Annotated in this window: 53 protein-coding genes, 1 pseudogene and 1 riboswitch (2 of these 55 cut by a window edge); of the genes and pseudogenes, 23 read left to right on the top strand and 31 right to left on the bottom strand. The window is 67.4% G+C overall.

Annotated elements, in window-relative coordinates:
* The 3 genes from MFM001_RS09770 to MFM001_RS09760 form a co-directional block, all read left to right on the top strand.
* Positions 1 to 245 carry the final stretch of an O-succinylhomoserine sulfhydrylase gene (locus MFM001_RS09770; RefSeq protein WP_116375042.1) on the top strand. 976 nt of this gene lie to the left of the window's left edge, so 245 of the gene's 1,221 nt are visible here — the last part of the coding sequence; its start codon lies off the left edge, out of view; the stop codon is at positions 243 to 245.
* 72 nt (positions 246 to 317) lie between these two features.
* Positions 318 to 1,451, top strand: a complete 1,134-nt coding sequence (locus tag MFM001_RS09765; protein WP_116375041.1) for a cellulase family glycosylhydrolase — start codon at positions 318 to 320, stop codon at positions 1,449 to 1,451.
* Between the two features lie 100 nt (positions 1,452 to 1,551).
* Positions 1,552 to 2,685, top strand: a complete 1,134-nt coding sequence (locus MFM001_RS09760) for a 1,4-beta-xylanase (RefSeq protein WP_116375040.1) — start codon at positions 1,552 to 1,554, stop codon at positions 2,683 to 2,685.
* Here MFM001_RS09760 and MFM001_RS09755 read toward each other — a convergent pair.
* The 7 genes from MFM001_RS09755 to MFM001_RS09725 all read right to left on the bottom strand — a co-directional run bounded on the left by MFM001_RS09755 (position 2,682) and on the right by MFM001_RS09725 (position 11,201).
* Positions 2,682 to 4,079, bottom strand: coding sequence for an NAD(P)/FAD-dependent oxidoreductase (locus MFM001_RS09755; protein ID WP_116375039.1), 1,398 nt, complete (start codon positions 4,077 to 4,079; stop codon positions 2,682 to 2,684). The two genes, MFM001_RS09760 and MFM001_RS09755, sit on opposite strands and share 4 nt — an antisense overlap.
* Before the next feature lie 6 nt (positions 4,080 to 4,085).
* On the bottom strand, positions 4,086 to 6,872 hold the full coding sequence (locus MFM001_RS09750; RefSeq protein ID WP_116375038.1) for an aminotransferase class I/II-fold pyridoxal phosphate-dependent enzyme: 2,787 nt from the start codon (positions 6,870 to 6,872) through the stop codon (positions 4,086 to 4,088).
* A gap of 62 nt (positions 6,873 to 6,934) precedes the next feature.
* Positions 6,935 to 7,792 (bottom strand): SDR family oxidoreductase, encoded by an 858-nt coding sequence (locus MFM001_RS09745; RefSeq protein ID WP_116375037.1) that lies wholly within the window; start codon positions 7,790 to 7,792, stop codon positions 6,935 to 6,937.
* Between the two features lie 55 nt (positions 7,793 to 7,847).
* Entirely contained in the window at positions 7,848 to 8,213 is a 366-nt protein-coding gene (locus tag MFM001_RS09740; protein WP_116375036.1) for a DUF86 domain-containing protein, read from the bottom strand.
* The gene (locus MFM001_RS09735; protein WP_238159061.1) at positions 8,213 to 8,665 is read right to left on the bottom strand and encodes a helix-turn-helix domain-containing protein; all 453 of its coding nucleotides are present in this window, start codon (positions 8,663 to 8,665) and stop codon (positions 8,213 to 8,215) included. The genes MFM001_RS09740 and MFM001_RS09735 overlap by 1 nt, the downstream gene beginning before the upstream one ends.
* A gap of 17 nt (positions 8,666 to 8,682) precedes the next feature.
* Positions 8,683 to 9,693 carry a YihY/virulence factor BrkB family protein gene (locus MFM001_RS09730; RefSeq protein ID WP_160118005.1) on the bottom strand — a complete coding sequence of 337 codons (1,011 nt, stop codon included), beginning with the start codon at positions 9,691 to 9,693 and terminating at the stop codon, positions 8,683 to 8,685.
* Positions 9,694 to 9,722: 29 nt separating this feature from the next.
* On the bottom strand, positions 9,723 to 11,201 hold the full coding sequence (locus MFM001_RS09725; RefSeq protein WP_116375033.1) for a cytochrome P450: 1,479 nt from the start codon (positions 11,199 to 11,201) through the stop codon (positions 9,723 to 9,725).
* A 144-nt stretch (positions 11,202 to 11,345) separates the two neighbouring features.
* Here MFM001_RS09725 and kasB point away from each other — a divergent pair, with 144 nt between their 5' ends.
* Entirely contained in the window at positions 11,346 to 12,614 is a 1,269-nt protein-coding gene (gene kasB / locus MFM001_RS09720; protein ID WP_116375032.1) for a 3-oxoacyl-ACP synthase KasB, read from the top strand.
* Here kasB and MFM001_RS09715 read toward each other — a convergent pair whose 3' ends face one another.
* The 5 genes from MFM001_RS09715 to MFM001_RS09695 are packed head-to-tail and all read right to left on the bottom strand — an operon-like array spanning position 12,615 to position 17,072.
* A complete protein-coding gene (locus tag MFM001_RS09715) occupies positions 12,615 to 13,244 on the bottom strand; it encodes a TetR/AcrR family transcriptional regulator (RefSeq protein ID WP_116375031.1) in 630 nt (209 codons plus the stop codon).
* The gene (locus MFM001_RS09710) at positions 13,245 to 14,387 is read right to left on the bottom strand and encodes an acyl-CoA dehydrogenase family protein (RefSeq protein WP_116375030.1); all 1,143 of its coding nucleotides are present in this window, start codon (positions 14,385 to 14,387) and stop codon (positions 13,245 to 13,247) included.
* Complete coding sequence (locus tag MFM001_RS09705; RefSeq protein WP_116375029.1) at positions 14,384 to 15,556, bottom strand: acyl-CoA dehydrogenase; 1,173 nt, start codon at positions 15,554 to 15,556, stop codon at positions 14,384 to 14,386. Before MFM001_RS09705 ends, MFM001_RS09710 begins: the two co-directional genes overlap by 4 nt.
* On the bottom strand, positions 15,553 to 16,272 hold the full coding sequence (locus tag MFM001_RS09700) for an SDR family NAD(P)-dependent oxidoreductase (protein ID WP_116375028.1): 720 nt from the start codon (positions 16,270 to 16,272) through the stop codon (positions 15,553 to 15,555). The genes MFM001_RS09705 and MFM001_RS09700 overlap by 4 nt, the downstream gene beginning before the upstream one ends.
* A complete protein-coding gene (locus tag MFM001_RS09695; protein ID WP_116375027.1) occupies positions 16,269 to 17,072 on the bottom strand; it encodes an enoyl-CoA hydratase-related protein in 804 nt (267 codons plus the stop codon). The genes MFM001_RS09700 and MFM001_RS09695 overlap by 4 nt, the downstream gene beginning before the upstream one ends.
* Positions 17,073 to 17,127: 55 nt before the next feature.
* Between MFM001_RS09695 and MFM001_RS09690 the strand changes: the two genes are divergently transcribed.
* From MFM001_RS09690 to MFM001_RS09670, 5 genes are read left to right on the top strand one after another with little or no spacing between them, the layout of a single operon-like run.
* Positions 17,128 to 17,490 carry a DUF3054 domain-containing protein gene (locus MFM001_RS09690; protein ID WP_116375026.1) on the top strand — a complete coding sequence of 121 codons (363 nt, stop codon included), beginning with the start codon at positions 17,128 to 17,130 and terminating at the stop codon, positions 17,488 to 17,490.
* An 11-nt stretch (positions 17,491 to 17,501) separates the two neighbouring features.
* The gene (locus MFM001_RS09685; protein WP_116375025.1) at positions 17,502 to 17,981 is read left to right on the top strand and encodes a GNAT family N-acetyltransferase; all 480 of its coding nucleotides are present in this window, start codon (positions 17,502 to 17,504) and stop codon (positions 17,979 to 17,981) included.
* Positions 17,978 to 19,048 carry an LLM class flavin-dependent oxidoreductase gene (locus MFM001_RS09680; RefSeq protein WP_116375024.1) on the top strand — a complete coding sequence of 357 codons (1,071 nt, stop codon included), beginning with the start codon at positions 17,978 to 17,980 and terminating at the stop codon, positions 19,046 to 19,048. Before MFM001_RS09685 ends, MFM001_RS09680 begins: the two co-directional genes overlap by 4 nt.
* Positions 19,045 to 20,157 (top strand): LLM class flavin-dependent oxidoreductase, encoded by a 1,113-nt coding sequence (locus tag MFM001_RS09675; protein WP_116375023.1) that lies wholly within the window; start codon positions 19,045 to 19,047, stop codon positions 20,155 to 20,157. The genes MFM001_RS09680 and MFM001_RS09675 overlap by 4 nt, the downstream gene beginning before the upstream one ends.
* A complete protein-coding gene (locus tag MFM001_RS09670; RefSeq protein ID WP_116375022.1) occupies positions 20,154 to 21,482 on the top strand; it encodes an NtaA/DmoA family FMN-dependent monooxygenase in 1,329 nt (442 codons plus the stop codon). The genes MFM001_RS09675 and MFM001_RS09670 overlap by 4 nt, the downstream gene beginning before the upstream one ends.
* Here the strand turns inward: MFM001_RS09670 and MFM001_RS09665 are convergent.
* Complete coding sequence (locus MFM001_RS09665) at positions 21,461 to 21,826, bottom strand: heme-binding protein (protein ID WP_192886903.1); 366 nt, start codon at positions 21,824 to 21,826, stop codon at positions 21,461 to 21,463. The two genes, MFM001_RS09670 and MFM001_RS09665, sit on opposite strands and share 22 nt — an antisense overlap.
* A 276-nt stretch (positions 21,827 to 22,102) precedes the next feature.
* Positions 22,103 to 22,849, bottom strand: coding sequence for an MBL fold metallo-hydrolase (locus tag MFM001_RS09660; protein WP_116375021.1), 747 nt, complete (start codon positions 22,847 to 22,849; stop codon positions 22,103 to 22,105).
* 130 nt (positions 22,850 to 22,979) lie between these two features.
* Between MFM001_RS09660 and fgd the strand changes: the two genes are divergently transcribed.
* From fgd to MFM001_RS09640, 4 genes are read left to right on the top strand one after another with little or no spacing between them, the layout of a single operon-like run.
* Positions 22,980 to 23,990, top strand: a complete 1,011-nt coding sequence (gene fgd, locus MFM001_RS09655) for a glucose-6-phosphate dehydrogenase (coenzyme-F420) (RefSeq protein WP_116375020.1) — start codon at positions 22,980 to 22,982, stop codon at positions 23,988 to 23,990.
* A 1-nt stretch (position 23,991) separates the two neighbouring features.
* Positions 23,992 to 26,109 (top strand): phosphate acetyltransferase, encoded by a 2,118-nt coding sequence (gene pta / locus MFM001_RS09650; RefSeq protein ID WP_238159059.1) that lies wholly within the window; start codon positions 23,992 to 23,994, stop codon positions 26,107 to 26,109.
* A complete protein-coding gene (locus MFM001_RS09645; RefSeq protein WP_116375018.1) occupies positions 26,106 to 27,266 on the top strand; it encodes an acetate kinase in 1,161 nt (386 codons plus the stop codon). Before pta ends, MFM001_RS09645 begins: the two co-directional genes overlap by 4 nt.
* Positions 27,259 to 29,094, top strand: a complete 1,836-nt coding sequence (locus MFM001_RS09640) for a serine/threonine-protein kinase PknD (protein WP_116375017.1) — start codon at positions 27,259 to 27,261, stop codon at positions 29,092 to 29,094. The genes MFM001_RS09645 and MFM001_RS09640 overlap by 8 nt, the downstream gene beginning before the upstream one ends.
* A gap of 1 nt (position 29,095) precedes the next feature.
* On the opposite strand, the gene MFM001_RS09635 is transcribed toward MFM001_RS09640, so the two are convergent.
* A complete protein-coding gene (locus tag MFM001_RS09635) occupies positions 29,096 to 30,277 on the bottom strand; it encodes a DUF1501 domain-containing protein (RefSeq protein ID WP_116375016.1) in 1,182 nt (393 codons plus the stop codon).
* A complete protein-coding gene (locus MFM001_RS09630) occupies positions 30,274 to 31,590 on the bottom strand; it encodes a DUF1800 domain-containing protein (RefSeq protein WP_116375015.1) in 1,317 nt (438 codons plus the stop codon). The genes MFM001_RS09635 and MFM001_RS09630 overlap by 4 nt, the downstream gene beginning before the upstream one ends.
* A gap of 83 nt (positions 31,591 to 31,673) precedes the next feature.
* Between MFM001_RS09630 and MFM001_RS09625 the strand changes: the two are divergent.
* Positions 31,674 to 32,528: pseudogene (locus MFM001_RS09625) on the top strand (hypothetical protein).
* A gap of 105 nt (positions 32,529 to 32,633) precedes the next feature.
* Here the strand turns inward: MFM001_RS09625 and MFM001_RS09620 are convergent.
* From MFM001_RS09620 to glnX, 3 genes are read right to left on the bottom strand one after another with little or no spacing between them, the layout of a single operon-like run.
* On the bottom strand, positions 32,634 to 34,874 hold the full coding sequence (locus tag MFM001_RS09620) for a serine/threonine-protein kinase PknG (protein WP_116375014.1): 2,241 nt from the start codon (positions 34,872 to 34,874) through the stop codon (positions 32,634 to 32,636).
* A complete protein-coding gene (locus MFM001_RS09615) occupies positions 34,874 to 35,833 on the bottom strand; it encodes a glutamate ABC transporter substrate-binding protein (protein WP_116375013.1) in 960 nt (319 codons plus the stop codon). The genes MFM001_RS09620 and MFM001_RS09615 overlap by 1 nt, the downstream gene beginning before the upstream one ends.
* Positions 35,830 to 37,149 (bottom strand): protein kinase G-activating protein GlnX, encoded by a 1,320-nt coding sequence (gene glnX / locus MFM001_RS09610; RefSeq protein WP_116375012.1) that lies wholly within the window; start codon positions 37,147 to 37,149, stop codon positions 35,830 to 35,832. Before glnX ends, MFM001_RS09615 begins: the two co-directional genes overlap by 4 nt.
* Positions 37,150 to 37,274: 125 nt before the next feature.
* On the opposite strand from glnX, the gene MFM001_RS09605 reads away from it, so the two are divergent.
* Positions 37,275 to 37,898 carry an NUDIX hydrolase gene (locus tag MFM001_RS09605; protein WP_192886898.1) on the top strand — a complete coding sequence of 208 codons (624 nt, stop codon included), beginning with the start codon at positions 37,275 to 37,277 and terminating at the stop codon, positions 37,896 to 37,898.
* Here the strand turns inward: MFM001_RS09605 and thiE are convergent.
* On the bottom strand, positions 37,870 to 38,541 hold the full coding sequence (gene thiE, locus MFM001_RS09600; RefSeq protein WP_116375010.1) for a thiamine phosphate synthase: 672 nt from the start codon (positions 38,539 to 38,541) through the stop codon (positions 37,870 to 37,872). The genes MFM001_RS09605 and thiE overlap by 29 nt on opposite strands.
* A 213-nt stretch (positions 38,542 to 38,754) precedes the next feature.
* Positions 38,755 to 38,849: riboswitch (TPP riboswitch) on the top strand.
* On the opposite strand from thiE, the gene thiO reads away from it, so the two are divergent.
* The 8 genes from thiO (at position 38,840) to MFM001_RS09560 (ending at position 46,616) form a co-directional block, all read left to right on the top strand.
* Positions 38,840 to 39,838, top strand: a complete 999-nt coding sequence (gene thiO / locus MFM001_RS09595; RefSeq protein WP_116375009.1) for a glycine oxidase ThiO — start codon at positions 38,840 to 38,842, stop codon at positions 39,836 to 39,838. Its footprint overlaps the riboswitch before it by 10 nt.
* Positions 39,839 to 39,888: 50 nt before the next feature.
* Complete coding sequence (gene thiS, locus MFM001_RS09590; protein WP_116375101.1) at positions 39,889 to 40,086, top strand: sulfur carrier protein ThiS; 198 nt, start codon at positions 39,889 to 39,891, stop codon at positions 40,084 to 40,086.
* The gene (locus MFM001_RS09585) at positions 40,079 to 40,837 is read left to right on the top strand and encodes a thiazole synthase (protein WP_116375008.1); all 759 of its coding nucleotides are present in this window, start codon (positions 40,079 to 40,081) and stop codon (positions 40,835 to 40,837) included. Before thiS ends, MFM001_RS09585 begins: the two co-directional genes overlap by 8 nt.
* Positions 40,834 to 41,580, top strand: a complete 747-nt coding sequence (locus MFM001_RS09580) for an SGNH/GDSL hydrolase family protein (RefSeq protein WP_116375007.1) — start codon at positions 40,834 to 40,836, stop codon at positions 41,578 to 41,580. The genes MFM001_RS09585 and MFM001_RS09580 overlap by 4 nt, the downstream gene beginning before the upstream one ends.
* A 37-nt stretch (positions 41,581 to 41,617) precedes the next feature.
* Complete coding sequence (locus MFM001_RS09575) at positions 41,618 to 42,565, top strand: anti-sigma factor RsbA family regulatory protein (RefSeq protein WP_238159058.1); 948 nt, start codon at positions 41,618 to 41,620, stop codon at positions 42,563 to 42,565.
* Positions 42,566 to 42,600: 35 nt separating this feature from the next.
* Entirely contained in the window at positions 42,601 to 43,464 is an 864-nt protein-coding gene (locus MFM001_RS09570; RefSeq protein ID WP_116375005.1) for an MEDS domain-containing protein, read from the top strand.
* A 101-nt stretch (positions 43,465 to 43,565) separates the two neighbouring features.
* The gene (locus MFM001_RS09565; RefSeq protein ID WP_371685522.1) at positions 43,566 to 44,999 is read left to right on the top strand and encodes a M28 family metallopeptidase; all 1,434 of its coding nucleotides are present in this window, start codon (positions 43,566 to 43,568) and stop codon (positions 44,997 to 44,999) included.
* Positions 45,000 to 45,095: 96 nt separating this feature from the next.
* Complete coding sequence (locus tag MFM001_RS09560; protein WP_116375004.1) at positions 45,096 to 46,616, top strand: HNH endonuclease signature motif containing protein; 1,521 nt, start codon at positions 45,096 to 45,098, stop codon at positions 46,614 to 46,616.
* A gap of 6 nt (positions 46,617 to 46,622) precedes the next feature.
* Here the strand turns inward: MFM001_RS09560 and MFM001_RS09555 are convergent, their stop codons facing one another.
* The 11 genes in view from MFM001_RS09555 to MFM001_RS09505 are tightly spaced (at most 50 nt apart) and all read right to left on the bottom strand, a layout consistent with a single transcriptional unit that may run on beyond the window.
* Positions 46,623 to 47,468 carry an SDR family oxidoreductase gene (locus MFM001_RS09555; protein WP_116375003.1) on the bottom strand — a complete coding sequence of 282 codons (846 nt, stop codon included), beginning with the start codon at positions 47,466 to 47,468 and terminating at the stop codon, positions 46,623 to 46,625.
* 21 nt (positions 47,469 to 47,489) lie between these two features.
* Entirely contained in the window at positions 47,490 to 48,359 is an 870-nt protein-coding gene (locus tag MFM001_RS09550; protein WP_116375002.1) for an LLM class F420-dependent oxidoreductase, read from the bottom strand.
* A 15-nt stretch (positions 48,360 to 48,374) separates the two neighbouring features.
* Entirely contained in the window at positions 48,375 to 48,809 is a 435-nt protein-coding gene (locus tag MFM001_RS09545; protein WP_116375001.1) for a MarR family winged helix-turn-helix transcriptional regulator, read from the bottom strand.
* Between the two features lie 50 nt (positions 48,810 to 48,859).
* A complete protein-coding gene (locus MFM001_RS09540; protein ID WP_116375000.1) occupies positions 48,860 to 49,648 on the bottom strand; it encodes a mannan-binding family protein in 789 nt (262 codons plus the stop codon).
* Positions 49,618 to 50,190, bottom strand: coding sequence for an Mce protein (locus tag MFM001_RS09535; RefSeq protein WP_371685521.1), 573 nt, complete (start codon positions 50,188 to 50,190; stop codon positions 49,618 to 49,620). The genes MFM001_RS09540 and MFM001_RS09535 overlap by 31 nt, the downstream gene beginning before the upstream one ends.
* Positions 50,105 to 51,355 (bottom strand): MlaD family protein, encoded by a 1,251-nt coding sequence (locus tag MFM001_RS09530; protein WP_116375099.1) that lies wholly within the window; start codon positions 51,353 to 51,355, stop codon positions 50,105 to 50,107. The genes MFM001_RS09535 and MFM001_RS09530 overlap by 86 nt, the downstream gene beginning before the upstream one ends.
* On the bottom strand, positions 51,352 to 52,569 hold the full coding sequence (locus MFM001_RS09525) for an MlaD family protein (protein ID WP_116374999.1): 1,218 nt from the start codon (positions 52,567 to 52,569) through the stop codon (positions 51,352 to 51,354). Before MFM001_RS09525 ends, MFM001_RS09530 begins: the two co-directional genes overlap by 4 nt.
* Before the next feature lie 2 nt (positions 52,570 to 52,571).
* Positions 52,572 to 53,681 carry an MCE family protein gene (locus tag MFM001_RS09520; RefSeq protein WP_371685515.1) on the bottom strand — a complete coding sequence of 370 codons (1,110 nt, stop codon included), beginning with the start codon at positions 53,679 to 53,681 and terminating at the stop codon, positions 52,572 to 52,574.
* Entirely contained in the window at positions 53,678 to 54,700 is a 1,023-nt protein-coding gene (locus MFM001_RS09515) for an MCE family protein (protein WP_116374998.1), read from the bottom strand. The genes MFM001_RS09520 and MFM001_RS09515 overlap by 4 nt, the downstream gene beginning before the upstream one ends.
* Positions 54,693 to 55,772 (bottom strand): MCE family protein, encoded by a 1,080-nt coding sequence (locus MFM001_RS09510; protein WP_116374997.1) that lies wholly within the window; start codon positions 55,770 to 55,772, stop codon positions 54,693 to 54,695. Before MFM001_RS09510 ends, MFM001_RS09515 begins: the two co-directional genes overlap by 8 nt.
* A protein-coding gene (locus MFM001_RS09505) for an MlaD family protein (RefSeq protein ID WP_116374996.1) crosses the window boundary here: on the bottom strand, positions 55,769 to 56,675 show its 3' portion. Its footprint extends 605 nt past the window's final position; only the last 907 of its 1,512 coding nucleotides appear in the window; its start codon lies off the right edge, out of view; its stop codon occupies positions 55,769 to 55,771. The genes MFM001_RS09510 and MFM001_RS09505 overlap by 4 nt, the downstream gene beginning before the upstream one ends.

The raw sequence follows: 56,675 nt of genomic DNA, 5'->3' as shown, positions 1-56,675 counted from the left end.
ACGCCCCGGAAAGTGCGGCCAAACAGCGGGCCTTCGACGTGCTGGACAAGCTTCAGCTGATCGACATCTCCAACAACCTCGGCGACGCGAAATCGCTTGTCACCCACCCGGCGACTACCACGCACCGGGCGATGGGTCCGGAAGGTCGGGCCGCGATCGGCCTGGGCGACGGCGTGGTGCGCATCTCCGTCGGGCTGGAGGACACCGAAGACCTGATCGCCGACCTCGATCGGGCGCTGGGCTAAGCCGCCAATTTCGCACAAGCAAACCCCCGAGCGGTAAATACTGGATCCAGCGCCCGGGGAGGGGGTTGGTCCGTGCAGCGTCGAACGGTCCTGAAGCTACCGCTGCTGGCGGCCGCGGGTACCGCGCTGGCCCGCGCACCGCGCGCCGGCGCAGAAGCAGGCCGATGGTCGGTTGACCGAGCCAATAGCTGGTACCAGGCGCAGGGCTGGCTTATCGGTGCCAACTACATCACCTCCAACGCCGTCAACCAACTCGAGATGTTTCAGGCGGGCAGCTTCGATCCGCGGCGCATCGACACCGAGTTGGGCTGGGCCCGGTCGTGCGGGTTCAACACGGTGCGGGTCTTTTTGCACGATCAGCTCTGGGCCCAGGATCATCGCGGCTTTCAGGGACGTCTGGCGCAGTTCGTCGGGATTGCGGCGCGGCACCGGATCAAGCCGCTGTTCGTCTTCTTCGACTCCTGTTGGGATCCGTTGCCCAAAGCCGGTCGGCAGCGGGCGCCGAAGCCGGGGGTGCACAACTCCGGCTGGGTGCAAAGCCCGGGCGCCGAACGGCTCAACGACGGCCGTACCCGAACCTTGCATGACTACGTCACAGGTGTGTTGACCCAATTCCGCAACGACGACCGCGTTTTGGGCTGGGATCTGTGGAACGAGCCCGACAATCCCTCGCAGGTGTATCGCGACGTCGAGTTGAAAGACAAGCAGCAGTATGTTGCAGACCTGCTGCCGCGGGTGTTTCGTTGGGCACGCGAGGTCGATCCACGTCAACCACTGACGAGCGCGGTGTGGGACGGCAACTGGGGAGATCCGGCGCGCCGCAGCGTAATCGCGGGCATTCAACTGGACCAGTCCGATGTGGTCAGTTTCCATTGCTATGACGAACCGGCGGCATTCGAGAGCCGGATCGCCGAGCTTGCGCCGCTGGGCCGGCCGATGCTATGTACCGAATACATGGCTCGTACCCGTAACAGCACTGTCGACGGAATATTGCCGATTGCCAAGCGGCACAACGTCAGTGCGATCAATTGGGGCTTGGTCGCCGGCAAGACCCAAACCTACTATCCCTGGGACTCGTGGGATCAGCCCTACACCGCGATTCCGAAGGTGTGGTTCCACGACCTGCTGCACCCCGACGGGCGGCCCTACCAAAGCGCCGAGATCCAAACGATCCGTAACCTCGGTGCGCTGAATACCACTGGATGACGGCGAGATAACGATTCCGCAACCGGGCGCCGTATAACAATCCACGCGACGCGCTCGGCAAATACCGGGGACGCCCCCTCGGGCAACTTATGGTCACTTCGTGTACCGTCGAACGGTCCTGAAGCTACCGCTCCTCATCGCAGCAGGTACTGCATTGGCCCCAACACCGCGCGTCGCTGCGGAACTCAATCGCTGGTCGGTGGACCGTGCCAACCGCTGGTATCAAGCGCAAGGTTGGCCCGTCGGTGCCAACTACATCACCTCGACCGCGATCAACCAGCTCGAGATGTTTCAGGCCGGCACCTATGACCCGCGGCGTATCGATACCGAGTTGGGCTGGGCGAGATTTCACGGACTCAACTCGGTGCGGGTGTTCTTGCACGATCAGCTTTGGGCCCAAGACAGGCAGGCGTTCCAGCTTCGGCTGGCCCAGTTCGTCAACATTGCGGCGCGCCATCGGATCAAGCCGCTCTTCGTGCTGTTCGACTCGTGTTGGGATCCTCAGCCCCGAGCGGGCCTGCAGCACGCACCGAAGCCCGGCGTGCACAACTCCGGTTGGGTGCAAAGCCCGGGCGCCGAACGCCTCGACGACCGCGCCTACCTTCCGACCCTGCAGGCCTATGTCACCGGAGTGTTGGCGCAATTCCGCAACGACGACCGCGTCTTGGGTTGGGACCTGTGGAATGAACCCGACAACCCCGCCAATCAATACCGCTCGACTGAGCGGAGCGACAAGATCCAGCTTGTCGCCAACCTGCTTCCGCAGGTGTTCGGCTGGGCGCGTTCGGTCAATCCCGGTCAACCGCTGACCAGCGGAGTGTGGGACGGCGAGTGGGCAGATCCCTCCAGCCGCAGCACAATCGCCAACATCCAGCTCGACAACTCCGACGTGATCACGTTCCACAGCTATGGCAAACCGGCGACCTTCGAGAGCCGCATCGCCGAGCTCACGCCGCTGGGCCGGCCGATCCTGTGCACCGAGTACATGGCCCGGACGCTGGGCAGCACCGTCGAAGGCATCCTGCCAATTGCCAAGCGGCACAACGTCGGCGCCTTCAACTGGGGCTTGGTCGCGGGCAAGACCCAGACCTACTTCCCGTGGGACTCGTGGAATCAGCCGTACACGTCGGTACCGAAGGTATGGTTTCACGACTTGCTGCGACCCGACGGCAGGCCCTTCCAGGCCAACGAAATCCAATCGATTCGGTCGCTGAGCACCGCACAGCCCTCTTAGCCGGCCGCCTCCTGCTCGGCTTCTTCGGCTTCTTCGGCGGCCGCCAATGCTCCCTGTTGTCCCGCCTGAAGCTGTTGCATCGCCTGCCTGGCATAGATCATCTGGCTGGTGATCGCCATCTGGCCGCGGCCGTGACCGAGGAACGTGATGAACCAGGCGATGACGGTAGTGAAGCGATTCTTGTGGCCCACCAGGTAGTACAGGTGCAGCACCAGCCAGGCCAGCCACGCGATGAAGCCACCGAACTCGAGTTTGCCCACCTGCGCGACGGCGCTGAACCGGGAAACCGTTGCCATGCTGCCCTTGTCGAAGTACTCGAACGGCTTGCGCTGGGCCGGATCGTCGTGGCCCTTCAGCGCGCGTTTGATGCACTTGGTCGCATAGTGGGCACCCTGGAGTGCGCCCTGCGCCATCCCGGGCACGCCGGGCACCGCCATCAGATCGCCGACAACGAAGACGTACGGGTGACCCTTGACCGTCAGATCGGGTTCGACGACCACGCGTCCGGCACGGTCCGTCTCGGTCCCGTCGGACTGCGCGGCGATCATCTTGCCCAGCGGGCTGGCCTGAACACCTGCGGACCACACCTTGCAGGCGCAGTCGATGCGGCGCTCGGTGCCGTCCTTCTCCTTGATGGTGATGCCTTGGTAGTCGACGTTGGTCACCATTGCGTTGAGCTGGATCTCGACGCCCATCTTCTCCAGCCGCCGTTGGGCTTTCAGACCGAGCTTCTCGCCCATCGGCGGCAGCACCGCCGGGGCTGCGTCCAGCAAGATCACCCGGCACTCGCTCGGGTTGATGGTGCGAAATGCCCCGGCCAAGGTGCGCTCGGCGAGTTCGGCGATCTGCCCGGCCAATTCGACGCCGGTGGGCCCCGCACCGATGACGACGAACGTCAGCCGTCTTTCGCGTTCGGCATGATCGGTGGTGACTTCGGCCGCCTCGAATGCGCCGAGGATGCGGCCGCGCAGCTCCAGTGCGTCGTCGATGGTCTTCATGCCCGGCGCGTAGGTGGCGAAATGGTCGTTGCCGAAATAGGACTGCTGAGCACCGGCGGCGACGATGAGGCTGTCGAAGGGCGTGACCGTGTGCGTGGTCATCAGCCTCGAGGTGACGGTGTTGGCCTGAAGGTCGATCCCTTCGACATCGCCGAGCAGCACCCGGACATTGCGTTGTTTGCGCAACACGAGCCGGGTGGTGGGTGCGATCTCCCCTTCGGACAGGATGCCCGTGGCCACCTGATACAGCAGCGGCTGGAACAGATGGCTGGTGGTCTTGGAGATCAGTGTGACGTCGACGTCGGCGCGCTTCAAGGCCTTGGCCGCGGCCAGGCCGCCGAATCCCGATCCGATGACGACGACACGGTGACGCTGGTCGGCAGTCGGCATATTCATCCTCTCTCAGGCGATTTCGGCGGCGGCAGCGCTGGCTTTGCCGAGTCGACTCCATGGGCGAACGCTGGCCTCGGCCATCTCCATCGCTTTGGCGGTGAACACCCGGAAGCCCAGATGTGGCTTGTAGCCATGGATTTCCTTGGTGTCCAGCGCGCGAATGAACGACAGGATCTGCCGGCTGAAGACTTGTCCGGGCACCAGAATCGGGAATCCCGGTGGATACGGGGTGACGAAGGTGGCCGAGACGACCTGTTGCCCGGACTCCATCCGCTCCTCCACCTCGTCGGCGGACAGGTACTCGCAGAACGTGTCGTCATAGCCGAGGTAAAACGCTCGTCGCACATCACCGTCCGGGGTCGACTCGTTGCCGTCGTCGTGTTCGGTGAAACACGAATGGAATCCGCTGAAGTCCGGCAACGGCGCCGACGGACTAGTCAGCCGCAGCACCGCCCGCTCGTGATGCGAGCGATCCGTCAGGCTCATGTCGGCGATCTTCTCGTCGAGCTCTCGCGCGAGGTTGACCAAGACCTCCACCAGGTAGGCCACCGAGCTGCGGGTGGTGCCGATGTTGGTCATGAACAGCACGGTGTTGCGCGACGTCTTGTTGATCTGCACACCGTAACGGTCCATCAACTGAGCACGTTTGAACGTGTCGCCGTCGATCCCGGTGTTGCCGATGTACAGCGTGATCCGGCTGGGATCGAGCACGAATTCGTCCTGCTCCCACGCGGTGGCCATGTTGCGCAGCCCGGTACGCAGCGGCTGGTCGAGACCGGAGGGACGGAACTGAGACGGAATCATCTCGCCCGTCGACAGGCAATGCATGTAGCGGCTCAGCAGCGGGTGCTTGTCGATCGCGTCGCGCAGCTGCATCGCGTTTTCGACCTGCTTTTGCACCAGCTCTACGCCCTCCAGGTCGGCCTGGCGCCGCCCGATGTCCAGCGAGGCGAGCACCTGGTAGTTCGGCGACGTGGAGGTGTGCGCCATGTACGCCTCGTGGAACGGCTCTTCGACCTTCTGGTCGAAATCCTGGTCGTAGACATGGATCATCGATCCCTGCCGCAGCGAGGTCAGGGTCTTGTGGGTGGACTGCGTCGCGTACACCCGCACCCGCGCGCTGGCCGGGTCGGGCAGCAGGCGGGTGCTGCGCAGCGTCTCGTCGTCGGCGCCTGCCATCTTCTCGGCGTAGTCGTGGTAGGCCTTGCGGTATTCCGGTGAGCGCAGCCGCTCGCGGATGGCAGCCGCCGCGTGCATCGCCGTGCGCTTGCGGTACACGTGGTGGAACCGGGCGAACGCGAACCATGCTTCGTCCCAAAGGAATACGAGATCGGGCTTGATCGCCAGGCATTCCTCCATCACCCGCTCGACGTCGTAGACGATGCCGTCGAACGTGCAGTTGGTCAGCGTCAACAGCTTGACCCGGTCCAGTTTTCCGGCGGACCGCAGCGCCAGCAGCCGGGATTTGATCTCGTGCAGCGGCACCGCGCCGTACATCGAATACTGGTTGAGCGGATAGGCATCCAGATAGGTGACCTGCGCGCCGGCCATCATCAGCCCATAGTGGTGCGACTGGTGACAGTTGCGGTCGACCAGCACGATGTCGCCCGGCGCCACCAGCGCCTGCTCGACGATCTTGTTGGCGGTCGAGGTGCCGTTGGTGACGAAGTAGGTGTGCCGGGATCCGAACGTGCGGGCCGCCAGTGCCTGCGCCTCGCGCAGCGGTCCGGTGGGCTCCAGCAGCGAGTCGAGCCCGCCGCAGGTGGCCGACGTTTCGGCCAGGAACACCTCCAGCCCGTAGAAGTCGATCATGTCGGAGATCCAGTGCGAGCCGACGATCGACTTGCCCTGCGAGATCGGCAGCGCGTGGAACACCCCCGTGGGTCGGTGGCTGTATTCACGCAGCGCGGAGAAGAACGGGGTTCGGTAGCGCGCGGCGATGCCCTCCAGCAGCGACAGGTGCTGGTCCAGTCCGGCCTCCCCGCCGTGGAAGACGCGACGGAAATGATGGCCGAGCCGGGCGGCGACGTCCTCCACCTCGAGCTCGGTGATCAGGTACATGTCGATCTCGGGGCGGCTGTCCTTGATGGCGTTGGCCAGAATCGCGGCCCGCTCTTCGGGTGAGTGCTCCGCCAGGTCCTCGGCGATGTGCGCGTCCACGAAATGCGACAGGGCCGACAGGTCGCGGCGCGAGCGGTGCGCGAACCGCCGGGTGATCGCACACGCCTGCACGCTGGCGTTGAGCCGGGCGGCGATCACCGCCTCGTCGCCGCTGCCGACGACCACGATCTCGTAGACGAACGCGTCGTCCGGGCGGCGGCGGGCGTGAATCTCGTTGCGCAGCGCGCGTTCTTGCGCCTCGGTCATGGTCGCGACGATCAGCAACTCGAAATACGGGCGGCCGGAACGGTGCAGCCCGAGCACCTCGAGGGAACCCTCGTCGGCGCCCAGTGTCTCGCTGTCGCTCTCCAGCGGTGAGGTCACCAGCCCGCTGCGGTAGGACTCGGTGACCAGCGCCCGGTTGATCTTGGAGACGGCCCTGCCGAACATTTCGTAGGCGCCGGTGGCAAACAGGCGGTGGGTCTGCCCGAAAACGTGGATGCCCGGGAATGCCCAGTAGCGTTCGAACGGCCGCAGCTGCGACAGCAGTCCCTCGACCAGGTCGGTCAATTCCGTCAGATCGTTGCCGCGCGCCGCGGTGATCGAAAGCCGCCTGCTTGCTTCTTCGAGGCGGCACCAGGCGTCGGCGCGGAATTGCCATGCGGTGTTGTACGCGTGCGGATTTACGTCAGCCATGTCAGCCTCCAGCCCCTATGGGACCAGGCTATGCCGACGCCGCACTGCAAGCGCCGTTTTGGCTAGTCCTTGTGCTCGACGACGCCTGTCGCGTGTTGGGCACGGTTCTCATAAGCCGCGCGGGCGGTGCTGTCGAGATCGAGGAAAACCGTGTCGGTGCCCATCTTCTTGCCCAGCCACCGGCGGCCGCGCGCCGGCAGCAACATCGTCAGGATGGCGATGACCCTCGACGAACCCGGCACGGACACTTGAGGTTTCGGCTTGTCGAGCACTTTGACGATCGCGGCGGCGACGTCTTCGGGTTGCACCGGCTTGGTCGCGGCGGTGGTGTGGGTGCCCGAAATCAATTCGGTGTTGGTGAATGTCGGCAGCACGGCGGTGACGTCGACGCCCTGCGGGGCGAATTCGTCGGCCATCGCGGAGGACAGCCCGACGACCGCGAACTTGGTGCCGGCGTAGACCACTTGGCCCGGCACCGCCACCATGCCGGCCATCGACGCGATGTTGACGATGTGCCCGCTGCGCCGCTTGACCATCTCGGGCAGCACCAGCTGGCAGCCGGTGAGCACGCCGTAGAAGTTGACTTCGATCGACGAGCGGATCGCGTCCTGCGACAGCTCGAGGAACGGGCCGACCGGCATCACCCCGGCGTTGTTGATCAGCACGTCGATGTGTCCACCGCCGTCGGCGCGTGCCTTGTCGAGGAACGCGGCAAACGACTCGCGGTCGGTGACGTCGAGCGGATGTCCCGACACCGAGCCCAGGCTGCTGATGTCTTTGACGGCCTGCTCGAGGACGTCGACGTCGCGGTCCCCGATGACCACCCGCGCGCCGCGCGCCAGCAGCGCCTTGGCCGTCGCGTACCCGATACCGCGGGCAGCACCGGTGATGACCACGGTCTTACCCCTGATGTTGTCCATGGCCAGCGACTTTACAGGTGTCAAGTTTGGCTCGGAAGGGTGTGCCCAGTGGGCGCTAGCCCAGTATCTCCTCGACATAGCGCTTCAACACCGCAGCCTGGGTGAGAGAGATCCAGACCTGCTGGTAGTCGAGGGCCCTGTACTTGTGATCGGTGATGATCCGTACGCCGATGATCTGCTGCCAGGGCGCAGCGGGATACTCTTCGCGAAACTCGGAAGGTAGACGGGAAGCGGTCTCGCCGATGCGGCCGAGAACGGCCTCTGCCGCCCGTTGCTGGCGCCACTGCGTCAACAAGCGCTCCCGGCCGTCGGCCACCAATTCAGCTGCCTCCCCGCAGAATTCGCAGAGATCATCGAGTCGGTCAACGAGACGATCGCCATATTTGTCCACAAGATAATCGCGGCCGGTGCGCGACGGCATCAGACGGGCACCGCGTCCGCCGCGACTCGCTGACCGAACCGCCCCTGCAGGGCACCCTCGCTGATGACTTCGACCGGCACGCCGAGCAGTTCGCGCAAGTCATGCTGCAGGAGGGCAACATCGCCCAGCGACGCATCCGGGCGAAACCTCACCACCAGGTCGATGTCACTATCGGGGGTGTCCGTTCCGCGCGCGACCGAACCGAACACCCTCGGGTTGTCTGCGCCGTACTTGCGGGCAAGGGTGCGGATCTCGTTGCGGTGTCGACGCACCAGTTCCGATGGGCGCACCCGCGTCGCCTCCTCGATCATGTCCAAGACTCGCTGGGTCACCGTCCGTGCTCCGCTTTCGTAGGCGGACAGGTGCGGTTGCGCGATGCCGGTGGCGTCGGCGAGTTGCGCCTGGGTCATTGCGGCCCGTTCACGAAGGGCCCGAATGCGTTCGGCACTCACATAATTGAATATACCAGCTATGGTATGTCGGTCGGGCTCGACGGGCCTGGGTCTTCTTCGTCGGATTCGTAGGCGATGTCGAGCCGCTGTTCGGGGCGGCGCGTTTCGGTGCGCAGCGCCTTGGTGTAGTACTCCTTGTCCGCCTCGATCAGCGGCGGCTGCACGATGCTGCGCGGCCAGAGCCGGTTGACCCGGACCACGTCGATCTCGATCGCATAGACGATCACCGTCGCCTGCAGCGCCAGCCACGCCAGCAGCCCCAGCACCACACCGAAGAACCCGGCCACCGCCTGGGCGTGCCGCAGCTGATGCGCGACCACCACACCGGCCACGGTCAGCAGCACCTGCCACGCCGCGGCGCTGATCGCGGCGCCGGGCACCATCGCGCGGGTGGACACCGCCCCGCACGCCGCGACCCGGAACAGCGCCAGAAAAAACCCGGTGCCCAGCGCGGTGCCGACGACGAAACTGACGGTCCGCGCGGCCAAGCCGTCGAAGCCCAACGACGCCGCCTTCACCGCGGCCGCACTCGACGCGCCGGTCACCACGACGATCAGCCCCATCAACAACAGCGTCCCGACCGTGCGCACATACCTGTTGGGGAACCCGGGCCAGTCGACCTTGGGCACCGCCCAGAGCGTATTGAGCGTGTTCTGTAGGGAATACGCGAAGCCGCGGGCACCGTACAGCGAGCCGATAATGCCGATGGTCAGCGATAAAGAGTTGCCGAAGTTGGCTACCCCGAGCTGCTGGTGGATCTGTCCGCCGACGATGGGAAATTCGGCAAACGCCGAATTCACCAGGCGCTCTTGGAGTTTCGGATGCGAGCGCAGCACCACGCCGGCAATGGCCGTCAGTGCTAGCAGCAGCGGGAAAGCCGCGACAAAGCTGTAGTACGCCAGCAGCGAGACGTGATAGCCGGCCTGGTCGTCGCTGAACTTCTTCACCACCGCGATCGGAAACCCGACCACCGGGTGTCGCTGCTGCCACCCGTCGAAGCCGCGGGCGGCGCGTTCAATCGGGTTCACGCACTGGGCATACCCAGAAAGTGTCGCGGTTAGGCTCGCTTCGAGGCGCGTTCGTAGCGGCGGGATTTCGGCGACATCAGCAGGGCGCCGTCGGGCCCGCCGGTGAACGTCAGCTCCCGGCGTAACCGTTGGCCGGGAACCAGGTCGAGCTCGAAGCGCTGGGCCAGCGTCGCGACGATCAGGGTGGCCTCCAGCGTGGCGAACCCGGAGGCCACACACATTCGTTTGCCCGCCCCGAACGGGATGTGCGCGCGCCGTTGCCGCGGCTCGAAGGTCTCCTTCAAGAACCGTGCCGGATCGAACGTGTACGGATCGCTCCAGAAGCGTTCGTTGTGATGGACGCCGTGGATGAGGACGGCGACGGTGGTGCCGGCCTTGATCGGGTAGTCGCCCAGGACGTCGTCGCCCTTTGCCACCCGGGCCAATCCCATGATCGGCGGGTAGCGGCGCATCGCCTCGGCGACCACCGCCTGCGTCCACGGCAGGTTGTCGACGTCGTCGGCCGTGGGTTCGCGGCCGCCCAGTACCTCGTCGAGCTCGCGCCCGAGTTCTGCTCTGGCATCGGGGTTTTCGCTGAGCAGGTACCACGTCCAGGCCAACGCGGCTGCGGTGGTTTCGAAGCCGGCGCCCAGGAAGGTCATCAGCTCGTCGCGGATCTCCAGGTCGCTGTAACGGTAGCCGGTTTCCGGGTCTTCGGCGGCCATCAGCAGGGCCAGCAGGTTGTCCGTCCCGGCCAGCTTGCCGCTGCGGTAGTCGGCGATCAGACGATCGAGGAAATGCTCGATGCGGCGCAGCCCCAGCACCGTGCGCGGCGCGAATACCGCTGCCTCCCAGCGCAACGCGTTGATGGCCAGCCGCGGCGAGCGCAACCGGTCGGCAATCCAGCGCAGCGGCCGTGACCCTCCGCCGATGAATCCGTAGCCGAAAATCGTGAGCAGCCGGGCGAAGTCGACGCGCATCTGCTCGGCCAGCTCGCCGGTCAAATCGATGCCGAACATGGTGCGGGCGATGACGTCCATCGTGATGTAGTTCATCTCGGCCGCGATATCGAGCGGACTGGCCTGTGCTTGCCACCGCTCTGCGGCGGCGACGGCGGCCGCGGTCATCTGCGGGGCGAGTGCGTCGACGTTGCGCTTGGCGAAGATCGGCTGCACCAGCCGGCGGTTGCGCTGCCAGAGCTCGTCGTTCAGGTCGGTGACCAGTCCGCGCCCGAAAGCCACGGCCAGAAGGTCATATTCGGCGCTCTTGGCGTAGTTGTCCTGGTTGGACACCAGGACGTGGCGGGCGATGTCGGGGTTGCGTACGACCACGAACTTGGCCAGCGGGGCGCGGGCCACGATGATGTCGTCCTGGCCGGGCAGCCGCGCGGCGTAGTCGAAGATGGTGTGCCGGTAGCCGGCCCAGATCCCGGCCAACGCCAAGCGCCACGCCTTGATCCAGCCGACCCTCGTGTGCTGCCAGCGGACGAAGGTCGGCGCCCAGCGCGGCGGATGGAGTTCAGCGTGCATAGGCCACTCGCTTCCCGGTACCTCCGGTATACGGTACCGCTGGTTCGGCGCCGAATCCAGACGTGATCGGTAAGCAGGTCTACGGTCGTGGGTATTAGACCTTGGGTAAGCGGATGCGGCGGAACGTCCAAGGAGAGGCCTGGAATGGAACCAAGCAACGCGGTCGCCGGATTCTCGACGGGCGATGGTTTCCCCGATGTCGTCGTCACCGGTGTCGCGATGACAACGCCCCTGGCGACCGACGTCGACGGCACCTGGAAAAAGCTGCTGGACGGCCAGAGCGGCATCCGCAAGCTCGATGACCCGTTCGTCGAGCAGTTCGACGCCCCGGTGCGTATCGGCGGGCGCCTGCTCGAGGATTTCGACGCCGAGCTGAACCGGGTGGAGCTTCGCCGAATGTTGTTCCTGCAGAAGATCTCCGTGGTGCTCGGCCGGCGAGTGTGGACCAACGCCGGCGCGCCGGAGGTCGATCCCAACCGGTTGATGGTGTCCATCGGCACCGCGATGGGCTCGACCGAGGAAATGGTCTTCGGCTACGACGACATTCGTGCGCGCGGCCTGAGGGCCGTCAACCCGGTGGGCGTGCTGATGATGATGCCCAACTCGGGCAGCGCATGGGTGGGGCTGGAACACAAGGCGAGGGCCGGGATCATCACGCCGGTGTCGGCGTGCGCCTCCGGGGCCGAGGCCGTCGCGCGGGCCTGGCAGCAGATCGTGCTCGGCGAGGCCGACATCGCGATCTGCGGCGGCGTCGAGACCCGCATCGAGGCGGTGCCCATCGCGGCGTTCAGCCAGATGGGCATCCTGTCGACCAACAACGACGACCCGGCCGGCGCCTGCCGCCCGTTCGACAAGGACCGCGACGGCTTCGTGTTCGGCGAAGCGGGCGCACTGCTGGTGGTCGAGACCGAGGACCACGCGAAAGCCCGCGGCGCCCCCATCCTTGCGCGGCTGATGGGCGCGGCGATCACCTCGGACGGCTACCACGTCGTCGCACCCGATCCCAACGGGGTGCGGGCCGGGCAGGCGATCACGCGGGCGATCCAGCTCGCAGGTCTGAGCCCGACCGACATCGACCACGTCAACGCCCACGCCACCGGCACCGTGGTCGGGGACCCGGCCGAAGGCAAGGCGATCAACAACGCGTTCGGTACCCACCGGCCGGCGGTGTACGCGCCCAAGGCGGCGCTGGGCCATTCGATCGGCGCGGCCGGCGCGGTGGAGTCGATCCTGACGGTGCTGGCGCTGCGCGACGGCGTCATCCCGCCGACGCGCAACCTGCACACCCTCGATCCGGAGATCGACCTGGACGTCGTGGCGGGGGAGGCGCGTACGGGCGACTACCGCTACGCGATCAACGACTCGTTCAGTTTCGGCGGCCACAACGTGGCGCTGGCATTCGGGAAGTACTGATCAGCGCGCGGTCAGCCAGCCGAGCACATGGCGGGTCTGCAGCCGGATGTAGTCGTCGAGGGTGTAGTTGGGCCCGAAATGCCATTGTTTCAAGGCCCATCCGTGCGCGAGCAGCATGATGTCGAACACCGCCAGGTCGACGTCGACGTCGCCGAAGGTGCCGTCGGCGATACCCGCCTCGATCGCCGAACGTAGCGGCGCGGCGGTGGCGATCTCGAGCTCCTTGATCTGCGCGCGTCCCGCCGCATCCAGAGTGCGGCTTTCCCGGTAGGTCAGCACCACCGCGTCCAGGTTTTCGTCGACGATCTCGATGTAGCGCCGGATCCCGGCGCTCAACTGCGCGACGGCGTCGTCACCGGCGGCCGCCATCACCGGCGCGAGCTGGTCGCGGAAGGCGTCCTGGATGCGCACGATGGTGGCCAGCAGCAGATCTTCTTTGCCGCCGAAGTACTTGTAGATCAGCCCGACGCTGACGTTGGCCTCGGCCGCAAGATCCTGCATGGACATCTGGTGAAAGCCCTTCTGCCCCATGACTTTGACCGCGGCGTCGAGCAGTTGGCGCCGCCGCGAGCTGGTCCGGGCGGCGCGCACCGCCTCTTCGACCGGCAGATCGGCATAATCGGTGGCCATCTACAGGCCCAGGTCCTTGGCGATGATCGTCTTCATGATCTCGGTGGTGCCGCCGTAGATGGTCTGGATGCGCGCGTCGACGAACGCCCGCGACACCGGGTATTCGCGCATGTAGCCGTATCCGCCATGCAACTGCAGGCAGCGGTCGGCGACGCGCACCTGCAGCTCGGTGGTCCACCATTTCAGCCGGGCGGCCCGTGCGGCAGTGAGCTCGCCGTTCAGGTGTTCGGCGATGCAGTCGTCGAGATAGGTTCGGGCAACGTCGATTTCGGTGGCCAGCTCGGCGAGCACGAATTGGGTGTTCTGCAGGCCGGCGATCGGTGAGCCGAACGCCTGCCGGCCACGCACGTACTCCAGTGTCTCGGCCAGCACTCCTTCGGCCGCGCCGATTGCGCCGACCGCCAGCGAAAGCCGTTCCTGGGGAAGGTTGTTCATCAACTGATAGAAGCCGCGGCCTTCCTCCCCGAGCAGGTTCTCGACCGGAACCCGCATGTCGGTGAAGCTCAGCTCGCTGGTGTCCTGGGCGTGCAGCCCGATCTTCTCGAGGTTGCGGCCACGGGAGAAACCAGGCGTGTTGGGGTCGACGACCAGCAGTGAGAGCCCCTTGTGCCGATCGGGGCCGGTGCGTACCGCGACGACGAACAAGTCGCCGATCTGCCCGTTGGAAATAAAGGTTTTTGCGCCGTTCACGACATAGTTGTCGCCGTCGCGCACGGCGGTGGTGCGGATCCCCGCCAGGTCGCTGCCGGTACCCGGCTCGGTCATCGCGATGCCGATGATCGTCTCGCCGGTCACGACACCCGGCAGCCAGCGCTGTTTCTGCTCGGCGGTGGTCAGGTCGGTGAGATAGGGCAGCACGATGTCGTTTTGCAGCGACAAGCCGACGGCCTCGGCCGCGGCTCCCGCCCGCTGCAGCTCGTCGACCAGGATTGCGTTGTAACGAAAGTCGTCGACACCGGGCCCGCCGAACTCCTCGGGCACCGAAAATCCAAGCAGCCCAAGCTTGCCGGCCTCGGTGAACAGGGAGCGGTCCACGCAGCCGGCCTTCTCCCAGGCCTCGTGAGCCGGCACGACGGTCTGCTGCACGAAACCGCGTACTAGTTCGCGGAACTGGTGATGCTCGGGCGTGTAGGTCAGGGTCATCGGAACGCATCCATGCCGGTGATCGCCTGGCCGAGGATCAGCTGATGCATCTCCGGGGTGCCTTCGTAGGTCAGCACCGACTCCAGGTTGACCATGTGCCGGATCACCGGGTATTCCAGAGATATCCCGTTGCCGCCCAATATGGTTCGTGCGGTGCGGCAGATTTCGATCGCCTCGCGGGTGTTGTTGAGCTTGCCGAAGCTGACCTGCTCGGGGCGCAGCCCGGCGCTGTCCTTGAGCCGGCCCAGGTGCAGCGAGAGCAACTGGCCCTTGTGCAGTTCCACTGCCATGTCCACGAGCTTGGCCTGTGTCAACTGGAAACCCGCGATGGGCCGGCCGAATTGGGTGCGCTGCGAGGCGTAGTCGAGCGCGGCCTGCCAGGCCGAGCGCGCGGCGCCCATCGAGCCCCAGATGATGCCGTAGCGCGCCTCGGACAGACACGCCAGCGGTCCCCGCAGGCCTTTTGCCTCGGGCAGCATCGCGTCGTGCGGCAGCCGCACGTCGTCGAGCACCAACTCGGATGTGATCGAGGCGCGCAGCGAGAGTTTGTGGTGAATCGTGTTGGCGCTGAACCCCGGTGTGTCGGTGGGGACGATGAATCCCCGGATGCCGTCGTCGGTGGCCGCCCACACGATCGCGACGTCGGCCACCGTGCCGTTGGTGATCCACATCTTGCGGCCGTTGAGCACCCAGTCCGAACCGTCGCGTCGCGCACGGGTTTTCATCGCCGCCGGGTCGGAGCCGATGTCGGGTTCGGTCAGCCCGAAGCAACCCAGCAGCTCGCCGGCGGCCATGCCGGGCAGCCACTGCTGCTTTTGTTCCTCCGAGCCGTTGTTCCAGATCGCGAACATGGCCAGCGACCCCTGCACGCTTACCAGCGACCGGATGCCCGAGTCGGCGGCTTCCAGTTCGGTACAGGCCAGCCCGTAGTGCACCGCCGACGCGCCGCCGCAGCCGTAGCCTTTCAGGTGCATGCCCAGCAGGCCGAGTTCGCCGAACTGCTTGGCCAGCTCGCGGGCCACCGGCAGGTCGCCGGCCTCGAACCAGTCGGCGACGTACGGGGTGACGTGCTCGGCGCAGAACTGCCGCACCGTGTCGCGCACCGCGATCTCGTCGTCGGACAGCAACGTGTCCAGCGCCAAGGGGTCCAGCGGGTCGAAGCTCATCATCCGGCCATCGTAAGGCCGCCGCTGACGCTGATCACCTGCCCGGTGATGAACGACGCGGCATCGGAGGCAAAGAACAGCACCGGCGCGGCCACCTCCTCCGGCCGGGCCAGCCGGCGAAACGGAATCGCTTTGACCAGAGCCTCTCTCAGCTTTTCCGGTTGGGCCGCGAACAACGGGGTGTCGGTCGGGCCCGGGCATACGCAGTTGACGGTGATCTGGTGGCGGGCCATCTCCCGGGCCAGCGACTTGGTCAGCGCGATCACGCCGCCCTTCGCGCCGGCGTAGATGGTTTCTCCGGCGCTGCCGACCCTTCCGGCGTCGCTGGCCAGGTTGATCACGCGTCCGCCGCCGCCGGCCTCGATCATGCCGGGCAGGAACGCGCTGCACACGTGCACCGGGCCAAGGTAGTTGATGGCCACCACCTTCTCCGCGAATTCGGTTGTGGCGTTGAGGAATTGGTCGGTGCGATCCCAGCCGGCGGCGTTGACGACGACGTTGGGCACCCCGGGTGCGCGGTCGCGCAGTGCATCCACCTGGGCGCGGTCGGCGACGTCGACCGGCAGCGCAGTGATCAAGTCGGGGTATTCCTTGGCGGTGGCTTCAGCCGCCGCGAGATCGAGGTCGGCGGCAATGACCCGGTCACCCTGGGCGGCGAAGCCCAGCGCGATTGCCCTGCCGATGCCCGACCCGGCGCCGGTGACCAGTGCGAGTTTCATGCCGTCACGTACCTCCCGAAGTCGGCGGGCCGCTTCTCGGCGAATGCCCGCGCCCCCTCCATACCTTCGTCGGTGTGCACGAAGATCTCCAGCGCCGACATGGCCAGATTGGACAGGCCGGCCTGGTGATCGGTGTCGGCGTTGAACGACTGCTTGAGGAACCGCAGCGCGGTCGGGCTCTTCTCGCTGATCTCCGCCGCAATGGCCTTGGCCTCGGTCATCAACTTCTCGGCGGGCACCACGTAGTTGACCAGCCCCCAACGTTCGGCGGTGGCGGCGTCGTAGCGGCGGCACAAGAACCACATCTCCCGGGCCCGCTTTTCGCCGACCACGCGCGCCAGATACGCCGACCCGAACCCGGCGTCGAACGACCCGACCCGCGGCCCCGCTTGTCCGAACGTCGCGTTCTCGGCCGCGATGCTCAGGTCGCACAGCACATGCAGCACATGGCCCCCGCCGACCGCGACCCCGTTGACCGCGGCGATCACTGGTTTGGGCACATCGCGAATCAGCTTGTGCAAGTAGCCGATTTCGAACATGCCGCTGTCGGTGGGTCCGTAGTCGCCGGTCTCCGCGCGCTGCTTGACGTCGCCGCCGGTGCAGAACGCCTTGTCGCCGGCGCCGGTCAGGATGATCGCCGACACGCGGTTGTCGGCCCACGCCGCCCGGAACGCCTTGACCAATTCCTCGACGGTTTTCCCGCGGAACGCGTTGTAGCGCTCCGGCCGGTTGATCGTGATGACCGCGGCGGCGGCATCGATCTCGTAGGTGATGTCCTCATAGGGTGAATCAGCATTCATTCTGGACGAATCTATATTCAGCTTGAGCCTCGGTCAAGGCCGGTACTGTCGCGACATGCGCGGATTGAGGTGGCTGGCCGTCGACGTGGTGTGCGTGCTGGTGTTCTGTGCTCTCGGGCGGCGCAGCCATGACGAAGGGCTCAGCGTCGGCGGTGTTGCGACGACGGCGTGGCCGTTTTTGATCGGCACGATTCTGGGCTGGCTCCTGTCGCGGGGCTGGCGACGCCCGACGGCGCTCGCGCCGACCGGTGTGCTCGTCTGGGTGTGCACGGTGGCCGCCGGAATGCTGCTGCGCAAGGCCACCTCGGCCGGGGTCGCCGCCAGTTTCGTGGTGGTGGCTTCGACGGTCACTGCCCTGCTGTTGCTGGGATGGCGCGCCGCGGCCCAGGCTGGAATGCGTCTGGCTGCGCGACGTTAGACAGTTACGTGATGCCCCAGACGCTCCAGTTCGTGTCGGCGGACCAGGACGACCCGCTGGCGCAGCCTCTGCTGGCCGAGCTGGCCGTTGAATACGCGCAGCGTTACGGCGGCACACCGGACATCCACCTGACCTGGCTGCGTGTCCCGTCCGCCGAGTTGGCGGCGCCGGACGGCGGCCTGGTGATCGGCGTCGTCGACGGAGTTCCGGTCACCGGCGGCGCGTTTCGGCGCTACGACGCCCACACCGTCGAGTTCAAGCGGATCTGGACCGGCCGCGCGCATCGTCGCCGCGGCTATGCGAAGGCGCTGCTGGCGGAGCTGGAGGCAGCGGCCGCTGCCCGCGGATACCGGCGGATTTATCTGATCACCGGCAATCGTCAGCCCGAGGCCGAGGAGCTGTACCGCACGATCGGCTACACCCAGCTCGACGAGCCGCTGCCGTCGTGGGGCGAGTTTTATCCGATCGCGTTCGAGAAGTGGCTGTCATGACCGAACAGCTGCACCTCGGCGTCGCGCTCGACGGCTACGGCTGGCATCCGCAGGCCTGGCGGGCCACACTGCCCGCGGAATCGGTGCTGTCCGGCCGGTATTGGGCCGGCCTGGCCGCCACCGCCGAACGCGGACTGCTGGACTTTCTGACGATCGACGACACGCTGATGCCGCAACCCGGCCGTCGCGAGGCCATCGATCCGCGACGGCTGGCCGGTCGCGCCGACGCGGTTCTGGTGGCCGCCCGCATCGCGCCGGCCACCCGGCACATCGGGCTAATCCCGGTCGCCACGGTCACCCACACCGAGCCGTTCCATGTCTCCAAGGCCATCGCCACACTCGACTTCGTGTCGCACGGGCGGGCGGGATGGCAGACCCGGGTCAGCGCGACTACGCACGAGGCGGCGCTGTTCGGCCGCCGCGAGCTATCCGGTGATCTGTTCGACGAGGCCATCGATTTCGTCGAGGTGGTGCGCCGGCTCTGGGACAGCTGGGAGGACGACGCGGTGATCCGCGACGCGGCCACCGGGCGCTACATCGACCGGGACAAGCTGCACTACATCGACTTCGTCGGCGAATACTTCTCGGTGAAAGGCCCGTCGATCACCCCGCGACCGCCGCAGGGCCAGCCGGTGGTCGCCGCCCTGGCGCATGCCTCGCGGATCTACGAATTCGCCGCAGCCAGCGCCGATCTCGTGTTCATCACACCCACCGACGACGACGGGCTGCGCGCCATCCTCACTGAGGTAGATGCGCGCCTGAAGGTGTATGCCGACGTGGTCGTCTCGTTCAGCGGTGACACCGACTTCCGGTCGGATGCTTTGGTATTCGGCTGCAGCGCAGCCGAATTGGTGGATCTGCTACTGGGCTGGCAGGCGCTGGGCATCGACGGCGCCCGGCTGCGCCCAGCGGTCAACGCCACCGACCTGCCGGTGATCGTCGACGAGGTGGTGCCGCTGTTGCAGCGAGCCGGCCGATTCCGCAGCGGCTACCGCGACGGCGAGACGCTGCGCGAGCGGCTCGGCTTGCCGGTGGCGCCCAATCGTTATGCGGCGGTGCGCCAATGACCCCGCTGTCCGTTCTCGACCTGGCGCCGATCAGCGCCGGCAGCGACGCCGCAACCGCGCTGCGCAACACGATCGACCTGGCTCAGCACGCCGAGCAGTGGGGCTTTCGGCGGTATTGGGTCGCCGAGCACCACTTCGTCGGCGTGGCCAGCTCGTCACCGGCGGTGTTGGTGGGACAGATTGCGGCCGCCACCAACACTATTCGGGTCGGCACCGCAGCCGTGCAGCTCAGCCACACCACCGCCGCCGCGGTGGTGGAGAGCTTCGGCATGCTCGAGGCTTTCCACCCCGGCCGTATCGACCTCGGCGTCGGCCGTTCCGGGCAGCGCCGCATCACGCCGCACAAACCCCGCAAGCCGCGGCCCAAAACCGAAACGCCTCGCGAGTGGCGGGAAATCGACGGTGTCGTCGTGCCACCGCCGTTCGACCTGCGCACGGTGCTCAACAAGGAACGGGTGCAGGCCACGATGGCGATCCTGCAGCAGCCAGAGGCCGTCGCACCCGATTTCGCCGAACAGCTGAACGACATCCTCGCGATGCTCGACGGCACCTACCGGGTCGACGGGTTCGAGGTGCACGCGGTCCCCGGTGAGCGAAGCGGCTTGACGCCGTGGATCTTTGGCAGCAGCAAGGGCAAGAGTGCGCAGATGGCCGGCGCGTTGGGATTGCCGTTCGTCGCCAGCTATCACCTCACGCCGGCCACCGCGCTGGACGCCGTCGACGCCTACCGCGCGGCGTTCGTGCCGTCTAAGGCGCTGTCGCGGCCGTACGTGGTGATTTCGGCGGACGTCGTCGTCGCCGAGGACAGCGCCACCGCCCGGCACCTGGCGTCCAGTTACGGCCAGTGGGTGTACTCCATCCGGGCCGGCGACGGCGCCGTCCCGTATCCCGATCCTGACGAGTGCCCGCCGCTGACCGACGAACAGCTGGCTGTGGTAAACGACCGGCTGGCAACGCAATTCGTCGGCAACCCCGACGAGGTGGCCGAGCGGCTGACGGCGCTACAACGCATCAGCGGCGCCGACGAGCTGGTGATCACCTCGGTCACCTACCGCCACGAGGACCGGCTGCGCTCGCACGAACTGATCGCCAAGCGTTGGTTCGCATGAAGCAGGTTCACCTGGCGGCGCATTTCCCGGGCGTCAACAACACCACGGTGTGGGCCGATCCGGCCGCCGGCAGCCAGGTCGAGTTCGACTCGTTCGTGCATCTGGCCCGCACCGCCGAACGCGGGCTGTTCGACTTCTTCTTCCTGGCCGAGGGTTTGCGGCTGCGTGAGCACCGTGGCCGCATCTACGACCTGGACGTGGTGGGCCGACCGGACACCTTCACCGTGCTGGCCGCATTGGCCGGCGTCACCGACCGGATCGGCCTGACCGGGACGATCAACACCACGTTCAACGAACCCTTCGAAGTGGCACGGCAATTCGCCACCCTGGACCATTTGTCCGACGGCCGGGCCGGCTGGAACATCGTGACGTCGTCGGATGCGTTCACCGGTGCGAACTTTCGCCGCGGCGGCTTCCTCGACCACGCCGACCGCTACACCCGCGCCGAGGAATTCCTCACCGTCGCACGCGAATTCTGGGACAGCTGGGCCCCCGGCGCCGTGCGGGCCGACGTGGACGCCGGGCTCTACGTGGACCCCGGCCGCATCAAGACCGTCGAGCACCACGGCCCGCAGTTCAGCGTGCGCGGAATGGCGACGCTGCCCGCCGGGCCGCAAGGCCAGCCGGTGCTGTTGCAGGCCGGCGACTCCGAGGAGGGCCGGTCGTTCGGAGCCCGCCACGCCGACGCGATGTTCACCTTGCACGGGTCGCTGGAGGACGGCCAACGCTACACCGCCGACGTCAAAGGCCGCGCGGCGGCTGCTGGCCGAAACCCCAACAAGCTCAAGGTGTTTCCCGCTGCCACGTTCGTGCTGGGCGACAGCGCCGCCGACGCCGCCGAAAAGGCACACCACATTCGTCGGCAACAGGTCAGCGGCCCGACTGCGATCGCCATGCTCGAGCAGGTGTGGGGCCGCGACTTGTCGGCCTACGACCCCGACGGTCCGCTACCCGACGTCGACCCGACCGGCGACACCAGCATCACCCAGGGCAGGGTGCGGCACGGCGACCCGGTCGCGGTGGCTCGTCGCTACCGCGACCGGGCCCAGGCCGAGAACCTCTCGATCCGCGACCTGGTCATCGCCGTCACCAGCCGGCAGCAGTTCGTCGGAACCGCCACGCAGGTCGCCGACGAGATGAACCGCTACGTGCAGGCCGACGCCTGCGACGGGTTCATCCTGGTCCCGCATCTGACCCCGCACGGGCTGGACGACTTCGTCGACCAAGTGATCCCACTACTGCAGGACCGCGGGGTCTACCGCACCGAATACACCGGCCGGACGCTGCGGGAGCACCTGGGTGGTCAGCCGGCCATGAATTCGTGATAGGCCGACTCCAACTCGGGTGACAGCGCGGTCGTGTTGCACTGCCGCTCGGTGTCACCGATCGGCGCCAGAATGCCCCGCAGGTCGTAGTACTCCTGCGGGTGCGCGGTGAAGTAGGTGCGCAGAGTCGCCGACGCCTCCGGACGCGGGCGGGTGATCGCATCCGTCACCGCCGCGTTGGCGCCGGGGTGAGCGTCGAGGTACTGGCGCGCGGCGCCGGTCGTCGAGTTGACGGTGTTCTGCACCCCGGCAGGGCTACAGTCGGGCGCCGCCGATGCCGTCGGCGCCGCGATCGTCGTTGCGGCCAGACCGCCCAGCAGCAAGCAGGCAGCATGAATTTTCATCATCGTTTGTTCCTTGAGGTTGCACATTGGCAGAAAGGCCCGCCTCCTGCTCAAGCGGGCGGGGCCGCCGCCTCGGGCCGACCCGACGCCCAACGTACGCCGAGCCGATCGGACGTGAAGGACGCGAAAATCGGTGCGGCAGTGGGCGAACCGCGACTGGCGTGAACAACGTTGCATGTGTGGCGGTCGTCGGTAAGCGATCGACCAGAGCCGCGCCGCAATCGTGAGAATTCTTAAGAGACTGTGATGTTCACTGTAATCGAATTGTGATCGCGCTCAGTGGCGTTGGGCCAGCGCGCTTGCCTTGTCGGTGGCATCGCGGATGGGCCCGCGCCACAGGTCGCCGTGGCCGGGAGCCAGGATCTCGGTGTCCAGCAGCGCCAGCGCCGCCAGGCTGCGCACGCAGTCGTCCTGGTTGTGGCTGAACACCGCCGGCAACAGCTGCGGGCCGTTGTGCGCCAGCAGCGGGTGACCGGTGACCAGTGCGTCGCCGCTGGCCAGCACGCCGTCGACCAGGTACGAGCAGTGCCCGCCGGTGTGCCCTGGGGTCGGGATGGCCATCGGGTGGCCGGGCAACTCGGCGGCCACTTCCGCGGTCAGCGGCTGCGCCGATGGAATGCCCTCGCGGATCAGCCCGCCATTGCGGACCACGTGCGCGGCCCACAGCGCCCAGCGCGGGCGCCAGATCCGCAGTGCGACGTCGAGCGGCGACGCCTGCTCCAGATACTCCCGCTTGGTGTGGCCGACCTCGTCGGGATGGCAGTACACCGGGGTGCCCTGCGTCTTGGCGAACCAGATCGCCGAGCCCAGGTGATCGATGTGCGCGTGGGTGAGCAGGATCGCCCGCACGTCGGCGGGCTGGTACCCCAGTTCGCGCAGCGAGGCGAGCACGTCGTCGCGATCCCCGGGATATCCGGCGTCGATCAGCATCACGCCGGTGTCGCCTGTGACCAGCAGCCAGTTGACCGCCTCGCCCTGCGCGAGATGCACGGTTTCGGTGAGGGCGGTGACAACCGGCGCCATGCCCGCGAGCTTAACGACCGGGCCGGCCGGGCGATCGCAAGGACGGCGAAGCCGGGCGCTGGGGGCACCCCCAGCCGCGAAGCGGCGTGGGGGACGGGTCGCCCGGAGGCAACGGAGTAGAAACGACAGCGTGGCTGAACTAAAACTGGGATACAAGGCGTCGGCGGAACAATTCGCGCCGCGGGAACTCGTCGAGCTGGCGGTCGCCGCCGAGGCGCACGGCATGGACAGCGCCACCGTCAGCGACCACTTCCAGCCCTGGCGACACAAGGGCGGGCACGCCCCGTTCTCGCTGGCCTGGATGACCGCGGTCGGCGAGCGCACCAAACGCATCACGCTGGGCACCTCGGTGCTCACCCCGACGTTCCGGTACAACCCCGCCGTCGTGGCCCAGGCGTTCGCCACGATGAGCTGCCTGTATCCGGGCCGCATCTTCCTGGGCGTGGGCACCGGCGAAGCGTTGAACGAGATCGCCACCGGCTACGAGGGCGAATGGCCGGAGTTCAAGGAGCGCTTCGCGCGGCTGCGCGAATCGGTGCGGCTGATGCGCGAGCTGTGGCGGGGCGACCGCGTGGACTTCGACGGCGACTACTACCGGCTCAAGGGCGCCTCGATCTACGACGTGCCTGAAGGCGGCGTGCCGATCTACATCGCCGCCGGCGGGCCGGCGGTGGCCAAATACGCCGGACGGGCCGGCGACGGCTTCATCTGCACCTCCGGCAAGGGCGAAGAGCTGTATCGCGAGAAGCTGATGCCGGCCGTGCAGGAGGGCGCCAAGGCCGCCAACCGCAACGTCGACGACATCGACAAGATGATCGAGATCAAGATCTCCTACGACCCGGACCCCAAGCTGGCGCTGGAGAACACCCGGTTCTGGGCGCCGCTGTCGCTAACCCCCGAGCAGAAGCACTCCATCGACGACCCGATCGAGATGGAGAAGGCCGCCGACGAGCTGCCGATCGAGCAGGTCGCCAAGCGCTGGATCGTCGCGTCCGATCCCGACGAGGCGGTCGAGAAGGTCGGCCAGTACGTGACGTGGGGCCTCAACCACCTGGTGTTCCATGCGCCCGGCCACGACCAGCGCCGGTTCCTGGAGCTCTTCGAGAAGGATCTCGCGCCGCGGCTGCGGCGACTGGCCTGACGTGCCCACCTCGAGCATCTACATCACCTCGCCCGAGGGGGACACCGGCAAGTCGACGATCGCGCTCGGGGTGCTGCACCTGCTGTCCGCGACCGTGGCCCGGGTCGGGGTGTTCCGGCCGATCGTGCGGGCTAGCGGCGATCGCAAGCGCGGCGAAGCCGGGCGCAGCGGGTCGACGCCGGTCGTAACAGTCGAGCGTGACTACATCCTGGAAATGCTCTTGGCGCATGCCACCGCCGGGCTGTCCTACGAGCAGTGCGTCGGCGTGACCTACCAGCAACTGCACGAGGACACGGACGCCGCGCTCACCGAGATCGTCGACCGGTTCCACGTGGTCGCCGACCAGTGCGACGCGGTGGTCATCGTCGGCAGTGACTACAACGACGTAGCGGCGCCTGCGGAACTGAGTGTCAACGCCCGCATCGCGGTCAACCTCGGCGCCCCGGTGGTCCTGACCGTCCGTGCCCGCGGCCGCACTCCCGACGAGGTCGCCCAGGTGATCGAGATCTGCCTGGGCGAGCTGGCCGCCCAACACGCCCACACCGCGGCGGTGGTGGCCAACCGCTGCGACCCGTCGCAACTGGAAGCCGTCGCCGCGGCGTTGAGCGGGTTCGAGCCCAACACCTACGTACTGCCCGACGAGCCGCTGCTGGTCGCACCCACAGTGGCCGACCTGCAAACCGCGGTCAACGGAACATTGCTGTCCGGTGACACCGAACTGCTTGGACGCGAGGCGATGGGTGTGGTGGTCGCCGGCATGACCGCCGACCATGTGCTGGAACGCCTCGGCGACGGGGTCGCGGTGATCACCCCGGGCGACCGCTCCGACGTCGTGCTGGCGGTGGCGAGTGCCCATGCGGCAGAAGGGTTTCCGTCGCTGTCGTGCATGATCCTCAACGGCGGCTTCGAGCTGCACCCGTCGATCGCGGCATTGGTGTCCGGGCTGCGGCTGCGGCTGCCGATCATCGCCACGACGCTGGGCACCTACGACACCGCCAGCGCTGTCGCCTCGGCGCGGGGCCGGATCACCGCGGGCTCGCAACGCAAGATCGACACCGCGCTGGCGTTGATGGAGCGCAACGTCGACGTCGCCGAACTGGTGGCGCGGCTGGCGATTCCGATCCCGACCGTCACCACTCCGCAGATGTTCACCTACCAGCTGCTGGACCGCGCCCGATCCGACCGCAAGCACATCGTGCTGCCCGAAGGCGACGACGACCGCATCCTGCGCTCGGCCGGGCGGCTGCTGCAGCGCCGGGTGGCCGACCTGACGATCCTCGGCGACGAGAACGAGATCCGTTCCCGTGCAGCCGAGCTCGGCGTCGACCTGTCCAACGCCACCGTGCTCGACCCGCGCACCAGCGAGCTGCGCGAGAAATTCGCCCACCAGTACGCCGAGCTGCGCGCCGCCAAAGGCGTCACGCTCGACCTGGCCGGCGAGGTGATGCGCGACGTCTCGTATTTCGGCACCATGCTGGTCTACAACGGCTTGGTCGACGGGATGGTGTCCGGTGCGGCGCACACCACCGCCCACACCGTGCGGCCCGCGTTCGAGATCATCCGCACCGCCCCAGACGTCTCCACGGTGTCGTCGATCTTCCTGATGTGCCTGCCGGATCGGGTGCTGGCCTACGGCGACTGCGCGATCGTCCCGGACCCCACGGTCGAACAGCTGGCCGACATCGCGATCAGCTCGGCCCGCACCGCGGCGCGGTTCGGCATCGAGCCGCGGGTGGCCATGCTGTCGTATTCCACCGGCGACTCCGGGGCCGGTGCCGGCGTCGACAAGGTCCGGGCCGCAACGGAATTGGTGCGCAGTCGGACACCTGAGCTGCTGGTCGAGGGACCCATCCAGTACGACGCCGCGGTCGACCCGTCGGTGGCGGCCACCAAGATGCGCGACTCGGCGGTCGCGGGCCGCGCGACCGTGCTGATCTTCCCCGACCTCAACGCCGGCAACAACGCGTACAAGGCGGTGCAGCGCAGCGCCGGCGCTATCGCGATCGGTCCGGTGCTGCAGGGCCTGAACAAGCCGGTGAACGATTTGTCCCGCGGCGCGCTGGTCGAAGACATCGTCAACACCGTTGCCATCACTGCGATCCAGGCCGCGGCGCAATGACCGAGCCTCTCGTCCTGGTGATCAACTCGGGCTCGTCGTCGCTGAAATACCAGCTTCTCCAACCCGATTCGGGGGAGTCGCGGGCGGACGGCCTCGTCGAGCAGATCGGCGAGGAGGGGTCGGACATTCCCGATCACGATGCCGCGCTGCGATACGCCTTCGATCAGCTGGGCGACATCGACCGGCTCACGGCGGTCGGGCACCGGGTGGTGCACGGCGGTCAGGACTTCTACCGGCCCACCGTGATCGACGACGCGGTGATCGCCAAGCTCAAAGAGCTGTCGCCGCTGGCCCCGCTGCACAACCCGCCGGCGCTGCGGGGTATCGAGGTGGCCCGCAAGCTGCTGCCCGACGTTCCGCATGTCGCGGTGTTCGACACCGCGTTCTTCCACGACCTGCCTCCCGCCGCGGCGACCTATGCCATCGAGCGCGAGTTGGCCGAAGCGTGGCAGATCCGCCGGTACGGCTTCCACGGCACGTCGCACCAGTACGTCAGCGAGCAGGCCGCCAAGTTCCTGGGCCGGCCGCCAAGCCAGCTGAATCAGATTGTGCTGCACCTGGGTAACGGCGCGTCGGCGTCGGCCATCGCGGGAGGCCGGCCCGTCGACACCTCGATGGGCCTGACTCCGTTGGAAGGCCTGGTGATGGGCACCCGCAGCGGTGACATCGACCCGGGGATCATCGGATACCTGTGCCGTGAGGCGAACATGAGCGTCGACGACATCGAGTCGACGCTGAACCACCGCTCCGGAGTGCTGGGGCTGGCAGGCGAGCGCGACTTTCGCCGGCTGCGCGAAATGATCGAATCAGGTGACAACTCAGCGCAATTGGCCTACGACGTGTTCATCCACCGGCTGCGCAAGTACGTCGGCGCCTACCTGGCGGTGCTGGGCCGCACCGATGCCGTCACCTTCACCGCAGGGATCGGCGAGAACGCCGCGTCGGTGCGCCGCGACGCGCTGAGCGGCCTTGCCGCACTGGGGATCGAGGTCGACGAACAGCGCAACCTCGAGCAGGCGCGCGGTGCGCGGCGGATCTCCACCGACGCCTCAGCCGTTGCCGTGCTGGTGATCCCGACCAACGAAGAACTGGCCATCGCCCGCGACTGCCTGAGCGTGATTGGGCCCGGTGAAGGCTACAGTTTGGAACATGGGTGACCCCGGCGTTGCTCCGGTCGGGACGCAATTCGGCCGGTACAAGATCCGCGCGCTGCTCCGCCACACCGGCGTGGGTCAGGTCTACGAAGCTGTCGACACGTCCAAAGAACGCACCGTCGGCCTAACGCTGTTGCCACCGAGCGTGGACCGCGATCGGTTCTTCCGCGAATTGGTGGTCGTGGCGGGGCTGACGGAGCCGCATGTCATTCCGGTCCTCGATTGGGGCGAGATTGACGGCCGGTGCTATGTCGCAACGAAATGGATGCCGGGCGAGACTCTCCAATCGCTGGTGGCCACGTTCGGGCCGATCGACCCGGTACGCGCGGTGGCCATTATCGAGCAGATCGCCGCGGCTCTCGACGCCGCACACGCCGATCGCCTGATCCACCGGGATGTCAAGCCGGAGAACATTATTGTCACCAGCGAAGGCGATGCATACCTGCTCGGTCTCGGCATCGCCGACCCGACACTGAGCGCGCCCGCGCCGACGGCGAGCTCGTATGCGTATATGGCGCCGGAGCGTTTTGACGAAGGGCCGGTGACCAACCGCGCCGACGTCTATTCGCTTGCCGCCGTCCTGACCGCAATCCTGACCGGCGACAAGCCATTTCCCAGCGCGACGACGGTGGGCCAGGTCATCAAGGCCCACCTGACCGCGCCGCCGCCAAAGCCCAGCTTGGCGCGCCCGCACGCCATTTCGCCGCGGTTCGACGCCGTCGTCGCGCGCGGAATGGCAAAGAATCCGCAGCAGCGGTTCGCGACGGCGGGCGATCTTGCTCGCGCGGCCCGGGACGCGCTCTCGGCCGGCCAGGAGGCTCCCACGATGGTTCGCCGGGCCAGCGACCTCGGCAAGGTCGTCGCCGCCCGGCGTGGTGGCGGCCGTCTCCCGGACCCGATTCCCAACCTGGACTTCTACTCGGACGAGTCCGTCGCGCCGCCGTGGCGGCGCTCCAGGCTGCTGCCGCTGGCCATCGCTGTGGTTGCGCTGCTGGTGCTCGTCGCCGTCGGCGTCGTCGTGTGGCGGGTGGCCTCGACGGGCGGAGAACTGCACGCCCAATCGTCGGCCGCACCGAAAACGTACCGGCCGACCGTACTGCCGTTCACGGGTCTCACCGGTCCGGAGGGCGTGGCGGTGGACCCGGCGGGCAACGTCTACGTCGCCAACATCGACAACGACCGGGTGCTGAAGCTGGAGTCCGGGACCACCAGCCAGACCGTGCTGCCGTTCACCAACCTGAAGGAACCGTATGGCCTGGCGGTCGACAAGGACGGCAACGTCTACGTCGCCGACACCGACGGCAACCGCGTGGTGAAACTCGATGTGGGGTCGACCAACCAGACCGCGCTGCCGTTCGACGGCCTCAACCGGCCGGCGGGCCTGGCCGTGGACGGGGCGGGTCGGGTGTACGTCGCCGATACCGGCAACAACCGGGTGCTCAAGCTCGATGCGGGGTCGACCGGTCAGAGCGTGTTGCAGTTCAACGGCCTCGAACGGCCCAAGGGAGTCGCGGTGGACCAGGCGGGCCGCGTCTACATCGCCGATACCGGCAACAATCGGGTGCTGAAGCTGCCGCCCGGATCAACCAGCCAGGAGGTACTCCCGTTCACCGGCCTGAAAGACCCGTCCGGGCTGGCGGCGGACGAGCAGGGCAACGTCTACGTCACCGACGGCAGCAGGGTGGTGCGGCTGGATGCGCGGTCGAACCAGCAGACCGTGGTGCCGGTCACCGGCCTCGGCTACACCAGGGGCGTGGCGGTCGACGACGCCGGCAACGTCTACGTCACCGATTACGGCAACGACCAGGTGGTGAAGCTGGTCGCCAGCTGACTTACAGGAACCCCAGCGCGCGCCTGCCGCTGCCGACCGCCGGGGTGGGGTCGGATTGCAGGGTCCGCGCCAGCAACTCGTAGTAGACGTCGCGAAAGTCCGTGGTGGGCTTCAGGTCTCCGTTGTCGAGATCGGTCAGGCTGGGCTCGTCGCCGTAGAAGCCGCCCTTGACCGGTGCGCCGGCCACGAACACCGGGCCGGCAGTGCCGTGGTCGGTGCCCTGCGACGCGTTGGCCTTCACCCGTCGCCCGAATTCCGAGTACGCCAGCACGACGACGTTCCTGCCGTACCGGTCGGCGGCCATCTGCTGCAGGAACGGCGTCAGGGCTTCGTCGAAGGTACCCAGCAGCCGCTGCTGGGTGTCGCGTTCGTCGGCGTGGGTGTCGAATCCGCCGAGCTGCACCGCGTACACCCGGGTCGGCACGCCGGCGCTTACCGCGCTGGCCACCATGCTCAGCTTGGCGGCGAGCGAGTTGTGTTCCCCGCCAGTCGGTTTGATGTCCGCCAAGGTGGTGTCGGTGGTGCGGCTGGCGCGGTAGGCGGCGCACACCGCGGACATCGCCGGGGTGTCGTCCGGGTCGTCGACGCCCAGCGCCTCCATGGTCGCGGCGAACCTATCCGCCGATTCCGGCGTGGCGGTCGGGGAAAGCGCTGCCGCCGTACATTTTTCGCCCACAGCCAGCGGGGGCAGCACGGACCCGATGTTGACCGCGCGCAGCGGATCGTCGCCGGTAGCGTCGAGCCAGCGGCCGATCCAGCCGGTCGAGACCGGCTCGGCCGGCGATGCCGTCTGCCAGATATCCATCGACCGGAAGTGGCTGTGGTCGGGCCGGGGGTAGCTGGCTCCCCGCACGATGGCCAGCTTGCGCTGGTTCCACAGCTGGGCCATGCCTTTGAGCGCTGGGTTGAGCCCCAGCTGGTCATCGAGGTGCAGCACATCGCCTGGGGCATAGGCAAGTTCGGGCCGGGCATCGTGATAAGCATTGTCGGCGTAGGGGATTACCGTGTTGATGCCGTCGTTGCCGCCGTACAGGGTGACGATCACCAGCACGCCGCTGCCTTCGGCCAACGGTCGGTCGTGCGCAGCCCGCAGCAGATCGGACCAGCTGACCGCCACCGTCCCGGACAGCAGGCCGGCTGCGCCCACGCCGGCGCTGGCGATCAGGAACTTGCGGCGATTCATGATGTCAGGTACTCCGGTGTATTCACAGCCGCGGCCAGCAGCTGAACTGGCTTGCGCGCCAACGGCTTGAGCGCGGCGACGGTGCGATCCGACCATGCACCCACGCCGATGAGATAACCGGCGGCGTCGATGCGGTCCCCGGCGGCGGTGCCCTCGATCGTGGACAGGTCGCCGGCACGGGCCAGGTTGCTCGCCGCGCGGAACCGCACGTCCGCGCTGGCGGTGGACAGCCACACCTGGCCGTGCGGCCAGCCACCCACATCGGGCGGGTAGAAAGGCCGCTGCCCCAGGGCTTTCAGCGTCGCGTCCACCGTCTTGATGCGCTTCGGGGCGTCGAGCGGCACACGCAGCGTCCGGATCATCCCGACCAGCCACTCCACCGGCGTGTTGACAATTGCGGCCCGGGCGCTGACGAACTCGTCGTCGGTGAGGATCGCGGCGGTGAGCGCCTTCAGGTCACGGCCGGGTCCGTAGGCGGCGACGACGCGGCTCAAGGCGCCTGCCGACGGCAGGTCGTCGGAGGCCAACTGCCGCCACAGCCGTCCGGCGACGTATTCCGACGACTTGGGTTGGGCCAGCACGGTGTCGCAGAAGCCGGCGGCGTCGAAATCGCCGGTGGCTCCGAGCAGGGTCTTGGCGGTGTCGTCGTGGCGCCTCGGCATCATCGACGTGTCGCCGCTTGGCTTGATCACCCAGCCGGTCAACGCCCGGGCGCCGGCCCGCACGTCGTCCTCGGTGTAGCCGTTGCCGTGCCCGAGCGCGAACAACTCCATGAATTCGCGGGCCAGGTTCTCGTTGGGGGCCTTGGCGGTGTTGGTCTGCCCGTCCAGCCAGCGCAGCATCGCCGCGTCGGTCAGCATCGCGTAGGCCAGCGTCCGGAAGTCGCCGAGCGCGAGCGTGCGCAGCTTCTGGTTCTGCGCCGCCATGTAGTCGGCAACGCGGACCTTCTGGGCGGAGGTGGCGAAGTGGTTGTGCCACAACAAGGTCAGCTTCTCGTGCACCGGTTGGTCGACCGACGCCATGCGCCGCAGCCACCACGCCGACAACTCGGACATCTGCTCGGAAAGCTGTCGGTTGTGTGCCTTTCGCGCTTCTTTGCTCGCGCCCTTGCCGGGCGCGCGTGGCACCTCGAAGGTGGGCATGGGTGTCGCGCGTGCGCCGGGGTCGGCGTCGGGGTCCGAATCCAAGGCCGCCGCAACATAGGTGGGCCAGTCTTGCGCGACGACCGCGTCGACGGCTGGGCCGCTCACGCCGAACCCTGCGCGACGCAGGATTCGCGCAGTGGTGATCCACCGGTCGGATTGACCCGCCATGACTCAACTGTGAACCGCGAAACTGGAAATTGCCTGTGCACACGCCGAAGCGTGATGGCCGCCAAACGTGCGATTCTTCGGGGGTGGTTCGGTCGGGGGAGCCGTTCGTCGGCGGCGAGGCATTGGCGCTTGGTCTGGTGAACCGGCATCAGCTGCGCACGCGATACCGGGCGGTGTTTCCCAATGTGTACCTGCCGAGGCGCTCCGACCCCACGCTCGAGCAGCGCATTGCCGCGGCGTGGCTGTGGTCAGATCGCCAAGGGGTGATCGCCGGAACCGCGGCAGCCGCTGTGCATGGGACGAAGTGGATCGACGCCGACATCGCGGTCGAGTTGGTGTATTCCAATGCCCACCCTCCGCCGGGTGTGCTGACCCGTCGGGACGTGTTGCTCGACGGCGAAGTGATGAAGGTGGCCGGCCGCGCTGTGACCACGCCCGAACGCACTGCTTTCGACATCGGCCGGCGTGAGGAGCGACGCCTGGCAGTCGCTCGACTCGATGCGCTTGCCCGCGCATCGGGTTTCAAGGTCGACGATGCGGCATCCCTTGCCCTGCGCCACCCTGGGGTGCGTGGACTGCGGCGATTGGAGGACGTGCTTGACCTGGTCGACGCGGGCGCGGAATCTCCCCGCGAAACCTACCTGCGGCTGCTGCTCATCGATGCCGGCCTGCTCCGGCCGCAGACGCAAATTCCCGTCGTGACCGCCGATACGACGTATTACCTCGACATGGGTTGGGAAGGCTGCCTGGTCGCGGTCGAATAGGACGGCGACCACCATCGAACCGATCCACTCCAATACCGCAAGGACATTCGGCGGCGGGAGACGCTCGAGCGCATGGACTGGATCGTCATCCGCGTCGTCGCCGGAGACCATCCCGTCGACATCCTGCGACGGGTGCGACAGGCGTTGCAATCACGGAAATCGAGTGTGCAGTGAGGGTTTTCAGTGTGAAGCCATGGCGGGAAAACGCCGAAAATCCCGCCCTACATTCACACTCGACGCCAAGGATTCACACTCGGCGCAGGGCACGCTCGACGCAGACTAGAACGTCGACGTGGGCCGCACCCGGTTGGCCATGTCCACCAGCGTGTAGCGATGCGCCTGGGTGGGCGCCACCCGTGCCAGCGCCCGCAGCGACGCCTCGACGCCGAGGCGCAGCCCGTGGCCGGTGAACGGGAAACCCAGGATGTGGTTGGTGCTGGCCTCGTGGCCCGCCTCGAGCCAGTCCATCGCGCTGCCCAGCACCAGCGCCCGGATCTGCAGCACCCGCGGCTCGGTCGGCGGCAATGCCTCCACCCGTCGCGCAGCGTCGCGGATGTGGTCTTCGGTGATCTCGCTGGCCGACCGGCCGGACAGCAGGGTCACCGCACTGGTCAGCCGCGCGGTGGTGAAATGCCTTGAGCTGGCGGGCACTTCGTCCAGAGTGCGGACCGCTGCCTCGCGGTCGCCTTCGGCCGACAGCGCGCGGGCCAGCCCGAACGCGGCCGAGATCACGCCGTCGTCGGTTTCCCACACCGTCTCGTAGAACTGGTGCTCGTCGGAGCTGCCGGCCAGCTCGGCCGTCGCGGCCAGCGCCAGCTTCGGCGCCAACTCGCCGGGGAAGGTGTCCAGCACCTCGCTGAAATGCTTTGTCGCCGAGTCGTAGTCGCCGGTGAGCAACTCGGCGACGGCTCGATACCAAACCAGCCGCCAGCGCCAGCCGACCCGCTCGGCCAGGTCGTCGAGCTTGCGGGTCGCCTTGGCCACGTCGCCGAGGTCCAGCAGCGCCCGAACCTCCATCAGCGGCAGCTCGACCGACTCCGACAGGTCGATGCCCTCCGAATCCAGTGAGCCGTGCCGCACCGCGCGCAACGAATCCAGGGTCTGCACCGGCTGGGACAGCACCGTCGCCTGCAACACCGGCGCGGCGACGTCGGCCGGATCGACCAGCGGCACCGGCAGCGCGGTCACGATCTCCTTGGCGGTCAGCTTCTCCGAATGCACCTGGCCGTCTAGGTACACATCGGTGTGCGCCACCAGCAGCTCAACCCCGAAAGTCGAACGGGTACGGGAAAAGATCGTCGACAGACCGGGCCGCGGCACGCCGCTGTCATGGGCGACCACCTCGCGCAGCACACCGGACAGCTGCCCCGACATCTCCTCGGCGCTGGCGAACCGCCGCCGCGGATCGGGGTCGGTCGCGCGGCGCAGCAACCGGGCGAACGAGTCGTATTCCACCAGCACCGAGTCGTCTTCGGGCAGCCCGTCGACGTAACGCCCGTTACGGGTGCGCAGCGTCATCGTCAGAGCCGCCAGTGTCCGCCCCACCGTGTAGATGTCGGTGGCCACCGTCGGCCCGGTGCGCACGATCTCCGGCGCCTGATAACCCGGTGTGCCGTAGAGGTAGCCGAACGAGTTGATCCGCGACACTGCCCCCAGGTCGATCAGCTTGAGCTGCTCCTCGGTGACCATGATGTTCTCCGGCTTGAGGTCGTTGTAGACCAAGCCGATCGAATGCAAATACCCAAGGGCCGGAAGGATTTCCAGGATATAGGCGATAGCCTCGGCCACCGGCAGGTTCACGCCCCGGCCCCGCTTGAGCGACTGCCCGCCGACGTATTCCATCACGATGTAGCCGACGGGATCGCCGTGCCGGTCGGGATGCTCGACGAAGTTGAAGATCTGCACGATCGACGGGTGCACCACCTCGGCCAGGAACTGCCGCTCGGCCATCGCGATCGCCTGCGCCTCGGCGTCGCCTGAATGCACCAAACCCTTCAGGACCACCGGGCGGTCATTGACGTTCTTGTCGAACGCCAGGTACACCCAGCCCAGCCCGCCGTGCGCAATGCAGCCCTTGATCTCATACTGGCCGGCGACTATGTCACCCGGATTCAGTTGCGGCAGAAACGAATACGGGCTGCCGCAATACGGGCACCAGCCTTCCGAGAGGGCCTTGCCGTCGGGGCTGGAGCGGCCCACCGGCCGTCCGCAGTTCCAGCAGAACCGCTTGGACTCCGGCACAACCGGGTTGGGCATCAGCGCTTCGAGCGGGTCGATGTCCGGCACCCGCGGGATCTCCACCAGCCCGCCGCCCAGCCGCCGGACCGGCTGAGCCACCCGCGTCGTCGTCACCCGCTCCTGCGACTCGGTCTCGACGGTGGTGACGTCGTCCTCTTCGTCGTCGTCGAAGTGCGGACGGAACAGCGCCTGGGTGGACACCGGGCGCGACTGCGCGGCGGAGTCGGCCGTCGCGTCGGACGGCTCCGTGCCGGGAGCGACGTCGTCGTCAGGCTTGTCCATCAGTCCAGATACCTCGGGGCGGGCGGGGCCGGCGCGGGACCGAGCACGTTCAACCACTTGCGGTACAACGTGTTCCAGGTGCCGTCGCGGCGGATGCGTTCCAGGGTGCCGTTGACGAACCGGACCAGCCCGGTGTTGTTCAGGTTGACCCCGATGCCGTAGGGCTGGGTGTCCATGTTGGGCCCGACGATGTGCAGGTAGGGATCTTGGGACACCAGCCCGGCCAGAATCGTGTCGTCGGTGCTGACCGCGTCGACCTGCCGCTGCTGCAGCGCCACCAGGCAGTCTGCCCAGTTGACCACCTCCACGATCAGCGGCGACGGCGCGATCTCGCGGATCCGGCCCAGCGAGGTGGTGCCCTTGGCCACGCACACCCGCTTGCCGGACAGGTCCGACGGCTTGGTGATCGACGAATCGCTGGGCGCCAGGATGCGCTGGTTGGCGTCGAGATAGACGGTGGAGAAGTTGACCAGCTTGCGCCGCTCGCAGGTGATCGTCATGGTCTTGACGACGATGTCGACGAGCGACTTCTGCAGCGCGGTGATGCGCTCGGCCGACGACAGGATCCGGTATTCGACCGAGGTGGGGCTGCCGAAAATGTCGCGGGCCACCTCGCCGGCGATGTCGACGTCAAAACCGGTGATCTGCCCGGTGATCGGGTCGCGGAAGGACAGCAGGTTACTGCCGATGTCCAGGCCGACGATCAGCCGTCCCCGGCCGCGGATGCCGCTGACCGCCTCGTCGGCCTCCGCCTTGGTGGGGAACGGCCGCAGGCTGGCGGTGGCGTTGCAGTCGTCGGGCTTCTCCGGCGGGCGCGGCGGCTGCGGTGGCAGCTCTTGCATGCCGGCCGGGGTGGGCGGCGGCAGCGTCGGCACCGGCGCCACCACCATCGACGCCGAATGCCCGCAGCCGGCCAACAGCATCACGGCGGCGGACAGGATCGCGAGCGGGCGTCTCATCGGTACTCGTTCAGTCGGGGCCACAAGCCGAGCGCGACCGCGATCGCGGCGCCCAGGCTGAGCACCACGCCGCCGACCGTGGCGCCGGACAGCCCCTGACGCGCGTTGAGGATGTCGCTGCGCAGTTGGTTGCGGCTCTGCTCCATGGTCTTGCGCAGCGCCTCGTCGAGCTTGTCGAACGCGGGGCTCGAGTCGTCTTCGCCGTTACCGAGCGCAACCTGGGTGGCGGCTTGGTAGTTGCCCACCGAGATGTAGGCATTGATGCGGTCGTTGGCCCGGCGCCAGCGGGCCAGCAGCTGGTCGGCGTCGTGCAGGTCGGTCTTGTCGACGGCGTCGCCGCGGGACAGATATTCGTCGAGCTGGGAGTGCATGGCGTCGATGCGTTGGTAGAAGGACTGCTGGCGGACCTCTTCGTCCCCGCGCCGGATCAGTGACAGCGTCTCGTCGGCACGCGCCTGCTGGGCGGTGATCGACAGGTTGGTGACCGTCTTCAGCGATTCTGCCGCAGTGTTTTTCGCGCTGCGACTGGCCGAGGTGGAAATCGCCAGGGCCGTTCCTACCCACACCACCATAATGAGGATCGCCAGGGCGCCCACGACGAGACCGGGGTTGATCCGCCGATTGGTGCGCCGGGCCAGCCAGCGATGCGCGAACGCGCCGAAGATCACCGTGGTGACGACGACGAGGATCACCGGAGCCGGGATTTGCGTGGATGCTGTTGTCTCGCTGTCCACCCGCTCCGATGTCTGCCGGTACAGCTGTTGCGCATCGGGCAGGATCCGCGACTGCATCAACGCCGACGCCTCGGACAGATACGACGAGCCGACCGGGTTGCCCGCGCGGTTGTTGGTTCGCGCAATCTCGATCAGCCCGGTGTAGACGGCCAACTCGGCGTTGATCCGGCCGAGCAGTTGCACCAGCGGCTCGTCGGTCAGCCCGCTCGACGCCCGGGTGACCGCGACCGCGGCGTCGGTGATCGCCTGCTCGTATCGCGCCCGGACGGTCCGCGGCTCAGCCTGGGCGATGAACGCCGTCGCCGCCGCCGCGTCGGCCACCGACAGCGTCGTGTAGAGCCGGCCGGCCGCGAACGACAGCGGCTCGGTGTGATTGAGCACAGTGGTCAGCGCTTGCTGGCGCTGGTTGATCGTCGTCGAGGTGGCAAATGCGCTGAGGCCGCCCAGAATCGCGAGGATGACGCCGATGGACAGGATGCGGCCGGGTGTCGTCGAGATGAACCACCAGCGCGGGTGCGCCGGTTCGATTGGCGACCGCGACCCCAGTGGCTCGGTCGACGGGTGCGCCAACTCAACGGTCACGTCTGTTCGGACCTCATCTCTTCGCTGTGCGTCGCACGAACTCTATAAGCGAAGTCTAAGAGTTTGTTTTCGGGATGCGGGGAGCATCGCCGAGTCGCAGCCGCTGTGCTGCTTATCCTGAACGCGTGCGCGGCGACGGCGACGGCTGGGTGATTTCCGACACGGGCGTGCCGTACTGGGGCCGGCACGGCGCGGCGGGTCTGCTTTTGCGGGCGCCGCTTGCCGACGGCAGCCCCGCCGTGTTGCTGCAACACCGTGCGCCGTGGAGTCATCAGGGCGGCACCTGGGGTTTGCCGGGGGGTGCCCGCGACAGCCACGAGACCGCCGAGCAGGCCGCCGTGCGCGAAGCGCTCGAGGAGGCCGGGCTGTCCGGCGAGCAGCTGGCGGTGCGCGCGACGGTGATCACCGCTGCGGCCAGCGGCACCCACTGGACCTACACCACCGTCGTCGCCGACGCCGGCGAGCTGCTGCACACCGTGCCCAACCGGGAAAGCGCCGAGCTGCGCTGGGTCGGCGAGGACGAGGTGGCCGACCTGCCGCTGCATCCCGGGTTCGCCGCCAGCTGGCAGCGGCTGCGCGCCGCGCCGGCGACCGTGCCGCTGAGTCCCGGCGACGAGCGGCGGCGTCACCTGCCGCGCACGGTCGAGATCGAGGCGGGGGTTTTCCTGTGGTGCACGGCGGGCGGCCCCGATCAGGCGCCGTCGCAGCTGTCCAGCCGGATCAGCTCGCTGCTGCCAGCGCCGAACTGAGCCGCTCGGCGGCCGCGCGCGGGTCCTCGGCCGCGGTGATCGCGCGCACCACGACGACCCGGCGGGCCCCGGCCTCGAGGACCTCGGGCAACCGGTCGGCGTCGATACCGCCGATGGCGAACCAGGGCTTGTCGGTTGCCGTCGCGGCGGCCGCCCGGACCAGCGCCAGGCCGGGCGCCGGCCGGCCGGGCTTGGTCGGGGTCGGCCAGCACGGCCCGACGCAGAAGTAGTCGACATCTTCGGTGAGCGCGCCGGTGACCTGGTCGACGTCGTGGGTAGAGCGGCCGATCAGGGGCCCCGAGCCGACAATGTAACGCGCCACTCCCAGCGGCAGGTCGCCCTGGCCCAGGTGCAACACGTCGGCGCCGGCCGCGCGGGCGATGTCGGCACGGTCGTTGACGGCGAACAGGGCATCGTGCCTGCGCGTGGCGTCGGCGAGCACCTCGAGCGCCGCGAGTTCGTCGCGCGCCTCCAACGGCCCGAACCGTTGCTCACCCGCCGACCCTTTGTCGCGCAGCTGGATGATGTCCACCCCGCCGGCCAGCGCCGCATCGGCGAACTCGGCCAAGTCGCCGCGTTCGCGGCGGGCGTCGGTGCACAGATACAGCCTCGCGGTCGCGAGCCGGGTCCTCGCTTGATGCACACCGCGACGCTAGCCGCTAGCGTGGAAAGGACGAATCACGGGAGTCCCAGGCCGGCGACGATGCAGAGCGCGTAGCGCGATGAGGAGGAGCCGGGCAGTGAGCGCAGGCCGGCGACGATGCAGAGCGCGTAGCGCGATGAGGAGGAGCCGGGCAGTGAGCGCAGGCCGGCGACGATGCAGAGCGCGTAGCGCGATGAGGAGGAGCCGGGCAGTGAGCGCAAGCACGGGGTCTGAGAGTGGGCACGCCTGCCCTTACCGTCACACCTGATCCGGATCATGCCGGCGAAGGGAGCAAAGGATGCCGGATTCACTGGCCGTCATCGGCGGAGGTGTCATCGGGCTATCGGTGGCGCGCCGGGCGGCTCAGGCCGGCTGGTCGGTGCGCGTGCATCGCACCGGCGACCACGGGGCGTCGTGGGTGGCCGCCGGCATGCTGGCCCCGCACAGCGAGGGCTGGCCCGGCGAGGAACGGCTGCTGCGGCTGGGCCTCGAATCGCTGCGGCTCTGGCACGACGACTTCGGCTTACCGCCCCACGTGATCACCGCGCGCGAGTCATTGGTGGTCGCCGTCGACCGCGCCGACGCCGCCGAGTTGCGCACCGTCGCCGACTGGCTGTCCGCGCAGGGCCATCCGGTGGTCTGGGAGTCCGCCGCCCGCGACGTGGAACCGCTTCTAGCCCAAGGCATCCGGCATGGTTTCCGGGTGGCCACGGAGTTGGCGGTGGACAACCGCGCGGTGCTGGACGCGCTAGAGGCGGCTTGTGAGCGGCTCGGCGTGCAGTGGGCCGGGCCGGTGGGTGACTTGGCCGGGGTCGACGCCGACGCCGTCGTGATCGCGAACGGGATCGACGCGCCGGCGCTCTGGCCGGCGCTGCCGATCCGCCCGGTGAAGGGCGAAGTGCTGCGGCTGCGGTGGCGCAAAGGCTGTATGCCGGTGCCGCAGAGGGTCATTCGGGCCCGAGTGCACGGGCGGCAGGTGTACCTGGTGCCGCGAGCCGACGGCGTGGTGGTCGGCGCCACCCAGTACGAGCACGGCCGCGACACCGCGCCGGCGGTCTCCGGTGTGCGCGATCTGCTCGACGACGCGTGCGCCGTGCTACCCGCCCTCGGCGAATACGAGCTGGCGGAGTGTGCCGCCGGGTTGCGCCCGATGACACCGGACAACTTGCCGCTGGTTGGCCGTTTGGACGAGCGGACGCTGGTGGCCGCCGGCCACGGGCGCAATGGTTTCCTGCTGGCGCCGTGGACCGCTGAACAGATTGTGTCGCAACTGGTTCCGATGGGAGCACACACGTGATCGTCCGCGCCGGCGACGATGCAGAGCGAAGCGATGAGGAGGAGCGGCGCATGATGATCGTCGTCAACGAACAACAGCTGCAGGTCGACGACCAGACCACGGTCGCGGCGCTGCTGGAATCCCTGGGGTACCCGGACCGCGGTATCGCGGTGGCGCTGGACCAGGCGGTGCTGCCGCGTTCCGGTTGGCAGACAACGCTTTCCGACGGCGCCCGGCTCGAGGTGGTGACGGCGGTGCAAGGTGGCTGACAACAAACTCACGATCGCCGGGCGTGAATTCTCCTCGCGGCTGATCATGGGCACCGGCGGAGCGACCAACCTTGCGGTCCTCGAGGAGGCGCTGATCGCGTCGGGCACCGAGCTGACCACCGTCGCGATGCGCCGCGTCGACGCCGAAGGCGGCACCGGCATGCTCGACCTGTTGGGGCGGCTCGGCATCACACCGCTGCCCAACACCGCCGGATGCCGCAGCGCCGCCGAGGCCGTGCTCACCGCGCAACTGGCCCGCGAGGCGCTGGGCACCGAGTGGGTCAAGCTCGAGGTGATCGCCGACGAGCGAACCCTGCTGCCCGACGCCGTCGAATTAGTCCGCGCCGCAGAGCAATTGGTGGACGACGGATTCGTGGTACTGCCCTACACCAACGACGACCCGGCGCTGGCCCGACGGCTGGAGGACACCGGCTGTGCGGCGGTGATGCCGCTCGGTTCTCCGATCGGCACCGGGCTGGGCATCGCGAACCCGCACAACATCGAGATGATCGTCGAGGCCGCCGGTGTCCCGGTGGTGCTCGATGCGGGCATCGGCACCGCCAGTGATGCTGCGCTGGCGATGGAATTAGGTTGCGACGCAGTGCTGTTGGCCAGCGCGGTGACCCGGGCCGCCGATCCCCCCGCGATGGCCGCCGCGATGGCCGCCGCCGTCACCGCCGGCTATCTCGCGCGCAACGCGGGCCGGATCCCGAAACGCTTCTGGGCGCAGGCCTCCAGCCCGCAGCGATGAAACGCTATGTGGCGCTGGGCAGTTCGATGGCAGCGGGTCCGGGCATCCGGCCCCGCGCCAACGGCGCGCCGTTCGGATCGGGACGCTCGGCTCGCAACTACGCGCATCTCGTCGCGCAGCAACTGAAGCTCGACCTGGTCGACGTCACGTTTTCCGGTGCCACCACCGCGCACGTGCTCGCCGAGCGGCAGCGCGGTGCGCCGCCGCAGATCGACGCGCTGGACGGTTCCGAAGAGTTGGTCACGATCACGATCGGCGGCAACGACGTCGGCTATGTGCCGTTGTTGATGGCGGCCGCCCTTCCCGCGCCGGCCCGGCTGCTGCCGCCGATCGGCAACCTGCTCGACCGTGACGCGCGCGAAGAGGCGCTCGGACAAGTCGGCGACTCGCTGCGCGCGGTCGGCGCCGTCGTGCGCCGGCGCTCGCCCAAGGCCCGGGTGATGTTCGTCGACTACCTCACGATGCTGCCGCCGGACGGCCAAGCCGCGCCGCCGTTGTCGAAGGCGCATACCGAGCTGGGCCGGCACGTCGCCGCTCGGCTGGAGGTAGCCACCGCCGAGGCCGCAGAGGCCACTGGCTGCGACATCGTGCGCGCCGGACAGGCCAGCCGCGAGCACCACGCCTGGTCCGCTGACCCGTGGACGATGGGCGCCGCCTTGCCGCTGCCCTGGCGTGCGGCGCCGTTTCACCCCAATGCCGCCGGGATGCGTGCGGTGGCCGAGTTGATATTGGCTCGCCTCTGACCGATTAAGCCGTCGCCGGATGGGTAGGCGTCAGCCGATGGACCAGCACGCCGCCATGTTCTACCGGTCGCCGGAGGAATACCTCGGCGCCGTCGTTCCCTTCATCTCCGAAGGGCTGGCCAAGGCGCAGCCGGTGTGGGCGGCGCTCCCGCCAGACAAACTGGCCCTGCTGCGGTGCGCGCTGGGCGACTCGGCGAGCCGGGTGGCATGGGTCGACATCTGCGAGATGGGCCGCAATCCGGGCTGCATCCTCGCGGCGGAACTGGCCTTCGCCGAACGGCACCGCCACCGCGCTGTCCGCATGGTCACCGAGCCGATGTGGCCTGGGCGCAGCGCCCTCGAATACCCCGCCTGCATCCAGCACGAAGCCCTGGTCAACAAGGCCTTCGGCGACTACCAGGTGGCGGGGCTGTGTCCGTACGATGCGTCGCTGCTCGACGACGCTGTGCTGGCCGACATCCGTGCCACGCATCCGCTGATCCGGTGGAACGGAACGCGGGAGCGCAGCGCCGACTACGACGTCGACGTCGCGCTGGCGCGCTGCAACCAACCGCTGGGAGCAAGTCCCGCCGCTGTGAGGTACACGGTCGCCCGGCCGCTCGACCTGGCCGGTGGGCGCCGGTACGGCAATCGCTACGCCCGGTTGCTCGGCCTGCCCGCCGACAGGGTCGCCGACCTGCAACTCGTCATCACCGAGCTGGCCACCAACAGCCTGCAGCACGGCGGGACGGCGTGCCGGCTCTCGCTGTGGGAGTACGAGCGTCACCTGGTGTGCGAAGCCCGCGATACCGGCGTTCTTGCCGACCCGCTGGCCGGACGCCGGCCGCCGAGCCGCGACAAACCGAGCTCGTCCGGCCTCTTCGTCGTCAATGCGGTCGTCGACCTGTTGCGCATGCACACCACGCCGGAGGGCACCACCATTCATGCCTACCTCCGGCTCGACCGCGTCGGCGGCATGACCGCGGCGAATATCTCGATTATGTGATGCGGTGGTCAGCGAGTGGTTGAGGATGGAATGACATGACCCGACGGCACGGTGAAGTCACTTCCGCCGCCGGCCTCAATCCGTTGGGGCACGTGGCGTGGGGCTATCGCGGTCGCTCGGAGTTCCTGCGGCGCGCGGCGGAATACATCGCCGACGGCCTCGCGCGCAACCAGCGCATTTTGTACGCGTGCGACGCCAGCGCCGCCGCCCTGCGCACAGAGCTTGACGAGATGGGTTTCGCCGATGCGGTGCGCACCGGGCAGATCGCGGTGACGCCGGTGCGCGAGCACTATCGGTTCGTTCCGGGCACCGACATCGTCGACGCGGAGGCGACGGTGGCCGACGGGGTGGCCGCGATGAAGTTCGTGGTCGGGACGGGATGCAGTGGCTGCCGCGCGGTGGTCGACGGGGCGGTGCTGGTCCGCACGCCCGAGCAGCGGGCCGCATTCGCCCGCCTCGAGTACCTCGTCGACCAGAAGATGGCGGTGCTGCCCTTCGGGGCGCTGTGTGCCTACGACCTCGGCATCTTGGGTGACACCGCCAAGGAGTTGATGTGCCTGCATCCGATGGTCAATGCGGGTGCGGTCGGCTTCCGCATCTATGCGGAGCAGGGCATCGATTTCGCCTTGGCCGGTGAACTCGACGCAGCCGACGGCGAGGCGTTCAACACTGCGCTGCAACGGATCTGGCCGCTGGCTGCCGGCGACGAGGTGGTCGTCGACGCGCGGGCTTTGGACTTCGTCACACACCCGCAGCTCGTTGCGATGGATCGGCTCGCCGCGGCGGACGGGCGGCAGGTGGTCCTGCAGACCGACCGGCGCATGGTGGCCCGGCTGGCCGAGCTGCTCGAGCTGAGCAACCTGCGGGTGGAAGATCCCGATCTCGCCGACGCGGGCTAAGTGGTGGCCAACCGCCGGTGATCCGGTTGCCGCCGACGTCTAACGTGGGCGCGGTGGCTAACAAATCGAAGGTAGTCCTGATAGTGGCCGCGACGGCCGCGTTGCTGATCGGCGGCTGCGGCACGTCGAAGTCCGCCCAGCCCACGTCGTCGGCGGCTTCGAATTTCGCGACCTCGCTGCGGCAGAAGATCAGCACCGACGCGATGATGGCGCACCTGTCGAAACTGCAGGACATCGCCCGGGCCAACGGGAACACGAGGGCGGTGGCCACCCCCGGCTACGATGCCAGCGTCGACTACGTAGTAAACAAGCTGCGCGACAAGGGATTTGACGTGCAAACCCCTGAGTTTCAGGCGCGAGTGTTCCACTCCGAGCCCGGGTCGGTGGCGATTGGCGACAAAACTTTCGAGGCCCGCGCGTTGCAGTTCAGCCTCCCCACGCCGCCGGACGGGGTGAGCGGACCGCTGGTGTCCGCTCCCGTCGACGACACTCCCGGGTGCACCCCGTCGGATTACGACAAGCTGCCGGTGAAGGGCGCGGTCGTGCTGGTGGACCGCGGCACCTGCCCGTTCACCGAGAAGGAGGAGGCGGCGGTGCAGCGCGGTGCGGTGGCGCTGATCGTCGCCGACAACGTCGACGAAAAGGAAATGGGCGGAACGCTGGGCGACAAAACCGACGTCAAGATCCCGGTGGTCAGCGTCACCCGAGCGGCCGGAGTGCAACTGCGTGACAAGCCCGGTCCCGTCACCGTCAAGCTGAAGGCCGAGACCCGAGACATCGCGGCCCGCAACGTCATTGCGCAGACCAAGACCGGTTCCACGTCCGACGTCGTGATGATCGGCGCGCATCTGGACAGCGTCCCGGAGGGGCCCGGAATCAACGACGACGGTTCAGGTGTGGCCGCGGTGCTGGAAACCGCGCTGCAGCTGGGCAGTTCGCCGCAGGTGCACAACGCGGTGCGGTTTGGCTTCTGGGGAGCAGAGGAGTTGGGGCTTATCGGGTCACGCAAGTACGTCGAGTCGCTGAACCTCGACGCGCTCAAAGACATTGCGTTGTACCTGAACTTCGACATGTTGGGATCGCCCAATGCGGGCTACTTCACCTACGACGGCGACCAGTCGATGCCGGTCGACAAGCGGGGCGAGCCGATTGTGCCCGAAGGCTCCGCCGGTATCGAGCGCTCGCTGGCCGCGTATCTTCGCTCGGCCGGGAAAACGCCGCAGGACACGTCGTTCGACGGACGGTCCGACTACGACGGCTTCACGCTCGCCGGCATCCCGGCCGGCGGATTGTTCTCCGGCGCCGAGAACAAGAAGTCCGAGGAGCAGGCCAAGCTGTGGGGCGGCGAGGCGGATCAGCCATTCGACCCCAATTACCACAAGGCCACCGACACCCTTGACCACGTCGACCGGGAGGCGCTCGGTATCCACGGCGCTGGCGTCGCCTATGCGACCGGCCTGTACGCCCAGGACCTCAGCGGCCGCAACGGCGTTCCGATCCGCGAGGACCGCACTCGCCACGAACTGAAGAAGTAGTTGTCGGGTGCGCCCGTCCACCCAGTTGACGGGCTGAATCCGGCGGCCCGCCTTGGCTGGGGCAACTTGTCGCCCGCCTCTGGTAGACTCGAACACATGTTCGATATCGAGGGCCCGGGGTCGCGGGAGGCGGTGATTGCCCGCTTCGATGAGCTCTTTGAGCGTTGTTATCCCTCGACGACGGCGGAGTCGGCGGCGTTGGTCGAGCGGATGTGTGCGGCGGGGCGGTTTGAGAATCGGGCGGCGGCTGCGCAGTTGGTCGCGATCGGGCAGTTGTTTGGCTATCGGCTTTCGCGTTGTTCGGAGACCGAGGAGTGGGCGATGGACACCGAGGCGGCGGTGGCTGCCGAGGTGGCCGCGGCGTTGCGGATCAGCCAGGGCCAAGCGGGTAGCCGGTTGCGGTATGCGCGGGCGATGCGCGAGCGCCTACCCAAGGTGGGTGCGGTGTTCCAAGCCGGGGATATCGACTATCGGATGTTTCAGACCATCGTGTATCGCACCGATTTGATCACCGATGCCGAGGTGTTGGCGGCCGTGGATGCCCAGTTGGCGCTCAAGGCGCCGCGCTGGCCGTCGATGACCCAAGGTCGGTTGGCCGGACAGGTCGATAAGATCGTGGCCCGCGCCGATCGCGATGCGCTGCGCCAGCGCCGCGAGCAGCAGGCCGATCGGGAGGTGTCGATCTGCGCTAGCGGCAACGGTTTGGCCGAGCTGTTCGGCCGGTTGATCGCCACCGACGCCCACGCGCTCGATGCCCGCCTGGATGCATTGGCAGGCACGGTGTGTGAGCATGATCCGCGCACCCGCAACCAGCGGCGCGCCGATGCGATGGGGGCGCTGGCCGTCGGGGCGCAGCGATTGGCGTGTGGCTGCGGGAGAGATGACTGTCCTGCGGGTGGTAAGCCGGCGCCGAGCCCGGTGCTCATTCATGTGATCGCCGACCAAGCCGCGATCGAGGGCGCCGGGACGGGGGTGGCTTCCGAGGTGGGTGCTGATGCGCTGATCCCGCCCGAACTGGTGGCCGAGTTGGCGCGGTCGGCCACGCTGGTGGCGTTGACTCATCCTGTCGACGCCGCGCCCGAGCGCGGGTATGTGGCGTCGAAGGCGTTGGCGCAGTTTGTGCGCTGTCGGGATTTGACGTGTCGCTGGCCCGGCTGTGATCGGCCGGCCTGGGACTGCGATCTGGATCATACGATCCCCTATGCCCAGGGTGGGCCCACTCATGCGTCGAACCTGAAATGTTATTGCCGCGCCCATCATTTGGTGAAAACATTCTGGGGCTGGGCCGACAAGCAGTTGCCCGACGGCACCCTGATCCTGACCTCCCCGAGCGGGCAGACCTATGTCACCACCCCGGGCAGCGCGCTGCTGTTCCCCAGCCTGTGCGCCCCCACCGGCGAGCTGGCCCCACCCGCACCGGTCCGCACCGAACGCTGCGCGGAGCGCACCGTGATGATGCCTAAACGCCGCCGCACCCGCGCCCAAAACCGCGCCAACTACATCGCCGCCGAACGCAAACACAACCGAGACACCCGCCAAGCCCGCCGAAAAGCCCGCGAAACCGCCATGTTCGGCCCCAGCCCACCCAGCGACGACGACGAGCCGCCACCGTTTTGACGAGGATCAGGACGTGGTGGACTGTGTTTTGCGGAGGCGCTCGAGCGTGACTCGGGCAAGTCGCATCGACAACGACGGCGATAGCCGCTCCAGGTACCAGAAGGTCTTCCACCACGCTGGCACGACGATGATCGCGTCGTTACGCAACACAGCGCGAAGGGCGCGCTCGGCGAACTTTTCGGGTGCCATGGGCCGCAATTGCTCCCAGCGCCGGAGGATTTCGTCGTCGCTGAGGCCGGCCTTCTCGGTCCGTCCATAGCGACCGCCGGTGAGTATCGGCGTCCGGATCACGCCCGGACACAGTACCGAGACCTGCACACCGTGGCGCTCGGCCTCGATTCGCAACGTTTTCGAGATCGCGACCACGGCATGTTTGGTAGCGGTGTAACCCGCCTGGCCCGCAGTTGTGACAAGACCGGCCATGGAAGCCGTATTCACGATGTGGCCCGAGCGCTGCCGGATCATGATCGGATAGACCGCGTGGATGCCGTGCACCACACCACGCAGGTTCACGTCGAAGACGTCGTTCCAGTCGTCGAGCGTGTACGAGTCGACCTCGCCCGCGACCCCAATGCCGGCATTGTTGAACAGATAGTCGATCCGTCCCGATTGCTGCACCACGTCACCAACAGCGCGCTCGACTGACGCATACTCGCGCACATCGAGCTCGATTGCGTGCGCCCTTCCGCCGCCACTGCTAAGACGTTGCGCCAGCTCCTGCGCCGGTCCGATCTGACGATCGGCGATCCAGACCTCGGCGCCACCGTCGACTAACCGCGTAGCCAACGCGGCGCCGATGCCCGACGCGCCGCCGGTGACGAATGCGACCTTCCCGGACACGCTCGATGCCATTGCGCAAGGATATCGCCGTACTCAACCGATCTCGACGATCCGCGGCATCAGATCGTCGCCGAGACGCTTCACGAAGCCGGCCGGATCCGGATTGCCGGGCAGCGGGCCGACGTTGATCATCGAAACCCCCAGCCCGGCATAGCGCTCGACCGTCCGTAGGTACCCGTCGAGGTCGGCAAACGGATCCGTGAGCAGTCCCACCGTCTTGCGAATCTCGGCGGGATCGCGACCGACCGTCTCACAATGCCGATTCAACACATCGATCTTCCGCGAGAGCTCCTCGGGTTCGGAGACCGTGCTGTTCCAGACATCCGCATATTGGGCGACCAATCGCAGCGTCTTCTTCTCCCCGGAGCCGCCGATCAGGACCGGCGGTCGCCGAATCGGTTGCGGCACACAGATCGTCTCCGCCAACTGATAGTGCTTGCCGTGGTACGGACCGTCGTCGTCGCTCCACATCTGACGGCAGATCTGCAGCGTCTCCTCCAGCATCTCGAACCGGTCCCGCAAGGGCGGATATGGGACACCCAACGCGACGTGCTCGCGCTCGTACCAGGCAGCCCCGATGCCGAACATCGAGCGGCCCTGTGAGAGCACGTCAACGGTGCTGACGGTCTTGGCCAGCAGCCCCGGATAGCGGTATGTGACCCCGGTGACCAGCATGGCCAGCTCGATCCTGGACGTCTGTGCCGCCAAATAGCCCAGCGACGTATAGCCCTCCAGGAACGGATCTTCCGCTCGCCCAACGGTTTCCATCTGGAAGAAATGATCTGCCAAAGTGAACAGCGTCGCGCCGATGTCTTCGGCGGCCTTGGCGGTGGATGCTAGCGTCGGCGCCAGCCGTGCCGGGTGTTCTGGCAGAAAGTCGATGAAGTGGATCGCCAATTCCATTGGCACGTCCTTTCGCTAGTCGGTCAAGCGCTCGAGCAGCGACAACGCCTCGAGAATGACGCGGCGCTCCTCCTCCGAGTACTGCTCCTGCATGGCGCGGGCCAGCCATTCACCGCGCAGCTGGCGGTGGTTCTCGGCGCGACGCCGTCCGGCGGCGGTCAACGAGATCACTTGCCGGCGGCCGTCTTCCGGGTCCGGCGCGCGCCGGATCAGGCCGTGCCGATCGAGTGCGGTCAGCGTGGCGGCCATCGACTGCGGACGAACGCGCTCAGCGCTGGCCAGCACGCTGGCCGACGTCGGGCCGTCTTTCCACAGTCGGGTCAGCACTGCCGTCTGCGACGGCGTGAGGTCGTCGTCGGTGGCAACCTCGCGCATCCGGCGGCGCAACCTGCTGAAGAAGACCCGCAGATCGCGCGCCGCCCGCATCGCAGACTCGCTCGGCCCGTCCATACCTGCCACCATACAGTAGACAGGCTGAACTGAACAGTTTCAGCTGTCTACTACGTTCCGCCGAATTCCGGGCGCAGGACCGAACTCAGTGGAGCCAGCGGGATGTGCGGCTCCACGGTGCCGCCGTCCATCGACCATTGCTGCAGCTGGTCGTACTGGACAGGGGAGTCGTGGCCCACCGGATAGTCCGGCATGTACAGGATCAGCTCGTCGGGTGTGAGCACCCACGCCTTGTAACCGCCCGAGTACACCTTGTCCGGCGTCCACCGGTCAAGGGTGAACGGGTATGTCCCGGAGGAGTGCTGCCACGCAGCCCGGTCGAGCGCCTGCTGGATGAACGGCTCGGCCAGCGGCGGAATGGCCGCCCGCGGATCCACGCCGGGTCTGGTGATATCGGCGAGCTCGAGACGCCTGCCGCTAGCCATGTCGAACGTGAAAGTGCGGTAGGCGTTGTTGATCCACGGTCCGTCGGCGTGGTAGTCCTCGTGGAACGCCACGCTGAGCGCGGGCCCGTGCTGGAACACCTGGTAGTTCTCCTCACCCCAGCTGTCCTGCACCATCGTGGCGCCCTTGGTGCGCCAGTTCTGCGACAGTGTTCGCAGGTAGTCGCGAATCACCGGTCCGGCGGTGGGGTTGTCGACGAGATCACCCGGGATGGCCATCTTGATGTCGCGCACCGCTTTTCGCTCGGAGGTCACCGAGGAGTGGCAGTACTGGCCGTCCCATTGTCCGCCGAGCTCGCCGCAGAAGGTCTGAGCTGACGCCGACGCCACCGGCGCACTGGTCAAGGCGGCAGCCGTCAGCCAGGCTAGGGTAATTCGACTTTGCTTGCGAGCCATCGGTTGTCGACTTTCTCCATCGTCATCTTCATCCGGCTGCGATCAACGCGGCCGTCGGGCCGCGCCGCATTGGTGACCGTCTGGTCGACCATCAACAGCACGACGACCTTGTCTTTGGCTTCCGACTGGATGGCCGACGCGACGACGACGCCGTGCGCGGTGGCCTTGTTGTCGATCAGCAACTGCCGAAGCTGCACACTGGCCTTGGTGTACATGTCTTTGAATTGGCCTGTGGCACCGCCCAGTACAGCGGCGAAGTTCTGGTCCACCTGGTTGGAGTCGATGCTGGTCAGCACCTGCGCATAGTCGACCGCGCTCTGCCGGGCAGCCTGGGCACCCTGGCTGATCGTATGCTCGTCCCACAACTTCCAGCCCAGCATCCCGGCGACGCCGAATGCGGCGACGAACACTGCGGCCACCAGCCCGATGCGCACGTACTTCATGATCGTCTCCAATTCAGCGAGGCGGTTCGACGGGCAGCGTCGGCCCGCCGTAGGGCGTGGGAATCGTGAAGCGGCCCTTGGGTGTTGGGTCGGTGGTATGACCCAGATCCGCGCCCGGCGGTGGGCCGGCGGTGTCGTCGCCGCCAGGCCGGGGCGCGTTCTTGGCGCCACGGATCAGCACCTCGGGGTCGTCGTCTCGGCAGTACGTGTAGAGGAACGGTTCGGGATAGTCCGCCGACGACGACGGCCGGCGCGGGGTGCCGTAGTCGCAGGTGTACCGCGGGTAGATGTCCGCCGTGGCCCACAGCCCGTGCTCGTGCATCGTGGTCGCCAACGCCTCCAGCGTCGACCCGCGATAGTTGGGGAACACCGCGTTGAGCGCCGGAACGCGGACGTACACCAACCGCGCGGTTGTCACCAGGTTGGCCAGCAACCCGACCATGGTGTCCGAGTTGTCGTCGAACAGGTTGTCCACCGAGGACAGCACACCCGGTGTCCGGTCGACGAACCGCCGGAACCCGCCGTCCATCTTGTTGACCCCGGCCATCACCTGGGCGACATCTTGTGTCGCGGCCGCCAGCCCGGCGTTCTTGTCGGCAAGCGTGGTCAGCACCACCCGGCTGGTTTTCAGCACCGAAACCGTCTGCGGCAGCACAGGATCCATAGTGGACAGCAGGAACATGCCGCCGTCGATGATGTCGGTGAGCTTGCGCGGTCCCTCCTTGCTCAGGCTCAGTTCCTTCTTGACGAGCTCGAGCTTCTTCGGATCGGTCTGGGCCAGCAGCCCGTCGGCGTCGGCGAGCAGCGCTGACAGCGGAACCGGGGTCGTGGCCCGTTCGGCGCCGACCACGCTGCCATTGGCCAGGAACGGGCCGGTGTTCGACGCGGGCTCGAAGTCGATGTACTGCTCGCCCGCCGGCGACAGCCCCGACACGCGCACGGGGCTCGACGCCGGGATCTTGACGTTCTTCTTGATGTCAGCGATCACGTCGACGCCGGACGGCGTGGCCTCCAGCGATTCGATGCGCCCGACCCGGATTCCGCGGATGGCAACGTCCTGATTGGGCAGCAGGCCACCGGATTCCGGCAGCTGAATCTTGACGCGATAGGTCGCGTCCAGCGGGTTCACCCGCAGCGCGCCGATCAACAGATATGCCACGGCCACCACGAGTGTCAGTGCGAGCGCCATCCCGGACAACCACGCCCGCTGGCGGTGGCCCGCCCGGACGATGCCGACAATCAGCCGGCTCAAGGTGTCGATCATCCCGGTGGCTCCTGGGCGAACGGATCCGGCGGTGCCTCTCCCGGCGGCGCCGGCGGCAGCGGCGGGCCGACCGCCGTCCACGGGTCCTGACCCATCGAAGTGTTCGGGCCGCGCCCGATGACACGTTCCTGCAGTCGCCACAGGGCGTACTTGAGCGAGCCGATGAGCTTGTTGATGTCGCGGTGCATCGGGCCGTGGAAGACCGGATCACCCTTGAATCCACCGGTTTCCGCTCCGGTGCCCGGCCGCGATCCCATGACCAGCCGGTCGAAGCTGGCACGCACCGAAATCGCCGAGCTCGACGTGCCCTTGACCAGCGGCGCGATCAGCCTGTTGAGGGCGGCCAGGCTGGTGTCTGGGCTCACCGAGACGTCATTCCACGCCGCGGCAATAGCATTCGCGTCTTTGATGACGCTGCGGCCGGTCTTGTCGGTGCCGGCGATCGACGGGAACTTCTGCAGCTGGCGGGTAATGGCGCCGACTTGCTCGACGACATCGGCGATTTGGTCGGCGTCGGCCGACAACACGTCGGTCGCCGGCCCGACCGCCCGCAAGACGTCGGTGATGGCCTGGTTCTTCTCGTCGAGCCGATCGGCCAGCCGCGCGGTTTCGCTCAGCGCCTCGTCGATCTGGCCGGATCGGGCGTTGAGCTTGACCAGCAGCGCGTTGGTTCGATTGATCAGGTCGCCGAACGCCTGTCCCTGGTCGCCGGTCGCCTTACCGGCGCCATTGACGATATTGGTGAAGTTGCGCACCGCGCCGCCGTTGACCAGCAGTGCCGCCGAGCTGAGCACGGACTCCACGGTGGCGGCGGCGCGGGTCGATTCCAGGCCGATGGTGTCGCCGCTGTGCAACAGCGGTACGTTGGGCTGCAACGGGTTTGGCTTGATCGCGATGAACACGTCGCCGAGCGGGGTGGCTGAGCGCAGCTCGGCGGTACTTCCCACCGGGACCCGGACGCCGTCCATGATGCGCAACGTGGTTTGGGCGGTGTAGTTTCGCGCGACCATCGACTCGAGTTGGCCGACATCGGCGCCGGCGAGTTTCACCTTGGCGTGTGCGGGCAGGTTCAGTGCGTTGGAGAAGACGGCGTGCAGCAGGTATCCGCCATTGCCGATCCCCGGCGCCGGCAGCGGCAGGCTGCTCAGCCCGTTGGTGGCACAACCGGCGGTCACGGCTGCGGCGGCAATGACCGCCAACGCTTTGTGCGCCATCGTTATTGTCCCATCGCCGAGAGACCGTCGAGGATGTACGTCAGGCCGAAGTCGGGCCCGTAGTCCTGCAATGTTCCGGTGCTGCAGCCCAATTGACGCAGGTGCATGAGATTGCAGATCTCTTTGGCGGACTGGCTGTCGGTCAGCGCCTTGTCGAGCAGGCCGTGCACCCGGATTGCTCCGTTGTTCTGGTCGACGGTGTTGTAGAGGTTCTCCAGGGTCAGCGGAAGCACGTCGAGCATCTCGGCGACACCGCGCTGGTTGTCCACAATCGATTTGGCGGCGGTGTCGCCGTTGCGGATCGCCTGCTTCAGGTTTTCCCGGTTCGCCTCGATCAGGGAAGCAACCTGGTCGAGAATCCTGTTGATCGTGCGGCCGGTGGCGCCGGTGCCGAATTGTTCGTCGGCGAGCATCTGGCTGAGCTGATGTGTCGTCGAGCCGAATTCGCGTACCTTGGCGTCGTTGCGGGCGGCGGCCTCTACCAGCGAGCTGAGGTTGGTAATGATCGTGGTCAGCTCGTCGCGCGTGGTCTCGCCCCGTTCGGAACTGAGCCGCAATGCTTTCGAGAGCTCGTCGAGAGCCGACAGGATCTTTTGACCGTTGCCGTCGGAGATTCCGACCGCGGCATCGGTCAGCTCGGCGATCGGTCCGCCGCCTTTGCCGTTGCCCTTGAGCGACTTCGAGACCTTGTCGAGCATGTCGAGCACCCGGTCGAAGGCGACCGGCGTCTTGGTGCGGGTCAGCCCGATCGTGTCGTGGTTCTTCAACACCGGCCCACCGCGATAGGGCGGCGTCAACTCGATCTGGCGGGCGGTCAGGATGGAGGTGGTGACCGTTACCGCCTGCGCGGCGGCGGGAATCTTGACGTGCTTGTCGACGGTGAACTCGACCTCGACGTAGCTGCCCTTCGACGTGATCTTGGAGACCGTACCAACCGGCATGCCCAGCACCGCAACCGCGTTGCCCTCGTAAAGGCCTGCGGCACTGTCGAATTGGGCGGTCAGCGTGATGGTATCGAGCCGGGACTTGACGTAATAGCCGACCACCCCGAGGCCCGCGACGGCCAGCACGGCCGCAGCCGCGACCACCGCGATAACCCTGCGCCTGGTCATTTGCAGTCCTTGAAGTACTGGATCATGCCGAACTCCTTGGCGCGCCCACTGATCGCGCACATCCACGAGTCGATGGCAAGCCCGTTGGCCAGGTTGAACTCGACGACGGGCCCGTACCCGGTGGCGTTCGTCAGGCCGCGCAGCGGCACCGGCGCGGCCTGCAGCAGATTGCGCAGCAGGTCGTCGTGCTGGCCGACCATGTTGGTGAGCTCGTGCAGGTTGGTGAACAGCTCGTCGAGCATCGGCCGGTGGTTGACGACGATCTTGTCGAGCTGGTCGACCAGCTGGGTCAGCGCTGCCAGCATGGCGTGAAAGGTGGCCTCCCGCGCCACCAAGTGGCCGATCAGGTCCTGGCCCTGATCCATCAGGTTGCCAAGATTCGTCTGCTGGCGCCGCAGCGTGTTGGCCACCCGCTGCGTGCTCTTGAGCAGTGCGCCGAGCTGGTCACGACGGTCGGCGGTGATCGCCGAGAGAGTGTGCAGGTTAGCCATCGCCTGCGGAACCAGCGGCGGCACACCCTCGAGCTGCCTACCCAGCACGGCCAGCGATTGCGCGAACTGGTCGGAGTCGACCTGCTCGAATGTCGTTGTGGCGTCTTCGAGTAGCGACTGCAGGTCGTAGGGCACGTCGGTGTGCGCCAGGCTGATCGTCTTGCCGGGCAGCGAACCGGGCCCGTCGGGCACCAGTTCGAGATAGCGCGAGCCCAGGATCGTCATGACCTTGATGACCGCCCTGGTATCCTTGCCCAGCGGCACGTTGTCGCGCACCTTCAACCCGGCCTCGACGTGATCACCCGCGAGCTTGATGCTCGACACGCTGCCGACCTCGATGCCGGCGATCGTGATCGGGTTGCCGGCACGCAGCGACGCCGCCTGCAGGAATTCGGCGGTGTAGTGGGTGTAGCCGATGCCGAGCACCTTGACCAACAACGATGCAGCGACAAGAACCCCGACCACCGCCAAGGCGACGAACCCGAGCCAGGTCTTGTTGTACGACTCCAGCGGCCGGCGCCTAGCCATTGGCCATGTTCCTGCATCGCGGGGTGTGCCAGCCCAGGTTCTTCGTGGTGATCGGATAGGCGTTGCCCGGGGTCGCCGCGTTGACGATGAACGTGGTGATGTCGTTGAGCCCCGGGAAGAATCCGGTGGCGTTGAGGTCGCAGGCATAGGCGTTGCCGTAAGACCCCTCGTCGACGATCCGCGCCAAACCCTTGAGCAGCAGCGGCAGGTTGTCACCAGTGAACGCCAGCTGTGGCTCCATGCCGGCCATGTGTTTGGTGAAACCCGGCTGGCGGGTGATCATCTCGTCCAAGGCGGGGTAGACGTCGTCGGCGATCGCGGAAAGCCGGCGGGTGACCGCAGCGATCGAGCCGACCGACGACTGCAGCGACGGCCGGCGGGCATCGAAATCCGCCATCACGTCGAGGGTTTGGCTCAGCGCGTGGTCGAGATCATCGTTCTGCGCGGCGACACTGTCGGTGACTCTGGTCAGGCTGGTGATCAGATCACCGAGCGCTTGGTCGCGCGCGGACAGCGTGCGGGACAGCGTCGACGTCTGCTCCACCAGCTGCGGGATCGACGCCCGGTCACCCTGCAGCGACTGGATCACCCCTTTGGTGAGGTCGTCGGCCTGCTTCGGATTCAGCAGCGAGAACAGCGGTTCGAAGCCGTTGAGCAGCTTTCCGACGTCGAACGACGGATCGGTCTGCTGCACTCCGATCACGCTTCCGGGCGGCAGCTGGCTCCGGCTGCCGGTCTCGCCGAGCGACAGCCCGAGATAGCGCTGCCCGATGATGTTCTGGTAGGTCACCGACGCGACGGTGTTGCCGTACACCTGTTGGTCGTTTTGGACGATGAACGAAACCTTCGCCAGTTTGCCTGCGAGCTCGATGTTTTCGACACGACCGACCCGGACGCCGGCCATCCGGACGTCGTCGCCGACGCGCAGCCCGTAGACGTCGGTGAACATCGCCGCATACGGCGTCGTCGACCCGGACACGTCGCGCCGAAGCGTTGCGTACACCAACCACGTCACGGCAGTGGCGATCACCATGAAAATGGACAGCCCGATCAGCGGGCCGCGGAACTTCATTTCACGCCCACCGTCGTACCGCGGGCCACCGGCCCCAGCAGTAGCTGGGTCGCCACCGACGCCGGATGCGGCTGCCCGGTGATCAGGCCCAGCTGATCGCGTTCGCGTTGGCTACCCACCGGGCCCACGTTTCCGCCGTACGACGCGGGCGCGGCCTCGGCGGGCAGCGGGGGTGGCGGCGGCGGAGCATCGTCGGGATCGGCCGTGCCGGGAACCCGTGGTGCCGGACCAGTGGGCCACGGCCACCACGGCAACGGCGGATTGGGGTCCTCCAGGTTGGGGCCGCCAGGGTTGACCAGCGGCGGCCCGACCGCGACCAGGTTGCCGTCCGGCCCGATCTGAGTGCCGGGTGGCGGCGCGAGATCCGCTGGCGGATGGTAGTTCTGCGGCAACAACACCTCAGGTAGGTCGGCCCGCACTGCGATCTCCGGGGCGGTGAAGCAGCTGGGGCCCTTCAACTCGCCGTAGCGCGGGCAGTCGGCGCGGGTGTAGGTGTAGGTAGGCGTCAGCGCCAGGTTGACCCGCATGTTGCCGGTATCCAGCTCGGGATCCCACACCTCGTCAAAGAACTTGTCCGACAACCGCTTCAACCGGGTGAAGATGGGCAGGAACTTGTCGCTGTTGATCGCGAACACGCCCACGGCCGGCGTGAGGTTCTGCGTCATCTCGATCAGCTGGTCGGTGTGGTTGTCGAACGCCTGCCGGGTCACTCCGAACGTGTGCTGCGAGCCAGCCACCAAAGACAGGAATTGGGCGCGTTTTTCGGCCAGCGTCTGCATCGGCCGGACCGCGTCGTGCAGGGCGTCGACGAGCTCCGGCGCGGTGGACTGCAGGCCCCGGGTGGCGTCCAGCAGCGCCGACACCGTCGTCGGGCCAGGCTCGGCGGCCACGATCGCGTTGAGC

It is taken from the genome of Mycobacterium sp. MFM001 (assembly GCF_003402475.1).
Lineage (GTDB): Bacteria > Actinomycetota > Actinomycetes > Mycobacteriales > Mycobacteriaceae > Mycobacterium.
Note: the sequence above shows the minus strand (reverse complement) of the source record. Positions and strands in the feature narration are given on the sequence as shown.

Excerpts from the sequence above, each read along its gene's own strand:
- MFM001_RS09755 (WP_116375039.1), bottom strand. The coding sequence starts at position 4,079 with ATGAATATGCCGACTGCCGACCAGCGTCACCGTGTCGTCGTCATCGGA.
- MFM001_RS09750 (WP_116375038.1), bottom strand. The coding sequence starts at position 6,872 with ATGGCTGACGTAAATCCGCACGCGTACAACACCGCATGGCAATTCCGC.
- MFM001_RS09745 (WP_116375037.1), bottom strand. The coding sequence starts at position 7,792 with ATGGACAACATCAGGGGTAAGACCGTGGTCATCACCGGTGCTGCCCGC.
- MFM001_RS09740 (WP_116375036.1), bottom strand. The coding sequence starts at position 8,213 with ATGCCGTCGCGCACCGGCCGCGATTATCTTGTGGACAAATATGGCGAT.
- MFM001_RS09725 (WP_116375033.1), bottom strand. The coding sequence starts at position 11,201 with ATGCACGCTGAACTCCATCCGCCGCGCTGGGCGCCGACCTTCGTCCGC.
- kasB (WP_116375032.1), top strand. The coding sequence starts at position 11,346 with ATGGAACCAAGCAACGCGGTCGCCGGATTCTCGACGGGCGATGGTTTC.
- MFM001_RS09715 (WP_116375031.1), bottom strand. The coding sequence starts at position 13,244 with ATGGCCACCGATTATGCCGATCTGCCGGTCGAAGAGGCGGTGCGCGCC.
- MFM001_RS09710 (WP_116375030.1), bottom strand. The coding sequence starts at position 14,387 with ATGACCCTGACCTACACGCCCGAGCATCACCAGTTCCGCGAACTAGTA.
- MFM001_RS09705 (WP_116375029.1), bottom strand. The coding sequence starts at position 15,556 with ATGATGAGCTTCGACCCGCTGGACCCCTTGGCGCTGGACACGTTGCTG.
- MFM001_RS09700 (WP_116375028.1), bottom strand. The coding sequence starts at position 16,272 with ATGAAACTCGCACTGGTCACCGGCGCCGGGTCGGGCATCGGCAGGGCA.
- MFM001_RS09695 (WP_116375027.1), bottom strand. The coding sequence starts at position 17,072 with ATGAATGCTGATTCACCCTATGAGGACATCACCTACGAGATCGATGCC.
- MFM001_RS09690 (WP_116375026.1), top strand. The coding sequence starts at position 17,128 with ATGCGCGGATTGAGGTGGCTGGCCGTCGACGTGGTGTGCGTGCTGGTG.
- MFM001_RS09685 (WP_116375025.1), top strand. The coding sequence starts at position 17,502 with ATGCCCCAGACGCTCCAGTTCGTGTCGGCGGACCAGGACGACCCGCTG.
- MFM001_RS09680 (WP_116375024.1), top strand. The coding sequence starts at position 17,978 with ATGACCGAACAGCTGCACCTCGGCGTCGCGCTCGACGGCTACGGCTGG.
- MFM001_RS09675 (WP_116375023.1), top strand. The coding sequence starts at position 19,045 with ATGACCCCGCTGTCCGTTCTCGACCTGGCGCCGATCAGCGCCGGCAGC.
- MFM001_RS09670 (WP_116375022.1), top strand. The coding sequence starts at position 20,154 with ATGAAGCAGGTTCACCTGGCGGCGCATTTCCCGGGCGTCAACAACACC.
- MFM001_RS09665 (WP_192886903.1), bottom strand. The coding sequence starts at position 21,826 with ATGAAAATTCATGCTGCCTGCTTGCTGCTGGGCGGTCTGGCCGCAACG.
- MFM001_RS09660 (WP_116375021.1), bottom strand. The coding sequence starts at position 22,849 with ATGGCGCCGGTTGTCACCGCCCTCACCGAAACCGTGCATCTCGCGCAG.
- MFM001_RS09645 (WP_116375018.1), top strand. The coding sequence starts at position 26,106 with ATGACCGAGCCTCTCGTCCTGGTGATCAACTCGGGCTCGTCGTCGCTG.
- MFM001_RS09640 (WP_116375017.1), top strand. The coding sequence starts at position 27,259 with ATGGGTGACCCCGGCGTTGCTCCGGTCGGGACGCAATTCGGCCGGTAC.
- MFM001_RS09635 (WP_116375016.1), bottom strand. The coding sequence starts at position 30,277 with ATGAATCGCCGCAAGTTCCTGATCGCCAGCGCCGGCGTGGGCGCAGCC.
- MFM001_RS09630 (WP_116375015.1), bottom strand. The coding sequence starts at position 31,590 with ATGGCGGGTCAATCCGACCGGTGGATCACCACTGCGCGAATCCTGCGT.
- MFM001_RS09620 (WP_116375014.1), bottom strand. The coding sequence starts at position 34,874 with ATGGACAAGCCTGACGACGACGTCGCTCCCGGCACGGAGCCGTCCGAC.
- MFM001_RS09615 (WP_116375013.1), bottom strand. The coding sequence starts at position 35,833 with ATGAGACGCCCGCTCGCGATCCTGTCCGCCGCCGTGATGCTGTTGGCC.
- thiO (WP_116375009.1), top strand. The coding sequence starts at position 38,840 with ATGCCGGATTCACTGGCCGTCATCGGCGGAGGTGTCATCGGGCTATCG.
- thiS (WP_116375101.1), top strand. The coding sequence starts at position 39,889 with ATGATGATCGTCGTCAACGAACAACAGCTGCAGGTCGACGACCAGACC.
- MFM001_RS09580 (WP_116375007.1), top strand. The coding sequence starts at position 40,834 with ATGAAACGCTATGTGGCGCTGGGCAGTTCGATGGCAGCGGGTCCGGGC.
- MFM001_RS09575 (WP_238159058.1), top strand. The coding sequence starts at position 41,618 with ATGGACCAGCACGCCGCCATGTTCTACCGGTCGCCGGAGGAATACCTC.
- MFM001_RS09570 (WP_116375005.1), top strand. The coding sequence starts at position 42,601 with ATGACCCGACGGCACGGTGAAGTCACTTCCGCCGCCGGCCTCAATCCG.
- MFM001_RS09560 (WP_116375004.1), top strand. The coding sequence starts at position 45,096 with ATGTTCGATATCGAGGGCCCGGGGTCGCGGGAGGCGGTGATTGCCCGC.
- MFM001_RS09555 (WP_116375003.1), bottom strand. The coding sequence starts at position 47,468 with ATGGCATCGAGCGTGTCCGGGAAGGTCGCATTCGTCACCGGCGGCGCG.
- MFM001_RS09550 (WP_116375002.1), bottom strand. The coding sequence starts at position 48,359 with ATGGAATTGGCGATCCACTTCATCGACTTTCTGCCAGAACACCCGGCA.
- MFM001_RS09545 (WP_116375001.1), bottom strand. The coding sequence starts at position 48,809 with ATGGACGGGCCGAGCGAGTCTGCGATGCGGGCGGCGCGCGATCTGCGG.
- MFM001_RS09540 (WP_116375000.1), bottom strand. The coding sequence starts at position 49,648 with ATGGCTCGCAAGCAAAGTCGAATTACCCTAGCCTGGCTGACGGCTGCC.
- MFM001_RS09530 (WP_116375099.1), bottom strand. The coding sequence starts at position 51,355 with ATGATCGACACCTTGAGCCGGCTGATTGTCGGCATCGTCCGGGCGGGC.
- MFM001_RS09525 (WP_116374999.1), bottom strand. The coding sequence starts at position 52,569 with ATGGCGCACAAAGCGTTGGCGGTCATTGCCGCCGCAGCCGTGACCGCC.
- MFM001_RS09520 (WP_371685515.1), bottom strand. The coding sequence starts at position 53,681 with ATGACCAGGCGCAGGGTTATCGCGGTGGTCGCGGCTGCGGCCGTGCTG.
- MFM001_RS09515 (WP_116374998.1), bottom strand. The coding sequence starts at position 54,700 with ATGGCTAGGCGCCGGCCGCTGGAGTCGTACAACAAGACCTGGCTCGGG.
- MFM001_RS09510 (WP_116374997.1), bottom strand. The coding sequence starts at position 55,772 with ATGAAGTTCCGCGGCCCGCTGATCGGGCTGTCCATTTTCATGGTGATC.